This window comes from Peribacillus sp. SIMBA_075 (genome assembly GCF_046534585.1).
In genome coordinates, this window is record NZ_JAWRYN010000009.1 from 1 (window position 1) to 57,671 (window position 57,671).

58 protein-coding genes, 1 rRNA gene and 2 riboswitches (1 of these 61 running past the window's edge) are annotated in these 57,671 nt (G+C 41.4%); of the genes, 41 read left to right on the top strand and 18 right to left on the bottom strand.

Annotated features, from left to right (window positions below; translation table 11 throughout):
* Positions 1-141 precede the first annotated feature (141 nt).
* The 14 genes from rrf (at position 142) to purD (ending at position 14,078) form a co-directional block, all read left to right on the top strand.
* Positions 142-257 (top strand): 5S ribosomal RNA (rrf, locus tag SB775_RS09345).
* Positions 258-767: 510 nt separating this feature from the next.
* Positions 768-968: an NETI motif-containing protein gene (locus SB775_RS09350; RefSeq protein WP_061461264.1), complete on the top strand. Its 201-nt coding sequence runs from the start codon at positions 768-770 to the stop codon at positions 966-968.
* A 74-nt stretch (positions 969-1,042) separates the two neighbouring features.
* Positions 1,043-1,144: riboswitch (purine riboswitch) on the top strand.
* 179 nt (positions 1,145-1,323) lie between these two features.
* On the top strand, positions 1,324-1,812 hold the full coding sequence (gene purE / locus SB775_RS09355) for a 5-(carboxyamino)imidazole ribonucleotide mutase (RefSeq protein WP_061461265.1): 489 nt from the start codon (positions 1,324-1,326) through the stop codon (positions 1,810-1,812).
* A complete protein-coding gene (purK, locus tag SB775_RS09360; RefSeq protein ID WP_089362507.1) occupies positions 1,796-2,956 on the top strand; it encodes a 5-(carboxyamino)imidazole ribonucleotide synthase in 1,161 nt (386 codons plus the stop codon). Before purE ends, purK begins: the two co-directional genes overlap by 17 nt.
* Complete coding sequence (purB, locus tag SB775_RS09365; protein WP_089362508.1) at positions 2,953-4,245, top strand: adenylosuccinate lyase; 1,293 nt, start codon at positions 2,953-2,955, stop codon at positions 4,243-4,245. Before purK ends, purB begins: the two co-directional genes overlap by 4 nt.
* A gap of 103 nt (positions 4,246-4,348) precedes the next feature.
* Positions 4,349-5,068, top strand: a complete 720-nt coding sequence (purC, locus tag SB775_RS09370; protein WP_089362509.1) for a phosphoribosylaminoimidazolesuccinocarboxamide synthase — start codon at positions 4,349-4,351, stop codon at positions 5,066-5,068.
* Complete coding sequence (purS, locus tag SB775_RS09375; RefSeq protein WP_089362510.1) at positions 5,061-5,315, top strand: phosphoribosylformylglycinamidine synthase subunit PurS; 255 nt, start codon at positions 5,061-5,063, stop codon at positions 5,313-5,315. Before purC ends, purS begins: the two co-directional genes overlap by 8 nt.
* On the top strand, positions 5,312-5,998 hold the full coding sequence (gene purQ, locus SB775_RS09380; protein ID WP_089362511.1) for a phosphoribosylformylglycinamidine synthase subunit PurQ: 687 nt from the start codon (positions 5,312-5,314) through the stop codon (positions 5,996-5,998). The genes purS and purQ overlap by 4 nt, the downstream gene beginning before the upstream one ends.
* Entirely contained in the window at positions 5,982-8,204 is a 2,223-nt protein-coding gene (purL, locus tag SB775_RS09385) for a phosphoribosylformylglycinamidine synthase subunit PurL (RefSeq protein WP_410861433.1), read from the top strand. The genes purQ and purL overlap by 17 nt, the downstream gene beginning before the upstream one ends.
* Positions 8,189-9,604: an amidophosphoribosyltransferase gene (gene purF / locus SB775_RS09390; RefSeq protein WP_061461271.1), complete on the top strand. Its 1,416-nt coding sequence runs from the start codon at positions 8,189-8,191 to the stop codon at positions 9,602-9,604. Before purL ends, purF begins: the two co-directional genes overlap by 16 nt.
* A 42-nt stretch (positions 9,605-9,646) precedes the next feature.
* Positions 9,647-10,672, top strand: a complete 1,026-nt coding sequence (gene purM / locus SB775_RS09395) for a phosphoribosylformylglycinamidine cyclo-ligase (protein WP_089362514.1) — start codon at positions 9,647-9,649, stop codon at positions 10,670-10,672.
* The gene (gene purN / locus SB775_RS09400) at positions 10,672-11,247 is read left to right on the top strand and encodes a phosphoribosylglycinamide formyltransferase (RefSeq protein ID WP_089362515.1); all 576 of its coding nucleotides are present in this window, start codon (positions 10,672-10,674) and stop codon (positions 11,245-11,247) included. Before purM ends, purN begins: the two co-directional genes overlap by 1 nt.
* 18 nt (positions 11,248-11,265) lie before the next feature.
* Entirely contained in the window at positions 11,266-12,801 is a 1,536-nt protein-coding gene (purH, locus tag SB775_RS09405; protein WP_125163152.1) for a bifunctional phosphoribosylaminoimidazolecarboxamide formyltransferase/IMP cyclohydrolase, read from the top strand.
* Between the two features lie 20 nt (positions 12,802-12,821).
* Entirely contained in the window at positions 12,822-14,078 is a 1,257-nt protein-coding gene (purD, locus tag SB775_RS09410) for a phosphoribosylamine--glycine ligase (protein ID WP_410861434.1), read from the top strand.
* A gap of 67 nt (positions 14,079-14,145) precedes the next feature.
* On the opposite strand, the gene SB775_RS09415 is transcribed toward purD, so the two are convergent.
* Entirely contained in the window at positions 14,146-14,412 is a 267-nt protein-coding gene (locus tag SB775_RS09415; protein WP_061461276.1) for a YgaP-like transmembrane domain, read from the bottom strand.
* Between the two features lie 145 nt (positions 14,413-14,557).
* Here SB775_RS09415 and SB775_RS09420 point away from each other — a divergent pair, with 145 nt between their 5' ends.
* The 16 genes from SB775_RS09420 to SB775_RS09495 all read left to right on the top strand — a co-directional run bounded on the left by SB775_RS09420 (position 14,558) and on the right by SB775_RS09495 (position 32,934).
* Positions 14,558-16,303: an adenine deaminase C-terminal domain-containing protein gene (locus tag SB775_RS09420; RefSeq protein ID WP_089362518.1), complete on the top strand. Its 1,746-nt coding sequence runs from the start codon at positions 14,558-14,560 to the stop codon at positions 16,301-16,303.
* Between the two features lie 43 nt (positions 16,304-16,346).
* Positions 16,347-17,384: a DUF3048 domain-containing protein gene (locus tag SB775_RS09425; RefSeq protein ID WP_089362519.1), complete on the top strand. Its 1,038-nt coding sequence runs from the start codon at positions 16,347-16,349 to the stop codon at positions 17,382-17,384.
* Positions 17,385-17,409: 25 nt separating this feature from the next.
* Positions 17,410-17,724 carry a YerC/YecD family TrpR-related protein gene (locus SB775_RS09430; protein WP_061461279.1) on the top strand — a complete coding sequence of 105 codons (315 nt, stop codon included), beginning with the start codon at positions 17,410-17,412 and terminating at the stop codon, positions 17,722-17,724.
* A 232-nt stretch (positions 17,725-17,956) separates the two neighbouring features.
* Positions 17,957-18,652, top strand: coding sequence for a heptaprenylglyceryl phosphate synthase (gene pcrB, locus SB775_RS09435; protein ID WP_061461280.1), 696 nt, complete (start codon positions 17,957-17,959; stop codon positions 18,650-18,652).
* 55 nt (positions 18,653-18,707) lie between these two features.
* The gene (gene pcrA, locus SB775_RS09440) at positions 18,708-20,954 is read left to right on the top strand and encodes a DNA helicase PcrA (RefSeq protein ID WP_061461281.1); all 2,247 of its coding nucleotides are present in this window, start codon (positions 18,708-18,710) and stop codon (positions 20,952-20,954) included.
* A gap of 104 nt (positions 20,955-21,058) precedes the next feature.
* Complete coding sequence (gene ligA / locus SB775_RS09445) at positions 21,059-23,065, top strand: NAD-dependent DNA ligase LigA (protein ID WP_410861435.1); 2,007 nt, start codon at positions 21,059-21,061, stop codon at positions 23,063-23,065.
* Positions 23,066-23,076: 11 nt separating this feature from the next.
* Positions 23,077-24,246 carry a CamS family sex pheromone protein gene (locus tag SB775_RS09450; protein ID WP_061461283.1) on the top strand — a complete coding sequence of 390 codons (1,170 nt, stop codon included), beginning with the start codon at positions 23,077-23,079 and terminating at the stop codon, positions 24,244-24,246.
* A 389-nt stretch (positions 24,247-24,635) separates the two neighbouring features.
* Positions 24,636-24,926, top strand: coding sequence for an Asp-tRNA(Asn)/Glu-tRNA(Gln) amidotransferase subunit GatC (gatC, locus tag SB775_RS09455; RefSeq protein WP_061461284.1), 291 nt, complete (start codon positions 24,636-24,638; stop codon positions 24,924-24,926).
* Positions 24,927-24,938: 12 nt separating this feature from the next.
* Positions 24,939-26,399 carry an Asp-tRNA(Asn)/Glu-tRNA(Gln) amidotransferase subunit GatA gene (gene gatA, locus SB775_RS09460; protein ID WP_061461285.1) on the top strand — a complete coding sequence of 487 codons (1,461 nt, stop codon included), beginning with the start codon at positions 24,939-24,941 and terminating at the stop codon, positions 26,397-26,399.
* 12 nt (positions 26,400-26,411) lie between these two features.
* Complete coding sequence (gene gatB / locus SB775_RS09465) at positions 26,412-27,839, top strand: Asp-tRNA(Asn)/Glu-tRNA(Gln) amidotransferase subunit GatB (protein WP_410861436.1); 1,428 nt, start codon at positions 26,412-26,414, stop codon at positions 27,837-27,839.
* Between the two features lie 198 nt (positions 27,840-28,037).
* A complete protein-coding gene (locus SB775_RS09470) occupies positions 28,038-28,331 on the top strand; it encodes a hypothetical protein (RefSeq protein WP_410861437.1) in 294 nt (97 codons plus the stop codon).
* A complete protein-coding gene (locus SB775_RS09475; RefSeq protein ID WP_410861438.1) occupies positions 28,328-28,672 on the top strand; it encodes a hypothetical protein in 345 nt (114 codons plus the stop codon). The genes SB775_RS09470 and SB775_RS09475 overlap by 4 nt, the downstream gene beginning before the upstream one ends.
* Before the next feature lie 178 nt (positions 28,673-28,850).
* Positions 28,851-29,762, top strand: coding sequence for a diacylglycerol kinase (locus SB775_RS09480; RefSeq protein WP_061461288.1), 912 nt, complete (start codon positions 28,851-28,853; stop codon positions 29,760-29,762).
* A 64-nt stretch (positions 29,763-29,826) separates the two neighbouring features.
* Positions 29,827-30,402, top strand: coding sequence for a GNAT family N-acetyltransferase (locus tag SB775_RS09485; RefSeq protein WP_061461289.1), 576 nt, complete (start codon positions 29,827-29,829; stop codon positions 30,400-30,402).
* Between the two features lie 453 nt (positions 30,403-30,855).
* Positions 30,856-32,226 carry a 23S rRNA (uracil(1939)-C(5))-methyltransferase RlmD gene (gene rlmD / locus SB775_RS09490; RefSeq protein WP_410861439.1) on the top strand — a complete coding sequence of 457 codons (1,371 nt, stop codon included), beginning with the start codon at positions 30,856-30,858 and terminating at the stop codon, positions 32,224-32,226.
* 66 nt (positions 32,227-32,292) lie between these two features.
* Positions 32,293-32,934, top strand: a complete 642-nt coding sequence (locus tag SB775_RS09495) for a YitT family protein (RefSeq protein WP_410861440.1) — start codon at positions 32,293-32,295, stop codon at positions 32,932-32,934.
* On the opposite strand, the gene SB775_RS09500 is transcribed toward SB775_RS09495, so the two are convergent.
* From SB775_RS09500 to SB775_RS09530, 7 genes are all read right to left on the bottom strand, one after another.
* Positions 32,935-33,795, bottom strand: a complete 861-nt coding sequence (locus SB775_RS09500; RefSeq protein ID WP_089362527.1) for a DUF421 domain-containing protein — start codon at positions 33,793-33,795, stop codon at positions 32,935-32,937. It lies immediately after the preceding gene.
* Between the two features lie 30 nt (positions 33,796-33,825).
* A complete protein-coding gene (locus tag SB775_RS09505; protein ID WP_061461292.1) occupies positions 33,826-34,032 on the bottom strand; it encodes a DUF1657 domain-containing protein in 207 nt (68 codons plus the stop codon).
* 12 nt (positions 34,033-34,044) lie between these two features.
* A complete protein-coding gene (spoVAE, locus tag SB775_RS09510; protein ID WP_061461293.1) occupies positions 34,045-34,395 on the bottom strand; it encodes a stage V sporulation protein AE in 351 nt (116 codons plus the stop codon).
* The gene (gene spoVAD / locus SB775_RS09515; RefSeq protein WP_061461294.1) at positions 34,392-35,411 is read right to left on the bottom strand and encodes a stage V sporulation protein AD; all 1,020 of its coding nucleotides are present in this window, start codon (positions 35,409-35,411) and stop codon (positions 34,392-34,394) included. The genes spoVAE and spoVAD overlap by 4 nt, the downstream gene beginning before the upstream one ends.
* Positions 35,411-35,890 carry a stage V sporulation protein AC gene (spoVAC, locus tag SB775_RS09520; RefSeq protein ID WP_410861441.1) on the bottom strand — a complete coding sequence of 160 codons (480 nt, stop codon included), beginning with the start codon at positions 35,888-35,890 and terminating at the stop codon, positions 35,411-35,413. Before spoVAC ends, spoVAD begins: the two co-directional genes overlap by 1 nt.
* Positions 35,891-35,913: 23 nt before the next feature.
* Complete coding sequence (locus tag SB775_RS09525; protein ID WP_286140821.1) at positions 35,914-36,387, bottom strand: YhcN/YlaJ family sporulation lipoprotein; 474 nt, start codon at positions 36,385-36,387, stop codon at positions 35,914-35,916.
* Positions 36,388-36,461: 74 nt separating this feature from the next.
* Positions 36,462-36,665, bottom strand: coding sequence for a DUF1657 domain-containing protein (locus tag SB775_RS09530; RefSeq protein ID WP_053344237.1), 204 nt, complete (start codon positions 36,663-36,665; stop codon positions 36,462-36,464).
* A 133-nt stretch (positions 36,666-36,798) separates the two neighbouring features.
* Between SB775_RS09530 and SB775_RS09535 the strand changes: the two genes are divergently transcribed.
* Positions 36,799-37,032 (top strand): hypothetical protein, encoded by a 234-nt coding sequence (locus SB775_RS09535; protein WP_410861491.1) that lies wholly within the window; start codon positions 36,799-36,801, stop codon positions 37,030-37,032.
* Between the two features lie 73 nt (positions 37,033-37,105).
* Positions 37,106-37,333: a group-specific protein gene (locus SB775_RS09540; protein WP_089362529.1), complete on the top strand. Its 228-nt coding sequence runs from the start codon at positions 37,106-37,108 to the stop codon at positions 37,331-37,333.
* Between the two features lie 861 nt (positions 37,334-38,194).
* Here the strand turns inward: SB775_RS09540 and SB775_RS09545 are convergent.
* Positions 38,195-38,632: a hypothetical protein gene (locus tag SB775_RS09545; protein ID WP_089362530.1), complete on the bottom strand. Its 438-nt coding sequence runs from the start codon at positions 38,630-38,632 to the stop codon at positions 38,195-38,197.
* 250 nt (positions 38,633-38,882) lie between these two features.
* Between SB775_RS09545 and SB775_RS09550 the strand changes: the two genes are divergently transcribed.
* From SB775_RS09550 to SB775_RS09570, 5 genes are all read left to right on the top strand, one after another.
* Positions 38,883-39,539, top strand: a complete 657-nt coding sequence (locus tag SB775_RS09550) for a 5-bromo-4-chloroindolyl phosphate hydrolysis family protein (protein ID WP_061461298.1) — start codon at positions 38,883-38,885, stop codon at positions 39,537-39,539.
* Entirely contained in the window at positions 39,536-40,708 is a 1,173-nt protein-coding gene (locus tag SB775_RS09555; RefSeq protein ID WP_089362531.1) for a toxic anion resistance protein, read from the top strand. The genes SB775_RS09550 and SB775_RS09555 overlap by 4 nt, the downstream gene beginning before the upstream one ends.
* An 11-nt stretch (positions 40,709-40,719) precedes the next feature.
* Positions 40,720-41,289 (top strand): nitroreductase family protein, encoded by a 570-nt coding sequence (locus SB775_RS09560; RefSeq protein WP_410861442.1) that lies wholly within the window; start codon positions 40,720-40,722, stop codon positions 41,287-41,289.
* Between the two features lie 199 nt (positions 41,290-41,488).
* A complete protein-coding gene (locus tag SB775_RS09565) occupies positions 41,489-41,995 on the top strand; it encodes an SEC-C metal-binding domain-containing protein (protein ID WP_089362533.1) in 507 nt (168 codons plus the stop codon).
* 340 nt (positions 41,996-42,335) lie between these two features.
* The gene (locus tag SB775_RS09570) at positions 42,336-43,334 is read left to right on the top strand and encodes a S8 family peptidase (protein ID WP_410861443.1); all 999 of its coding nucleotides are present in this window, start codon (positions 42,336-42,338) and stop codon (positions 43,332-43,334) included.
* Positions 43,335-43,381: 47 nt separating this feature from the next.
* Here the strand turns inward: SB775_RS09570 and SB775_RS09575 are convergent, their stop codons facing one another.
* From SB775_RS09575 to SB775_RS09595, 5 genes are all read right to left on the bottom strand, one after another.
* Positions 43,382-44,044: a YcnI family copper-binding membrane protein gene (locus SB775_RS09575; protein ID WP_410861444.1), complete on the bottom strand. Its 663-nt coding sequence runs from the start codon at positions 44,042-44,044 to the stop codon at positions 43,382-43,384.
* 18 nt (positions 44,045-44,062) lie between these two features.
* Positions 44,063-45,691 carry a copper resistance protein CopC gene (locus SB775_RS09580; RefSeq protein WP_410861445.1) on the bottom strand — a complete coding sequence of 543 codons (1,629 nt, stop codon included), beginning with the start codon at positions 45,689-45,691 and terminating at the stop codon, positions 44,063-44,065.
* 616 nt (positions 45,692-46,307) lie between these two features.
* Positions 46,308-47,933, bottom strand: a complete 1,626-nt coding sequence (locus SB775_RS09585) for a PAS domain S-box protein (protein ID WP_410861446.1) — start codon at positions 47,931-47,933, stop codon at positions 46,308-46,310.
* Between the two features lie 115 nt (positions 47,934-48,048).
* Complete coding sequence (locus SB775_RS09590; RefSeq protein WP_089362536.1) at positions 48,049-48,705, bottom strand: TVP38/TMEM64 family protein; 657 nt, start codon at positions 48,703-48,705, stop codon at positions 48,049-48,051.
* A 121-nt stretch (positions 48,706-48,826) separates the two neighbouring features.
* Positions 48,827-49,312, bottom strand: coding sequence for a QueT transporter family protein (locus tag SB775_RS09595; protein ID WP_410861447.1), 486 nt, complete (start codon positions 49,310-49,312; stop codon positions 48,827-48,829).
* A 6-nt stretch (positions 49,313-49,318) separates the two neighbouring features.
* Positions 49,319-49,363: riboswitch (PreQ1 riboswitch) on the bottom strand.
* A gap of 159 nt (positions 49,364-49,522) precedes the next feature.
* On the opposite strand from SB775_RS09595, the gene SB775_RS09600 reads away from it, so the two are divergent.
* Both SB775_RS09600 and SB775_RS09605 read left to right on the top strand, forming a co-directional pair.
* Positions 49,523-50,044: a YbaK/EbsC family protein gene (locus SB775_RS09600; RefSeq protein WP_410861448.1), complete on the top strand. Its 522-nt coding sequence runs from the start codon at positions 49,523-49,525 to the stop codon at positions 50,042-50,044.
* A gap of 215 nt (positions 50,045-50,259) precedes the next feature.
* Positions 50,260-51,072, top strand: coding sequence for a hypothetical protein (locus tag SB775_RS09605; RefSeq protein ID WP_089362539.1), 813 nt, complete (start codon positions 50,260-50,262; stop codon positions 51,070-51,072).
* An 84-nt stretch (positions 51,073-51,156) separates the two neighbouring features.
* Here the strand turns inward: SB775_RS09605 and SB775_RS09610 are convergent, their stop codons facing one another.
* On the bottom strand, positions 51,157-51,453 hold the full coding sequence (locus SB775_RS09610) for a DUF3892 domain-containing protein (RefSeq protein ID WP_061461310.1): 297 nt from the start codon (positions 51,451-51,453) through the stop codon (positions 51,157-51,159).
* 276 nt (positions 51,454-51,729) lie between these two features.
* On the opposite strand from SB775_RS09610, the gene adhP reads away from it, so the two are divergent.
* Positions 51,730-52,743, top strand: a complete 1,014-nt coding sequence (gene adhP / locus SB775_RS09615; protein WP_061465944.1) for an alcohol dehydrogenase AdhP — start codon at positions 51,730-51,732, stop codon at positions 52,741-52,743.
* Between the two features lie 54 nt (positions 52,744-52,797).
* Here adhP and SB775_RS09620 read toward each other — a convergent pair whose 3' ends face one another.
* The 3 genes from SB775_RS09620 to SB775_RS09630 are packed head-to-tail and all read right to left on the bottom strand — an operon-like array spanning position 52,798 to position 57,007.
* The gene (locus SB775_RS09620; protein WP_410861449.1) at positions 52,798-54,228 is read right to left on the bottom strand and encodes a sigma-54-dependent transcriptional regulator; all 1,431 of its coding nucleotides are present in this window, start codon (positions 54,226-54,228) and stop codon (positions 52,798-52,800) included.
* Between the two features lie 4 nt (positions 54,229-54,232).
* Entirely contained in the window at positions 54,233-55,846 is a 1,614-nt protein-coding gene (locus SB775_RS09625; protein WP_410861450.1) for a sensor histidine kinase, read from the bottom strand.
* A 12-nt stretch (positions 55,847-55,858) separates the two neighbouring features.
* A complete protein-coding gene (locus SB775_RS09630) occupies positions 55,859-57,007 on the bottom strand; it encodes an iron-containing alcohol dehydrogenase (RefSeq protein WP_089362542.1) in 1,149 nt (382 codons plus the stop codon).
* A 276-nt stretch (positions 57,008-57,283) separates the two neighbouring features.
* Between SB775_RS09630 and SB775_RS09635 the strand changes: the two genes are divergently transcribed.
* Positions 57,284-57,671 carry the start of a M28 family peptidase gene (locus SB775_RS09635; protein ID WP_410861451.1) on the top strand. It continues 1,019 nt past the right edge of the window, so the window shows 388 of its 1,407 coding nt (coding positions 1-388); its start codon is at positions 57,284-57,286; the stop codon falls past the right edge of the window.

The window sequence follows — 57,671 nt, forward strand, 5'->3', positions numbered from 1 at the left end:
TCAGGTTGATAGGTCAGAGGTGGAAGCGTGGCGACATGTGGAGCTGACTGATACTAATAGATCGAGGACTTAACCAACGCTTTTTAAAAAATGAAATACCTTCTTATTATCTAGTTTTGAAGGAACAACGTTCCTGATATGTTTGGTGGCGATAGCGAAGAGGTCACACCCGTTCCCATTCCGAACACGGCAGTTAAGCTCTTCAGCGCCGATGGTAGTTGGGGGTTTCCCCCTGTGAGAGTAGGACGCCGCCAAGCCATTTAAAAGATCAGCCATCCGGCTGGTCTTTTTTTGCGTCTCAATGATTTAAAAGAAATCGTTTTTATGATATTTCCATCTTTCAAATTGAATTGAATTCGACCTAAAGGGATATGTTGCCTCTCTTCAATGCCCTCAAATTACAAGAGGTGTGAATTGAAATAATTCATGGGTACAAGATACGAATAACTGTACTGATGGAGCAGGGGGATTACTTGAGTCTGGCTATAGTATTGGGAAGGGAAGAAGGTTAGGATATTGAATGGATGTATAAATTATGAAGATAGGGTCTTTTTTTAGAGAGACGGCAAATTATGCAAGGAGATTCGGAGAAGACATTAACTAAGGCATTATGGAATCCCTGTAATACTGTAATGAATACTAAAATGGATTTCTTGTCTTACTTGTTCTTTTTCATTATACTAGGAGGAATTTATTAAGATAATAATGCAAGTTAGATTTAAGGAAGAAGGCAAATAAAATGGAATTATGGAAGGGATTTTGGTATTGTGGGTAAAAAAAGTAAGGAAAAGTTTGAAGTTGTTGAGGGTGAGACAATCGATGCTTGTTTAGATCGAATTAAAGCGGCAGGCTACTTTCCTGTAAGGAGGACGGAAGAACCCATCTTTGCCGAGAAAATCGAGAATGGCAAAGTCCAATATGTGCCAGTTGATCGAAAAATTGTATTCGAAGTAAAATTAATCGAGTAAAACACGAACGATTCATTAATATCATGTAAAAATATTCGATTTTAACTTGACATTAAAATGGCCGGAAGGTAAGATGAAGTTACATTAATACATCTCATATAATCATGGGGATATGGCCCAAAAGTTTCTACCTGATGACCGTAAATCATCGGACTATGAGAAAAGCATCTGACTAATTCGGAAACTAGCCAAGTCCTTTTTGTTTTTTTCAAAAGGGCTTTCTATTCCGGGCAGTTTGCTTTCTCGATGAGGAAGCAAACTGCCCGGTTTTTTTAATTTACATGTTATAGATAATGATAAGCGTCCATCTGCATACTCGGGACGCCAAAATATGAGTGTTGGAGGGAAAGATGATATGAAACCACAAGTTGGAGTTATTATGGGAAGTGTCTCGGATTGGGAAACGATGAAATACGCTTGTGAATCATTGGAACAGCTTGAGATTCCCTATGAAAAAAGAGTCGTTTCCGCCCACAGGACGCCGGATTTACTATTTGAATATGCAGAGAGTGCAAAAGATAGAGATATTAAGGTGATTATTGCCGGAGCTGGCGGGGCGGCGCATCTTCCAGGTATGACGGCAGCCAAAACGATTGTCCCTGTGATTGGCGTACCGATACAATCTAAGGCATTAAATGGGATGGATTCGTTATTATCGATTGTTCAAATGCCTGGTGGCGTACCGGTTGCAACGGTTGCAATCGGAAAAGCTGGCGCAGTCAATGCCGGATTATTAGCGGCTCAAATATTAGCAGCTTTCGATTCCAACATTGCTGATAGGTTAGAATCTTTACGAGACGAAACCAGAGAAAAGGTGTTACAAAGCAGTGAACAACTTAAATAATACAATCATTTTACCGGGACAGACCATTGGAATTATTGGCGGCGGGCAATTGGGCAGGATGATGGCCTTGTCGGCTAAGGCATCGGGCTTTAAGATAGCGGTCCTTGAGCCGACTGCAGAAGGTCCATGTGCGCAAGTGGCGGATATTGAAATCATTGGTGCTTATGATGATATCGAAGCATTGAAAAGGTTAGCTGAGGTTAGTGACGTCATAACATATGAGTTTGAAAATATCAGTTCAGAAGCACTAGATTGGTTAAAGCAACATGCATTTCTTCCACAGGGCTCAGAATTATTAAAGATGACCCAGGATAGACTTACTGAAAAAAAGGCTATATCTGATGCAGGAGCTTCGGTTGCTCCCTATCAGGAAATACAGGCTATTTCAGAAATTTACCTTCATATCGAAAAATTAGGGTACCCTAGTGTGTTAAAAACGACGCGGGGCGGTTATGATGGAAAAGGGCAGTTGGTCATTAAGGAAGAAGCCGATATTAAAAAGGCAGAATCCCTGCTCAAAACAGGTGTATGTGTGCTGGAAGCCTGGATACCTTTCGTAAAAGAAATCTCGATTATCGTGACGCGTAAGGCAAATGGCGAGGCAAGTCATTTTCCAATCGCGGAAAATATTCATATTGAAAATATTCTTCATAAAAGCATTGTTCCCGCACGTATTAGTCAACAAGCTGAACGGAAGGCTATTAATGAAGCCTTGCAGCTTGCAGAAAAACTTGATTTGGTAGGGACATTGGCGGTCGAGATGTTTTTAACCGCTCAGGATGAGATCATCATTAATGAATTAGCGCCAAGACCTCATAACTCAGGCCATTATACAATGGAAGCGTGTGAGACTTCACAGTTCGAACAGCATATAAGGGCTGTTTGCAATTGGCCGCTCGGTAATACGGCGTTATTGAAGCCGGTCGTAATGTTAAACATCCTTGGTGAGCATATCGGACCCTTAATGGATGAAATTCCGACGATTTCTGATTGGAAGGTTCATCTTTACGGCAAGAAAGAGGCCAAGTTTAAGCGGAAAATGGGGCATGTGAATATTTTACGTCCAACGATTGAGGAAGCTCTTTTGGAAAGTGATCGAAGCAAAATATGGAATCAACAGGTTGAAACGGAGGAAGTAAAATGATTGAACGTTATACCCGCCCAGAGATGGGAAACATTTGGACAGAAAAGAACCGCTTTAATGCGTGGTTGGAAGTAGAAATTCTAGCTTGTGAAGCATGGTCTGAACTTGGAGTCATTCCAAAGGAAGATGTGAAGCTTCTTCGTGAAAATGCTACGTTCGATGTGGAACGTATCAATGAAATCGAAAAAGATACACGCCACGATGTAGTTGCTTTTACACGTGCGGTTTCTGAAACATTGGGTGAAGAACGGAAATGGGTTCATTACGGATTGACCTCTACTGATGTGGTCGATACAGCTCTTTCATATGTGATTAAGCAAGCGAATGATATCCTTTCAAAGGATTTAAACAACTTCGTAGAAATCTTGAAAAATAAAGCGAAAGAACATAAATATACGGTTCAAATGGGACGTACACATGGAGTACATGCGGAACCGACTACTTTCGGTTTGAAACTGGCACTTTGGTATCAAGAAATGAAACGTAATGTCGAACGTTTTGAAGAAGCCAGAAAGAACATAGAGGTTGGTAAAATTTCAGGAGCTGTCGGAACATACGCAAACATCGACCCGTTCGTTGAAAAATTCGTTTGTGAAAAGCTTGGCCTTGAAGCAGCACCAATTTCAACTCAAACATTACAGCGCGATCGCCACGCACATTATATGAGCACATTGGCTTTAATTGCGACATCAATTGAAAAGTTCGCAGTGGAAATTCGCGGATTGCAAAAAAGTGAAACGCGTGAAGTAGAAGAATTCTTTGCAAAAGGACAAAAGGGATCTTCGGCAATGCCTCATAAACGGAATCCAATCGGTTCTGAAAATATGACGGGAATGGCTCGGGTAATCCGCGGTTACATGATGACAGCATATGAGAATGTGCCATTATGGCATGAACGTGACATTTCGCATTCTTCTGCTGAGCGCATCATCTTTCCAGATGCAACGATCGCTTTAAACTATATGCTGAACCGTTTCAGCAACATAGTGAAGAACTTGACCGTTTACCCGGAAAATATGAAACGTAATATGGACCGTACCCTGGGATTGATTTTCTCACAACGTGTGCTGCTTTCCCTTATCGATAAAGGACTTGTCCGTGAAGAAGCTTATGATACGGTTCAGCCGAAAGCGATGGAAGCATGGGAGCTTCAGGTTCCATTCAGAAGCCTGATCGAAAAGGATGATAAAATCACAAGCTTGCTTACGAAAGAAGAACTTGATGATTGTTTCGATCCTACACATCACTTGAAAAATGTTGATGTAATCTTTGATCGTTTAGGTTTATAAAAATGAAGGCGGCAAACATAGCATCTCTAAACGATGATATGTTTGCCAAGCCTGATTAATGATAGGAAGATTCATAATATTCACAATGCGGGGGTCTGGACAGATGGAAAAACGAGAATTGTTGTATGAAGGAAAAGCGAAACAGATTTTTGCAACAGACAACAGTGAAATAGTATGGGTGGAATACAAGGATTCGGCAACAGCGTTTAATGGTGAGAAGAAGTCAGAAATCGCCGGAAAAGGTAGATTGAATAATCAAATTACAAGCCTATTATTTTCAAAGCTTGCCCAAGAAAATATACCGTCCCATTTTATTGAACAGCTTTCCGACCGGGAGCAGTTAGTTAAGAGAGTATCCATCATTCCGCTTGAAGTAGTCGTTAGAAATACGGCTGCTGGCAGTTTTTCTAAAAGAACTGGTATTGAGGAAGGCCAGCCACTTAAGAAAACGCTGATTGAGTTTTACTATAAAGATGATGAGCTCGGAGATCCTCTGTTAACGGAAGACCATATTGAAGAATTGGAACTTGCAAGCAAGGAAGATGTAGCCATTTTAAAAGTAAAGGCACAAGAAATCAGTAACGTCTTAACTTCCTTCTTTAAAGAGTTGGACATTAAATTGATTGATTTTAAATTAGAGTTTGGTAAAACCCCGAATGGAGACATTCTGCTGGCAGATGAAATTTCACCTGATACATGCCGGTTATGGGATATTACAACGAATGAAAAGTTAGACAAAGATGTATTTCGCCGTAATTTAGGCAGTTTAACAGATGCTTACGAAAAAATTCTAGCAAAGTTGGAGGGTACTCAACATGTATAAGGTTAAGGTATATATCACACTACGCGAAAGTGTACTAGATCCACAGGGAGCAGCAGTTCAACAATCACTTCATAGTTTAACTTATAACGAGGTAAGTGATGTTCGAGTGGGGAAATACATTGAACTAACAATTGAGGATACGGATCGTGATTTAGATCAACTTGTGAAGGAAATGTGTGAAAAACTATTGGCCAACACGGTAATTGAAGCTTACCGTTATGATGTTGAGGAGGTTATCAACCAATGAAATTTGCTGTCATAGTTTTCCCTGGTTCCAATTGTGATGTCGATATGTACCATGCGATAAAGGATGCACTAGGGGAAGAAGTGGAGTATGTTTGGCATTCCACAGACAATCTAGATCAGTATGATGGAATTCTCCTTCCTGGAGGTTTCTCTTATGGAGACTATTTACGCTCTGGAGCAATTGCTAGATTTTCGAATGTAATGGGCGAAGTCGTAAAAGCGGCTCAAGCAGGAAAGCCTGTTTTGGGTGTCTGCAATGGTTTTCAGATTTTACTTGAAGCAGGGCTTTTACCTGGAGCGATGCGTCGTAATGAAGGCTTGAAATTCATTTGCCGCAATGTAGGATTAAAGGTTGAAAATAACCAATCGATGTTCACGACAGGCTATGAATTAAATGAAACGATTACGATCCCGGTTGCCCATGGTGAAGGGAATTACTACTGTGATAATGAAACATTGGCTGAATTAAAACAAAATAACCGCATTTTATTCACTTATGACGGTGAAAATCCAAACGGAAGCTTGGAACAAATAGCGGGAATTACAAATGAACAAGGAAATGTCCTCGGAATGATGCCTCATCCCGAACGTGCTGTTGATTCACTGCTTGGCAGTAAAGACGGCTTAAAGATTTTTCAATCCATCGTAAAAAACTGGAGGGAATCACATGTTATTACAGCTTGAACCAAGTCCGGAAAAAATTAAATCGGAGCGATTGTACGCAAGTATGGGACTATCCGATAAAGAATTTGCCATGGTGGAGAAAATCTTAGGCAGACTGCCGAATTATACGGAAACAGGATTGTTTTCCGTTATGTGGTCAGAGCATTGTTCCTACAAAAATTCAAAACCCATCTTAAGAAAATTCCCGATTACTGGGGAGAAAGTCCTTCAAGGACCTGGTGAAGGAGCTGGTATCGTTGATATCGGTGACAATCAGGCTGTCGTTTTTAAAATAGAAAGTCATAACCACCCATCTGCTATCGAACCTTACCAAGGTGCCGCTACTGGTGTCGGCGGTATTATCCGTGATGTCTTCTCCATGGGTGCACGTCCGATTGCGATGCTGAATTCACTTCGCTTCGGTGAGCTAGACAATGATCGCGTGAAATATTTATTTAAAGAAGTGGTTGCCGGGATTGCTGGGTACGGCAATTGTATCGGAATACCGACTGTGGGAGGCGAAATTCAATTCGATCCTTCTTATGAAGGGAACCCTCTAGTCAATGCCATGTGTGTCGGCTTGATCGACCATAAGGACATAAAAAAAGGCCAGGCGCATGGAGTGGGTAACACAGTCATGTATGTCGGTGCCAAAACAGGACGCGATGGTATTCATGGAGCAACATTTGCATCCGAGGAGCTGTCAGAGTCATCAGAAGAAAAACGACCTGCCGTCCAAGTGGGAGATCCATTCATGGAGAAACTGCTTTTAGAAGCATGTCTAGAATTAATTCAAAATGATGCACTTGTTGGGATTCAGGATATGGGCGCGGCAGGACTTACTAGTTCATCTGCAGAGATGGCAAGTAAAGCGGGCTCAGGCATTAAAATGAACCTTGATTTGATACCGCAGCGTGAAACGGGAATGACTGCTTATGAAATGATGCTTTCTGAATCACAAGAGCGGATGCTGATCGTAGTCACTAAAGGACGTGAACAAGAAATCGTTGACTTGTTTACGAAATATGATCTAGAGGCTGTTTCCGTCGGTGTAGTGACGGATGACAAAAACCTAACGTTATCGCATCAAGGTGAAATTGTTGCAGAGGTTCCAGTTGATGCATTGGCTGAAGAAGCTCCGATTTATCATAAGCCATCTGCAGAACCGCAATATTTCCGTGATTTCCAAAGTATGAAGGCTGAAATGCCAGTCATAGGAGATTATAAAGAAACACTGATATCACTATTGAAGCAACCGACGATTTCGAGTAAGGAATGGGTTTATGATCAATATGATTACATGGTCCGCACGAATACAGTCGTCTCACCTGGATCGGATGCGGCGGTAGTACGAGTTCGGGGCACAAATAAGGCCCTTGCTATGACGACGGATTGTAACTCCCGCTATATATATTTAGATCCAGAAACGGGAGGTAAAATCGCAGTCGCTGAAGCAGCACGTAACATTATTTGCTCGGGTGCGGAACCTTTAGCAATTACGGATTGCCTGAACTTTGGGAATCCAGAAAAACCTGAAATATTTTGGCAATTGGAAAAAGCGGCAGACGGTATGAGTGAAGCTTGCAGAAGCTTAAGTACCCCTGTAATTGGTGGAAATGTCTCGCTTTACAATGAAACGAATGGTGAAGCGATTTATCCGACACCTGTAGTTGGGATGGTTGGTCTTGTCAGTGATCTTCAACATATCACTACACAATCGTTTAAAAATGAATCCGATTTGATTTATGTGATCGGCGAAGCAAAAGTGGAATTTGGAGGCAGTGAATTACAAAAAATGCTTGAGGGTAAAATCTTTGGACGCGCACCAGAACTTGATTTGAGCGTTGAACAAAAGCGTCAGCAGCAAATCCTCACTGCAATCCAAAACGGACTTGTCGCATCAGCCCATGATCTTTCGGAAGGCGGTTTGGCAGTGGCTTTAGCTGAATCTTTATTTGGGACTAGCAAACTTGGTGCAAAAGTGAATATATCCGGCGAACCGGTATCAGAATTATTCAGTGAAACACAATCACGATTCTTACTATCCATCAATCCTGAAAACCAAACGGCATTTGAAGCACTTGTAGAAGATGCGATATGCATTGGCTCAGTAACAGAGGATAATAAATTAGTCGTGACGGCAGACAGTGATAGCAAAGTATTGGAAGCGGACGTTGATGTTTTACAAACAGCTTGGAAGGGAGCTATACCATGCTTGCTGAAATAAGAAGCCTAAACGAAGAGTGTGGCGTTGTTGGAGTCTGGGGACATCCCGATGCAGCACAGCTTGCTTACTACGGTTTGCATAGCTTACAACATCGTGGTCAAGAGGGAGCTGGCATCGTCGTAACGGACGGTGACCAGATGTCCATCACTAAGGGTGAAGGTCTTGTCACAGAAATATTCACGGCTGATAAAATGCAGGCACTTTCCGGTTCAGGAAAAGCTGCGATCGGCCATGTCCGTTATACAACGGCAGGTGGCGGCGGGTATCAAAATGTTCAGCCTTTCCTGTTCAATTCACATACAGGAGGGCTGGCACTTGCTCATAATGGGAACATCGTCAATGCCCATCAATTAAAAGCACAGCTTGAAGGACAGGGAAGCATTTTTCAAACGACATCGGATACGGAAGTTCTGGCCCATTTGATTAAACGGTCCGGCTACTCAGATGTCAGGGATTCCGTGAAAAACAGTTTAAGCATGCTGAAGGGAGCTTATGCCTTTGTCATCATGACAGAAAACCAAATGATCATGGCAAGAGATCCGCATGGCTTCCGTCCACTTTCCTTAGGGAAAATAGGCGATGCATATTTCGCTGCATCCGAAACATGTGCCCTTGATATTGTAGGTGCAGAATTCATCCGCGATATTGAACCGGGTGAACTAGTTGTCATTAATGATGAGGGAATCACTTCCGAGTACTTTTCGCTTTCCAGTCAACAGGCAATGTGTACGATGGAATATGTGTATTTTTCCCGTCCGGATAGTAACATTGATGGGATCAATGTTCATACGGCACGAAAAAACCTTGGCAAGCAAATGGCACTGGAAGCTAAAATAGAGGCGGATGTAGTTACAGGTGTACCCGATTCCAGTATTTCGGCAGCGATAGGCTATGCTGAAGCGGCCGGCATTCCCTATGAAATGGGCTTAATAAAAAATCGTTATGTTGGACGGACGTTCATTCAGCCATCACAGAGTCTGCGCGAACAAGGCGTGAAGATGAAACTTTCACCTGTAAGAGGGGTCGTAGAAGGTAAGCGGGTCATAATGGTTGATGATTCAATCGTCCGTGGGACCACGAGCAGAAGGATTGTCCGCATGTTAAAAGATGCAGGAGCCAAAGAAGTGCATGTTGTAATCAGCTCGCCGCCGATCAAGAATCCATGTTTTTATGGAATAGACACGTCTAAAAAGGAAGAACTGATTGCGAGCTCTAAATCGGTGGAGGAAATAAGGGAAATCATTGGTGCTGATTCATTAACTTTTTTAAGTGTCGAAGGTATGGTCGAAGCAATTGGCCGACCATTTCCTGGAGAAACGCGCGGTTCATGCCTAGCTTGTTTCACCGGAAATTATCCGACTGAAATTTTTGAGTACGAACGAGAAAAAACAAAATGTTAAACAAGTCGGCAATGAAGATTGATTTTCGGAGGAGGATTTCAAATGGCTAATGCATATAAACAGGCTGGTGTGGATATTGAGGCTGGTTATGAAGCGGTAAATCGAATGAAAAAACATGTAAAGCGCACATTTCGTCCAGAAGTAATGAATGGTCTTGGCGGTTTTGGAGGCATGTTTGACTTATCTTCCTTGAACCTTAAAGAACCTGTGCTCATTTCAGGTACGGATGGAGTGGGTACGAAACTTTTGTTGGCGTTCATGATGGATAAACACGATACAATTGGTGTGGATTGTGTAGCTATGTGCGTCAATGATGTTGTCGTTCAAGGTGCTGCACCTTTATACTTTTTAGATTATATTGCCTGCGGTAAAGCAGATCCAGAACGAATTGAAATGATCGTCAAAGGAATTGCAGATGGCTGTGAGCAGGCAGGCTGTGCTTTAATCGGCGGAGAAACAGCGGAAATGCCGGGCATGTACGAAACGGAAGAATACGATGTTGCAGGCTTTACTGTAGGTGCAGTTGAAAAATCACGTCTAATTACGGGTGAGGCAATCTCGGCGGGTGATGTCGTTATTGGACTTGCTTCAAGCGGCATCCACAGTAATGGATATTCACTTGTTCGTAAAATCCTTCTTGAAGACTCAGGTATGGGGCTTCATGACTTCGTACCGGAATTGGGTTGCAAGTTGGGTGAGGAATTACTAAAACCGACAAAAATCTATGTAAAATCCATTTTATCGACATTAGAAAAATTTGATGTTAATGGTCTTGCCCATATTACGGGTGGCGGGTTCATCGAAAATATTCCTCGTATTCTACCTGAAGGATGCGGTGTGGAAATCGAGCTAGGAAGTTGGGGAATTCCATCTGTATTCGCGTTCCTTGAAGAAAAAGGGAACCTTGTAAAAGAGGAAATGTTCAATATTTTCAATATGGGTATTGGAATGACGGCTGTCGTGAAAAAAGAAGTGGCATCTGATGTGGTAGCCCATCTACGGTCTTGCGGCGAAGAAGCATCGGTTATTGGAACGATTGTGGACGGAAATGGAGTGTCGTTTAAATAATGAAGCGCCTTGCTGTCTTTGCATCAGGTAATGGTAGTAATTTCCAATCTATTGCTGAAGCAATAAAAAGTGGAAAATTGGCGGCGGAAATCTGTCTTGTCGTTTGTGATCGGGAAGATGCTTATGTACTTGAGAGAGCAAAGCTTGAGAATATTGATTCTTTCTCCTTTTCAGCGAAGAATTACTCTAACAAGACTGAGTATGAATCGGTAATCCTGGAGAAACTTCGCCAATATGAGATAGAGTTTATCATTCTGGCTGGTTATATGCGTTTGATTGGTCCGACATTATTACAAAAGTATACACAGAGAATTGTGAACATCCACCCTTCACTCTTGCCTAGTTTTCCAGGCAAGGATGCAATTGGCCAGGCTTTTGACGCTGGAGTGAAGGAAACGGGGGTAACCGTTCATTATGTTGATGATGGAATGGATACAGGACCGATCATTGCCCAAAATGCAGTGCCAATTCTTGAGGGGGATACGAAAGACATTCTTCAAAAAAGGATTCAGGAAATGGAGCATGACATGTATCCGTCAGTTTTGCAGGAGCTATGCCACAAGAAACTTACTTAATGGAGGGACCAACATAACATGAAGAAACGTGCTTTAATTAGTGTATCGGATAAAACAGGTATCGTAGAATTTGCTCAAGGTTTAATTGAGGCAGGTTTTGAAATTATTTCTACAGGCGGTACCAAAAAAACACTGCAGGATAATGGCGTTGATGTAATTGGAATCAGTGATGTCACCGGTTTTCCGGAAATCTTGGATGGACGTGTAAAAACACTTCACCCGAATGTCCATGGAGCAGTGTTGGCAAAACATGATGACAAGGATCACGCAGCACAGCTTGCAGAGCATAATATTGAACCCATTCAACTTGTCTGTGTAAACCTATATCCGTTCCAAGCGACTATTTCCAAACCAGAAGTCACTGTGGAAGATGCTATTGAAAACATCGATATCGGTGGACCGACAATGCTTCGTTCTTCTGCTAAAAACCACGAATATGTGACTGTTATCGTTGATTCAAATGATTATCCTACCGTATTGGCTGAGCTGAAACAAAACGACGGAGTATCAAAAACCACGAATCGCCGTTTGGCTGCAAAAGTCTTCCGCCATACAGCTGCATATGATGCTGTCATTTCGGAGTATATGACTGAGCTTACCGATGAAGAGAATCCTGAATCATTGACTGTTACCTATGAATTGAAACAGTCCCTTCGTTATGGGGAAAATCCACATCAAAAAGCAGCATTCTATAAAAAACCGCTTGGTTCCGTTTTCTCAATTGCTGAAGCGCAGCAATTACATGGAAAAGAGCTTTCATACAACAACATTAATGACGCTGATGCAGCACTTCAAATCGTTAAGGAATTCAATGAGCCGGCTGCTGTTGCTGTTAAACATATGAATCCTTGCGGCGTCGGTGTAGGAGCGACCATTTTAGAAGCGTATGAAAAAGCTTATGAGGCAGATGCTACTTCCATTTTCGGTGGAATCATTGCTTTGAACCGTGAAGTTGATAAAGCGACTGCGGAAAGGCTTCATGAAATTTTCCTTGAAATCATCATTGCTCCTGGGTTTACAGATGAAGCAGTGGAAGTATTAACAAGCAAGAAAAACCTTCGTTTATTAACGATCGATTTCGATGCGGCTAAAAAACCTGAGCGTAAATTGACTTCCATTGAAGGCGGATTACTTATTCAAGATCGAGATGCACATAGCTTAAAGGATGCAGAGGTAAAAGTTGCAACGAAACGTGAGCCTACTCCTGAAGAATGGAAAGCCATGGAACTTGGCTGGAAAATCGTAAAGCATGTAAAGTCGAATGCAATAGTGGTTAGTAACGGTCAAATGACCTTAGGTGTTGGCGCAGGTCAAATGAACCGTGTCGGTGCTGCAAAAATTGCTCTGGAACAAGCTGGGGAAAGAGCGACAGGAAGTGCATTGGCATCAGATGCTTTCTTCCCAATGGATGATACTGTAGAAGCGGCAGCAAAAGCGGGCGTCACGGCAATTATTCAGCCTGGTGGATCTGTAAAAGATCAAGATTCAATCAAGAAAGCTGATGAATATGGGATTGCAATGGTATTTACAGGAATTCGTCACTTTAAACATTAATCAAAAATAGAGGTGCGATAATGAATGTACTAGTAATTGGCCGGGGCGGCAGGGAGCATGCCATAGCCCGCAAATTATTTGAAAGTAAACGGGTTGGGACAGTTTTTGCAGCACCTGGAAATCCAGGTATGACAGATGTAGCGACTCTTGTTCCAATTGAAGAAAACAATCATGAGGAATTGGTTGCCTTCGCAAAGAAGAATGCAATTTCATTAACGGTGATTGGGCCCGAAACGCCATTGTTGAATGGACTTGCAGACGACTTTACAGATGCAGGCTTAAAGGTATTTGGCCCTAATGGCCGTGCTGCAGTCATTGAGGGAAGTAAATCCTTTGCTAAAGATTTAATGAAGAACTACAGCATTCCGACAGCGGAATATGAAACATTTTCTGATTATGATTCAGCAAAGGCATATATCGAAAAAATGGGGGCACCCATTGTCATAAAAGCGGATGGCTTGGCTGCAGGAAAAGGTGTCGTTGTTGCAATGACGATGGAAGAGGCGTTAGACGCCATCCATGATATGCTAGTTGGGGCAAAGTTCGGCGAAGCTTCTGCCAAAGTCGTTATTGAGGAATTTCTCGATGGCGAGGAATTCTCATTGATGGCATTCGTGAATGGGGAAAAAGTGTATCCGATGGTCATTGCTCAAGATCACAAGCGAGTTTTTGATGGAGATCAGGGTCCGAACACAGGTGGAATGGGTGCATACTCACCAGTGCCGCAAATTTCCGATGAAATGATTCAGACTGCAGTCGAAACAATTCTTCAGCCTACAGTAAATGCGATGATTTCGGAAAAACGCCGTTTTACAGGTATATTATATGCCGGGTTGATTGCTACTGAAAAGGGCACAAAAGTCATTGAGTTCAATGCACGTTTTGGCGATCCGGAAACGCAAGTTGTTTTACCACGCCTAAAAACCGATTTCGTAGATACGCTTGAAGCGGTTCTTTCTGGGGAGGATTTACAACTTGAATGGCATGAAGAAGCTGTTCTTGGAGTGGTCGTGGCAGCTGATGGATATCCAGGGGATTATAAGAAGGGTTCAATCATTAAAGGCTTGGAAAAGATTGATCCGAATGCCCATGTTTATCATGCTGGAACGGCTAAAAATGATGAGGGGAATTTCATCTCAAACGGCGGACGTGTACTTCTGGTTGCTGCAAAAGGGAATGATTTGGCCTCAGCCCAAGCTGAAGTATATAAAGAGTTGGGGCATATTGAGAAAGACGGTTTATTCTGGCGAACGGATATTGGATACCGTGCAATTTAATGCGATTTTTCATTATAATACAAAGAAGCTGACTCTACACGGAGTCAGCTTCTTCTTTAGAAAAAACTTAATATGAATCTGATGAATTAGACTCTCTATCCTGTTTTGGTTCATTTTTCATTAAGGTTTGTCCATTTTCCATTGCATCCGTGAGGGGGCAATAGCGGAGAATGCCTTCGCCTATTTTCATTGCAGAAAGCATGACCACAATAATATAAGATTGGTTTTTCCAAGGTTTCTTTACCATTCTAGCCATTGCCCATGTTAGAAAGGTAAAACCACACGTAATTCGCATTAAGGCATTTATTATACTGATATTTTGTTTAAACTTCATATTTTGTCCATCCCTTCACAAAAATTTAACAATATTCTGGATAACGATACTGTTCTAATGAGGTAAGTATGTTACTATGAAATAAAATTGGATTGAAAATGGTTTTTTCATACATCTGTTTCTAAAAAATTATGGGGGAATGTTTATGCTTGAACAGCGCTATAGATGGAAAAATAAACATCTAAGAGAACATATAGATGTGCTGGATGGCAATAGGGCACCACACATTCTGCTTAAAAATACGACTTATTTAAATCAGGCTTTACGAAAATGGGTGAAAGCGAATATATGGATATATGATGATCGCATCATATATGTCGGCGATAAGCTTCCGGATAATATAGACCGCTGTGAAATGGTTGACTGCACAAACCAGTATTTAGTCCCGGGTTATATTGAGCCGCATTCACATCCTTCTCAATTATATAATCCCCTTTCTTTTTCACGTTATGCATCTCATTTTGGGACAACGACATTGATCAATGATAACTTGCCGTTTCTATTGCAGTTGGATAAAAAGAAAGCGTTTTCTCTTTTGAAAGAATTACGCAATATTCCTGTAACGATGTATTGGTGGAGCCGTTTTGACGGACAGACTGAATTGATCGATGAGGATACGGTATTTTCCCATGGGGCAGTTAAATCCTGGCTGGAGCATGATGCCGTATTACAGGGCGGGGAGCTAACAGGATGGCCGAAGCTTCTCGATGGGGATGACATGATGCTGCACTGGATTCAGGAAGCCAAGCGGATGAGGAAGAAAATAGAAGGACACTTTCCAGGTGCTTCAGAGAAGACATTAGCAAAAATGACCCTGTTCGGCGCCGATTGTGATCATGAGGCAATGACAGGCGATGAAGTCATGGCGCGCTTGCTGCAAGGATATTATGTATCACTAAGACATTCTTCGATCCGGCCTGATCTTCCAAAGATGATAAAGGAAATTCATGAACTGGGCATCGATCATTATGACAAATTCTTTTATACGACAGATGGTTCGCCGCCGTCTTTTTATGAGGGTGGTCTCATAGACTGCTTGATCAAAATAGCGATAGAGCATGGCGTTCCGGTCATCGATGCTTACAATATGGCAACTATCAACATTGCACGATATTATAATATTGAATACCTTCATGGCAATATTGCCACTGGAAGGGTAGCGAACATTAACTTCCTGACCGATGTAAAGGAACCCGCACCGGTTTCAGTAATGGCAAAAGGGAAATGGGTGAAAAGGGATGGTGAAATCATTCCTGATTTACAGGAAATCGAATGGAGTGATTTTGATTTTAAACCACTTGATCTTGATTGGGATCTTAGTTTAAAGGAAGATTTTGAATTTTCCATGCCATTTGGGATTGAATTGGTCAATAATGTAATTACGAAACCGTACTCCCTTTCCAATGATGTAGGGTATGAAGAGCTGAACTTCGAGGATGATGAATGCTTTTTCATGCTTATTGATCGGGAAGGGAAATGGCGCATCAATACAATATTAAAAGGGTTTGCGGATAAATTGTGTGGCTTTGCTGGCTCTTATACCAATACCGGTGATATCATACTAATCGGTAAAAGGAAAAAGGATATGCATTTGGCATTTAACCGGCTGAAGGAAATTGGCGGTGGAATCATTTTAACGGAACATGGAAAGGTGATCCATGAACTTCCTCTTAAACTAATGGGAGTCATGTCCACCAAAGAGGTTCCTGAATTGATAAAAGAAGAAAATGAATTGAAACATTTGCTGCGTGAGAGGGGATATCGCTTCGATGATCCTGTTTACACCCTTTCATTCTTTTCGACAACCCATCTGCCATATATAAGGCTAACCCAGCGAGGAGTATATGATGTTATGAATAAAACTATACTCTTTCCCACTATAATGCGTTAAAATATAAGAGAAGAAATGGCTAATAATTCAGAGGAGTGGAAAGATGAATTTAAAGAGAGTTCTTTTCATCGTTATTGCTATTTTACTGCTGGCAGGCTGTTCGGCGAAAGAGGATCCTGCATCGGATGACAGTAAGCCAAAAGATCCGGCTGTCATCAAAAATAGAGATGTGAAAAATGAATCTTCCAATGAGTTTCCACTAACAGGTATATCCACCGATGAAGGCAGTGAGCAAAGGGCTGTAGCAGTGATGATTAATAATCATCCGAAGGCACGCCCGCAATCGGGCCTCTCAGAAGCCGATATGGTCTACGAAATGCTCGCAGAAGGTGACATAACCAGATTTTTAGCTATCTTCCAAAGTGAAACGCCAAGCCGAATCGGTCCGATTCGGAGTGCAAGGGACTATTATATCGAATTGGCAAAAGGCCTGGATTGCATCTATGTGTGTCATGGGAATAGCCCCGAGGCAAAAACCATGCTGGACAAAGGGTATATTGATAACTTGAACGGATTATATTATGATGGTACTTTGTTTCATCGTTCGGCAGATAGAAAAGCACCGCATAATTCCTACATTTCTTTTGAGGATATCCAAAAGGGCGTGAAGGAAAAGGGATATGAGATGAATGGTGCACCGGAACCTTATACTTTCCTTTCAAAAGAAGAGGCGGCTGGCCTTCAAGGGGAACAGGCATTGAAAACCGAGATATCCTACGGATCAGACGAGTATGATGTAAAGTATGAATACGACGCCACGGAAGAGAAATATAAACGTTATTCGAATGGTGAGCAAACAGTCGAATATAAATCGAATAAACCTATTTTACTGGATAATATATTGATCATTGAGGCCACTCATCAAGTGATCGACGATAAAGGTCGCCGTAAAATCGACTTGAAAAGTGGTGGAAAAGGTTATTTACTTCAAAAAGGAACAGCGAATGAAGTAGAATGGGTTAATAAGGATGGTCGGATTATACCAGTGAAAAACGATAACGAAGTAGGATTGATTCCAGGGAAAACTTGGATCAATATTATTCCGAATGAACCTGGTTTAGTAGGAGACGTCTCATTTTGATACCCATGAATTGAGGGGGAGTAACATGCAAATTGATAAGTTAAGAGGAAAAGAAACGGATCAGCTGTTTAAGTCGATCCTTTCCTTGCGTGATTTGGACGAATGTTATCGATTTTTTGATGATTTATGTACAGTTAATGAAATTTCATCATTAGCACAGCGTCTTGAAGTAGCCCGGATGCTTGAAGAAGGTAAAACCTATCATAAAATCGAAACGGAAACAGGTGCAAGCACGGCTACGATTTCCAGGGTCAAACGCTGCTTGAATTACGGAAATGACGCTTATTCAATGGCTCTTAACCGTATTAAAGAAAACGTTGAGGAAACAACTGAATCTTAATGCATTCGATTTTTTATATGGTGAATCAGAAAAAGCCGAGGAATTCATTTCCCGGCTTTTTATTTTGAGTTTTGCCTTTCTTTTGTCAGCTGTCTTTCTGCCGTATCCGTGTTATATTGGTTTTTAGATTCAGAGGTTTCCATTTGGTAAACATTTTATCGATACTTCTCTTTTTTAATGAAAAATCTTAATGCTATAATGGTGTAATGGGAAGTGTGAATGGAGGATTATTATGTACGATTTTCGCGAGTGGAAACATGTTTTCAAACTCGATCCAAATAAAGAAATAAGTGATGAGGCTCTTGAAAAAGTCTGTGAATCCGGTACGGATGCAATCATGGTCGGGGGAACGGATGGAATCACGCTTGAGAATGTGCTTCATTTAATGGCACGGGTCAGACGATATACCGTCCCATGTGTAATGGAGATTTCTTCTGTTGAAACGGTGACGCCAGGGTTTGATTTATATTTCATTCCAAGTGTCCTGAATAGCACCAACCCGGATTGGATGATGAAACTGCATCAGCAAGCAGTCAAAGAATACGGATACCTTTTGAATTGGGATGAAATTTTCGTTGAAGGGTACTGTATTCTGAATGCCGAGTGTAAGGCTGCTCAATTGACGAAAGCCAATACCCAACTGGATATGGATGATGTGGGAGCATACGCGATGATGGCAGAAAAGATGTTCAACCTGCCGATTTTTTATCTGGAATACAGCGGTGATTATGGCGATATCCAGATGGTGGAAGCAGCCAAAGAGAGCTTGGAGAATACCGTACTTTTCTATGGCGGTGGGATAAAATCAGTTGAACAGGCCAAAGAAATGTCTAAGTTTGCGGATGTCATCGTTGTTGGCAATGTGATTTATGAAGATTTGAAAGCGGCACTTGCAACAGTTACGGCAGTTAATGAAAACATGAAATAAATATAGTATACTAAAACATAAAACAGAAACGAACGTTCGTATAGGTGGTGTGATAATGCAATATTTAGCGGAAAAATTACTAATAGGTTTGAATGAACAGCAACAAAAAGCAGTAAAGTCAACTGATGGCCCACTTTTAATCATGGCTGGGGCAGGAAGTGGAAAGACGCGTGTGCTGACTCACCGAATAGCTTACTTGATGGTCGAGAAGGAAATAGCACCTTGGAATATCCTTGCAATCACGTTCACTAACAAAGCTGCACGTGAAATGAAGGAGAGGATCCGTGCCATACTTGGCGGTGCGTCAGAGGATATCTGGATTTCGACCTTCCACTCGATGTGTGTCCGCATTTTACGAAGAGATATCGATCGTATCGGTTTTAATAGGAACTTTTCGATATTGGATACGACGGATCAGCAATCGGTCATTAAGCAAATCATGAAAGATCGTAATATGGATACAAAGAAATATGATTACCGGGCGATTTTGGGTAGCATCAGTTCAGCGAAAAATGAATTGGTCGGGCCGGAAGAGTACCTGAAGACAGCGTCGGATTACTTTACTAAGGTAACTGCCGATGTATATACGGAATACCAAAAACGGTTGAGGAAAAATTCAGCGCTCGATTTCGATGATTTGATCATGATGACGATTCAATTGTTTCAACTGGTACCGGAAGTACTTGAATACTATCAGCGCAAGTTTCAATACATTCATGTTGATGAGTACCAAGATACGAACAGGGCTCAATATATGCTTGTTAAACTACTTGCTTCACGTTTCCGTAATCTCTGCGTTGTCGGGGATTCTGATCAATCGATTTATCGCTGGCGCGGTGCGGATATTGCGAACATCCTTTCATTTGAAAAAGATTATCCGAATGCCAACATGATTTTCCTTGAACAGAATTACCGCTCGACGAAAAAGATTCTTGCAGCGGCGAATAAGGTCATCGATAACAATCAAAACCGGAAGCCGAAAAATCTTTGGACTGAGAATGCAGATGGTAATAAGCTATTCTATTACCGTGCAGACAATGAACAAGGGGAAGCGCAATTTGTAGCCGGAAAGATAAATGAGTTAGTTCGGGACGGCAGTAGGAAGTATTCCGATATAGCAATCCTTTACAGAACAAATGCACAATCACGTGTCATGGAGGAAGTTCTGCTTAAATCCAATATAAACTATGCTATAGTCGGGGGCACTAAGTTCTATGACCGTAAAGAGATTAAGGACTTGCTTGCCTATCTTCGCCTTATTGCGAATCCTGACGATGACATCAGTCTCCGCCGTGTAATCAATGTACCAAAACGCGGAATTGGTGCAACTTCAATGGACAAAGTGGCAGATTATGCAGATCAGTATGATGTTTCCATTTATAAAGCACTTGAATCTGTGGAAATGGTAGGGATTAGCGGGAAGGCTACCAAAGCGGCTAGGGAATTCCATACGCTGATCACTAACTATACAAATCAGCAGGAGTACTTATCCGTAACGGAACTGGTGGAGGAAGTCATTAAGAAAACCGGTTATCGTGAGATGCTGCAGGCAGAAAAAACGATTGAATCGCAAAGCCGGCTTGAAAATATAGATGAGTTTTTATCTGTTACGAAAGCATTCGAAAGTAACAGCGAGGACAAATCATTGGTTGGCTTTTTAACTGACCTGGCGTTGGTTGCCGATATAGACCAACTTGATGAGAACTCCGAAGAAGTTACTAATACTGTAACGTTGATGACCCTGCATTCAGCGAAGGGACTTGAATATCCGGTGGTCTTTTTATTGGGCCTTGAAGAAGGGGTTTTCCCTCACAGCCGCTCGCTCATGGATGAAGAGGAGATGGAAGAAGAACGCCGTCTGGCCTATGTGGGAATTACAAGGGCTGAAAATGAGCTATTCATAAGCAATGCCCAAATGCGGACATTGTATGGACGGACCAGTATGAATCCAGTTTCACGTTTCATCAGTGAAATACCAGAGGAACTCCTTGAAGATCTTAAACCGAAACCGGCTCCTAGAGCTAGGCAAACACCTTTCAGTTCTTCGAGAACTGGATCTCCTTCAACAGCTTCCACAAGAAAAGTTCCTGCCTTTGGTAGAGCCGTTTCTGCGCCATCCGCAACCGGTGGTGAAGAGATCGGCTGGGCTGTCGGTGACCGTGCATCCCACAAAAAGTGGGGTATAGGAACCGTGGTGAGCGTAAAAGGGGAAGGCGAAGGGAAGGAACTGGATATCGCATTCCCAAGTCCAATCGGTATCAAACGCCTACTGGCTAAATTTGCACCAGTTGAAAAAGCTTAAGCTATTAATATGAATCTTACTGGTAAAGAATAGGGATATCTGACTTTAGACACCGCTCTTCTATAAGAAGTGCGGTGGAGTCTTCTTTAGAAAGGATTGAACGTATGGACTTACAAGCTGCAGAGAAAAAAGTTCTAGAACTGCAAACGTTATTGAACCAATACAGCTACGAATATTATGTGATGGACCAGCCATCAGTACCTGATGCTGAATATGATCGGATACTCCGTGAGCTTATCGAGTATGAGGAGAAATTCCCGGAACTGCAAACGCCTGATTCTCCGACACAACGGGTCGGTGGCGCCATTTTGGATATGTTTGAAAAAGTGGAGCATACCACACCGATGCTTAGTTTAAGCAATGCATTCAATGAAAGTGACTTACGGGATTTCGACAGAAAGGTCAGACAATCTGTAGGTGACGATTTTACTTATGTATGTGAATTGAAAATTGATGGACTTGCCGTCACTCTTCAATATGAGAATGGATATTTCGTAAGAGGGGCAACACGTGGAGATGGAACGATCGGTGAAGATATTACAGCAAACCTGAAAACGATCAAGTCGATTCCATTGAAGATGCGTGAGCCGATTGCCATAGAAGTACGCGGTGAGGCATTCATGCCAAAAAAATCATTTGAATCTTTAAATAAGGCTAAGGAAGAACGTGGTGAGGAACCATTTGCAAACCCACGGAATGCAGCTGCTGGCTCGTTAAGGCAGCTTGACCCAAAACTTGCTGCGAAACGGAACCTGGATATTTTCCTTTATGCGATTGCCGATTTAGGAGAAACAGGGGTCCAATCCCACAGTGAAGGTCTGGATTTGTTGGATCGATTGGGGTTTAAGACGAATCGGGAAAGAAAAACATGCTTGAATATAGAGGAAGTACTAGCCTATATAGTAGAATGGACAGAACAACGTCCAAACTTAGCCTATGATATTGATGGAATTGTCGTAAAGGTGGATTCCCTTGAACAGCAGGATGAATTAGGTTTTACTGCAAAAAGTCCGCGTTGGGCCATCGCTTATAAATTCCCAGCTGAAGAAGTCATTACAACCCTGCGGGATATCGAGCTGAATGTTGGACGTACGGGTGTATTAACCCCAACAGCTGTGTTGGATCCCGTTCGGGTAGCGGGTACGACTGTGCAGCGGGCATCCCTTCATAACGAAGACTTAATCCGTGAAAAGGACATTAGAATCGGAGATCAAGTGGTCGTGAAAAAAGCGGGCGATATCATTCCAGAGGTGGTCAATGTACTGGCAGAACGCCGTACAGGGGAAGAGGCCGAGTTTCAGATGCCGACTGAGTGCCCGGAATGCGGCAGTGAACTTGTTCGGCTGGATGGTGAGGTTGCTTTACGTTGCATCAACCCGAAGTGTCCTGCACAAATACGGGAAGGCTTGATTCACTTTGTATCCCGGACAGCTATGAACATAGACAGTCTTGGTGAAAAAGTGATTAGCTTGTTGTTTAAAGAGGAACTCATACAAGATGTGGCTGATATTTATAAGCTTACATATGATCAACTCATTGCATTGGAACGGATGGGGGATAAATCCGTCAATAAACTCCTTCAAGCAATCGAAGCTTCGAAAAGCAATTCGTTGGAAAAATTACTATTCGGGTTAGGCATTCGCCATGTTGGTTCGAAAGCGGCCAAGACACTTGCACGGGAGTTCGTGACGATGGAAGCCTTAAGCAAGGCGAGTCGTGAAGAATTAACATCCATTAATGAAATAGGGGATAAGATGGCCGATTCCATCGTAGCTTATTTTGAATTGGAAGAGGTCCATGCGCTATTGAACGAGTTGGAAGCAGCCTGTGTGAATCTTACTTTTAAAGGGCCAAGAGCTGTTCCTATTGAAGATATCGATTCCGCTTTTGCAGGTAAAACAGTCGTTTTAACGGGTAAATTGCATCAGCTAACACGTAATGAAGCAAAAGAAAAATTAGAGGCGCTAGGAGCTAACGTTGCTGGAAGTGTCAGCAAGAAAACCGATTTGGTCGTAGCTGGCGAAGATGCCGGTTCCAAACTGGAAAAAGCGGAAAGCCTAGGCATCATGGTATGGGATGAAGAGAGACTGATTGAGGAACTAAAAAAATAAGAGGTGTAGATATGAAGAAACACTCTATTTTGGGGATGATTCTTATACTGCTTCTTGCTGGATGTGCGCCTAGTTTTGAGGATAAGCAAGAGGTAGTTCAAGACTCCAAAGACAAAAAAGAGACGGCAATTATTCCGAAGTATAAAATTTCGGATGAATATTATCAAACGATCCTACCTTTTGAACCATCAAAAGCACGCGGTTTGGTCGTATCTAATTTAAATACCCGATATGATATTGAAGAATTCGAAAATGGATTGATGCGGTTGGCCCAAACCCAATTCGACCCGGAAGATTACCTGTTTCAAGAGGGGCAAATGCTTGATAGTGCAAAGATATCTTCCTGGCTGAACAGAAAATATACCAAAAGTCAGTTGAAAGAAAAGGGTATGGATGCCTCAAAGAACGTTGGCTTGAATCCGGTTGACCCAGGTAAAGGTGACATTGATAAGCGAAATGAAGAAAATCCAATCTATCTTGCTCATATTCTAGAACATAATTACTTAGTCAAAACAAAAGATAATTCAGTGAGTCTAGGCGGGGTTGTAATAGGTCTTGCGCTGAATTCAGTGCATTACTATCAAAAAGAGGCATACGGTGCCACCTATGAACAGAAAATCGATAGTAAAAAGCTAAAGCAAGAAGGGGAGAAAATTGCTGCAGAAGTCTTAAAAAGGCTTCGTAAAATGGACAAGCTGAAAAATGTCCCGATTACGATTGCCTTATTCGAGCAAAAGGAAAAGTCTTCAGTAGTCCCTGGGAATTTCATTGCCTATACCAATATTGATAAGAACTCTGACAATATTGGAAAATGGACAAACTTGGACGAAAAGTATTTCCTATTTCCTTCTGCTAGTGCAGAAAAAAAATATCGTGATGACGTCAAGACTTTCACGAACTTTAAAGAAGATGTCGAAGAATATTTCCCTAACTTTAACGGAGTCATCGGAAGGGCGTTCTATATGGATGATCAATTACAAAGTCTGAACATCGATATCCCTATTCAATTTTATGGGAACTCGGAAGCGATTGGTTTTACCCAATATGTTGCTGGGCTTGTAATGGAACGTTTCCCTAAATATATTGCCGTACAAGTATCCATTACCTCCGTAAATGGACCTGAAGCGCTCATTGTCCGTGAAGCAAATCAGGACGAACCAACCGTGCATATATATGAATGAAAAAAGATGAAGCTTAACGGCTTCATCTTTTTTTGCGGCAATCTCTGAAATCCACTCTTTCATTTAATTCCGGGAGGCGAATTTCAAAATAACCTTTAGCAAGGAACATAATAATAGTAAGTAAACCCTTCCATTTTAGGAAGCGAATACTTGGAAAAAGGAGAGCATTTGTCGAATTTTAAAGGTCTTCTTGTCATTTCCCCGGAAATTCCGGCAACTTTCCCATATTTCCCGGAAAATATCGCTTTTTCCTTGTGAAATAATTGAATTTCGACATTGTATCTCTTGTTGCTTTACTGTGTAATAGTTTGATATGATTTAAACGATGATTTTATGGAGAAAAGCGACGAATTTCAGTCGATTTGGATATTTTTTCGGAGGTGAAGAGAATGTCACGTATTTCTATGGAACAAGTTAAACACGTTGCCCATTTGGCTCGTTTGGCAATTACGGAAGAGGAAGCACAACAGTTTCAACATCAGCTTGACCAAATGATTTCATTTGCGGAGCAGTTGAATGAGCTTGATACGGATCAAGTAGACCCGACTTCTCACGTTTTGGATATGAAAAATGTAATGCGCGAAGATATTGCAAAACCAGGATTGCCAGTAGAAGAAGTAGTTAAAAATGCACCGGATAGCAAAGAAGGATATATCCGTGTACCATCTATAATTGAATAAGGAGGGACAATGATGTCGTTGTTCGAACAAAAGGTTTCTGAGCTTCATGAACGCTTACATAAGAAAGAGATCAGTGTCACTGATCTTGTTAACGAATCGTATGAGCGAATTGGACAGGTAGAGGACAAGGTAAAGGCATTTTTGACACTTGATGAAGAAAACGCCCGCAAGCAAGCAAGACGATTGGATGAACAATTGGTAAAAGGTGAGAATAAAGGCGCTTTGTTTGGTCTGCCAATCGGAGTGAAAGATAATATTGTCACTAAAAATTTACGGACGACTTGCGCGAGTAAAATCTTGGAGAACTTTGATCCGATTTATGATGCAACCGCCGTTCAAAAGTTGCAGCAGGCAGAAACGGTTACGATCGGGAAATTGAATATGGATGAATTTGCAATGGGTTCTTCTAATGAGAACTCCGCATTTCAGGCGACACGCAATCCCTGGAATACAGATTATGTACCAGGCGGTTCTTCGGGTGGTTCAGCTGCCTCTGTCGCTTCCGGTGAAGTCCTATTCTCTTTAGGTTCCGATACGGGTGGATCAATCCGCCAACCAGCGGCATATTGTGGAGTTGTCGGCTTAAAACCTACATATGGACGGGTTTCCCGATTCGGACTTGTAGCTTTTGCGTCTTCTCTTGACCAAATTGGACCGGTTACAAGAACGGTCGAAGATAACGCCTATTTGCTTGAAGCGATTTCAGGTGTAGATCCAATGGATTCGACCTCTGCTAATATTGACGTACCGAATTTTGTTAATTCATTAACAGGCGATGTAAGAGGATTAAAAATAGCGGTACCTAAAGAATATCTTGGTGAAGGCGTTGGCGAAGAAGCACGTAATTCCGTACTTGAAGCATTAAAGGTATTAGAAGGACTTGGGGCTGAATGGGAAGAGGTTTCCTTGCCACATTCCAAATATGCTTTAGCTGCATATTATCTGCTTTCTTCATCGGAAGCTTCAGCTAACCTTTCACGTTTTGATGGAGTGCGTTTCGGCCATCGTACAGATAATGCAGAAACTCTTATAGAAATGTATAAGCAAACTCGTGCAGAAGGATTCGGTGACGAAGTGAAACGCCGTATCATGCTTGGAACTTTCTCCTTAAGTTCCGGATATTATGATGCATATTATAAAAAGGCTCAAAAAGTACGTACTTTAATCAAAAAAGACTTTGAAGATGTCTTTGAAAAATATGATGTCATCGTTGGGCCGACGACACCTACGCCTGCATTTAAAATTGGTGAAAAAGTCGACGATCCATTAACGATGTATGCGAATGATATCCTAACGATTCCAGTCAATCTTGCTGGCGTACCGGGTATATCCGTGCCATGTGGATTCGCAGCGAATGGGCTTCCGCTTGGACTGCAAATGATTGGAAAGCATTTTGATGAAAGTACGATTTACCGCGCGGCTCACGCATTTGAGCAAGCAACAGATTTTCATAAACAATTTCCTAAGCTGTAAGGGGTGAAAAAAATGGACTTTGAAACGGTAATTGGTCTAGAAGTACACGTAGAATTAAAAACGGATTCTAAAATTTTCTCAGCGAGCCCGAATCATTTTGGTGCCGCTCCAAATAGTAACACGACTGTAATTGACCTAGGCTACCCAGGCGTATTGCCTGTCGTCAATAAAAAGGCTGTTGATTTTGCAATGAAGGCTGCAATTGCTCTGAATTGCAAAGTGGCGGAAATTACGAAATTCGACCGAAAAAACTATTTTTACCCGGACAATCCTAAAGCATACCAAATTTCACAGTTCGATCAACCGATCGGTGAGCATGGTTGGATTGAAATTGAAGTCAATGGCAAGAAAAAGAAAATCGGTATTACCCGCATTCATATGGAAGAGGATGCTGGAAAGCTGACACATAAAGGGAACTATTCACTTTGTGATTATAACCGCCAAGGTACCCCTCTTGTTGAAATCGTATCCGAACCGGATATCACTTCCCCTGAAGAAGCATATGCTTATTTGGAAAAGTTGAAATCCATCATTCAATACACAGGCGTTTCCGATTGTAAAATGGAAGAAGGCTCACTTCGCTGTGATGCTAATATTTCCTTGAAACCTGTCGGGCAAAAAGAATTCGGAACGAAAACTGAATTGAAAAACTTGAACTCATTCAACTTCGTTCGCAAAGGATTGGAGCATGAAGAGATCCGACAAGCGGAAATCTTGAATGAAGGCGGGATAATCGAACAGGAAACCCGCCGGTTTGACGATGCTACAGGCAGAACGGTACTAATGCGAATTAAGGAAGGTTCCGATGATTACCGTTACTTCCCGGAGCCAGACTTATTGACAATCCATATCGATGAAGAATGGAAAGCACGCATTGCTGCTGAGATTCCAGAACTTCCGGATGCCCGGAAAAAACGTTATGTCGAGGAATTTGGCTTACCGGAATATGATGCCGCCGTTTTAACGGTAACGAAAGAAAGTGCTGATTTCTTTGAAGCGACAGTCGCTTCAGGAGCGGATGCAAAACTAGCATCAAATTGGATCATGGGTGAGGTTTCTGCTTTCTTGAATGCAGAAGGAAAAGAGCTGCATGATGTCAAATTGACTGCTGAATCGTTGGCAGGAATGATTAAGCTGATTGAAGATGGGACAATTTCTTCTAAAATCGCTAAAAAAGTTTTCAAAGAATTGATTGAAAACGGTGGGGACGCTGAAACGATCGTCAAGGAGAAGGGACTAGTCCAAATTTCCGATGAAGGCGCGTTGCGTACGGCTGTTGAAGAAGCGTTGAATAATAACCCGCAATCAATTGAAGATTTTAAAGCCGGGAAACAAAAAGCAATCGGCTTCCTTGTCGGGCAAATTATGAAAGCGACAAAAGGACAGGCTAATCCACAGCTTGTTAATAAAATTTTGGTTGAAGAAATCAATAAACGTTAATATTGGCCGTATCACTTTTAAGGTGGTACGGTTTTCTTATGATTAAGGAAAGCAAAAATGAGAAAAATAATCGGAATTTCAAGCGGGAAAAAAAATTTTGATTTTTTCGGAGTTATCTGTAGGGGTAACTCCTTTTTGTGTCGTCTATTACATGGATGCTTAGCAGGAAAGGAGGAAGAGAAGTGACGGATGAGTTAGTTGAGAAGGTCAGGGCTGGGAAAAACGGTCAATTTGCCTGGTTTCAATGAAAAGGCCGGGAAAGACATAGAGAGAGTTGTCCTGGATACTGGCTCATACCCATTAATGACTGAAAGTGGTGCGGATGAGGAAGTTTCCATTTTTGGAACTTATGATGAGCGGGTAATGGAAGATGGTGATTCTTTGTTGAAGAAGGCGGAAGACTATTTAATGATTGAGAGAAATGGTGATACGCTTTATATAAGCTTCAAGGATTTGCCGAAAAAAATGGATTTTTGGACAATGGTACAATGAATCTTAAGGCCACTCTTATAATTCCTGCTGACTTAGCAGCAGAGATAGACGGACAAAGTACCGATCTTGTGGTGAAGCCTAGAAGGCTTTTGAATGATTGGAATGTGAAGGATAGCGGGAATCTTAGCGTATGCCTACAGGGCAATAGTGATATCAAGATAGATGCTAGAGGGGTTGCGGAACTAGAAGGACCTGAGGATATCTGGAAGGTGACGGAAGTGAATGAAGAAGAAACAGGTGAAGAAGGCATTGTAAAAAAGAATGGGATATTCAATACTGGAAAAGGGAAGCATACTTTGACGGTCACCGATACATTTAACGTAAATGTTCAATATCAATGAAATCATTTACTAGAATAAAATTGTAAAAAGCATTATAATTTCCCTGATAAGATTTCTAGTAAGTGGATATAAAGATATGGACCGAAAAGCGGTCCTCTTTTTTTTCGAATATTGCTTTTCATGTAATGAAGGATTAAGATGTAAATTATGGAATCAATATGTATAAGGATGATGGGAAATGAAGAGAGCAAGGTTGATTTACAACCCGACTTCGGGCCGGGAAGCCATTAAGAAGAGCCTGCCAGGTGTGCTAGCAAAACTTGAAGAAGCTGGTTATGAAGCTTCTGCCCATGCGACTACCGGTGCTGGGGATGCGACGAAAGCGGCTAAAATTGCGATTGAACGAGGCTATGATATTGTCATTGCAGCAGGAGGCGACGGAACGATTTATGAGGTTGTTAATGGACTGGCCACTGCAGAGAAACGTCCGAAACTAGGAATCATTCCGACGGGAACGACAAATGATTTCGCGCGGGCACTGCATTTACCGAAGTCAATCGAAGGGGCAGCCGAAATTATTGCCGGAGGGCATACGATGCCGATCGATATTGGTAAAATGAACGATAGGTACTTCATCAATATTGCTGGTGGGGGCCGATTGACTGAATTGACTTACGACGTGCCGATCAAGCTGAAAACCATGCTTGGGCAGCTAGCGTACTATATTAAAGGAATTGAAATGCTTCCTTCAATTAAACCGACGGAAGTCTCTATTGAATATGATGGAAAGCTTTTTGAAGGAGAGATCATGCTTTTCTTGGTGGCTAACACGAATTCGGTCGGCGGCTTCGAGAAACTGGCTCCTGACGCCTCTCTGAATGATGGTATGTTCACGTTGCTCATTTTAAAAAAGGCCAACCTCGCTGATATTGTGCGTGTCGCAACATTGGCAATGCGCGGTGAACATATCCATGATAAAAACGTCATTTATGAAAAAGCCAATCGAATTAAAGTACAGGCCAAAAAGGACATGATGCTTAATTTGGATGGGGAGTTTGGCGGGATGGCCCCAGCTGAATTCGTAAATCAGTACCGCCATTTTGATGTATTCATTCCACAAGGAATACTGCCGGACGATCCGGCAAAATAGGGTGAAAAGGCCACTGAATCTGGTGGCCTTTTCAACTTTAATTAAGCAAGGAGAATGTGAGAACATGTATATCAGGAAAGCGACACCGGAAGATGCGGACAAGGCAGCAATATTGACCCGGTTAGCGATTAAAGAAATTGCAGAGGTATTGACAGGTGAAACGGAAGAAGAAAGAATACTTTACGTTCTTGCCGATTTGTTCAGGAAAAGCGGAAATCGGATCAGCTATGAAAATACGTTCGTAAGTGAACATGATGGACAAGTATCGGGATTGATCATTGCCTACCATGGCAAGGATGCCGAAAGCTTGGATGAACCGATAGTGAAACGATTAAGGACGAAAATGAAAGATCCAAGCGTTACGCTTGATAAGGAAGCAGAAATGAAAGACTTTTATTTGGATACATTATGCGTTGACCCGAATTTTCAAGGAAAAGGGATTGGTAGTGCACTGATTCAATATGTTGAGGGGTACGCTAAACAGAAGGGGTATCCAAGGGTTTCTTTGGTTGTTGAAAATGAAAATGAAGGGGCGAATCGTCTCTATAGCAGATTAGGATATAAAGAAATGAAAACCATTACGATTAGCGACCATGAATTTGGCTATATGGTAAAAGAAATAGAAGAACCTCCTGTTTAACAGGGGGTCCTTTTTCGGTGTTTTTTGAACTTGGCGCTTGTTGGAACTACATTTGCTGGCCATTCATGGCGGCCCAATCGGCGTAAACTCCGGTACCATTACAGCCGGGACAGTCGTGTATATCGGAAAAATGATATTCCGTCGGTACGAAGGAGCTGTATCCTCGTCCGTAACAATCCGGACAGAAGCCTTTTTCCTCCATGCTTGCTCGATGTTTTTCTAGCCTTGTAGCGTTCCAGGCTGATATAGAGTTAAATAAACTCATTTCCTCACCTCGTTTATTTTTCCTTATTTTTCTTTTTTAGTTGAACTTTTATACATGGAACTATGAAAAATCGTAATTCCTTCCCCTATATTTTTATGAAAACTAAGGTAAATTGGTGAGTGGTTTTGTGGCAAGGGCTCGATTGTGGTAAAATACAGGCTAGCATAAAAAAGAAAAGAGAAGATGATATGAAAAAAACAGCACCTGTTGCTAAAAACGATATTATAGAGGTTTTATTTGAAGATTTAACACACGAAGGAGCTGGAGTGGCTAAAGTCGATGGCTATCCTATCTTTGTTCAGAACGCCCTTCCTGGTGAAAAGGCAAAAATTAAAGTGATGAAGGCTAATAAAGGTTATGGCTTCGGACGCTTGATGGAGATTATAGAAAATAGTCCATACCGGGTTGAGGTCACTACTGAAGACTTCCATAAATACGGTGGATGTCAGCTGCAACATATGAGCTATGAAGGACAGTTGGAATTCAAGGAAAAGCAAGTACGTGATGTGATGACACGCATCGGGAAACTTGAGGATGTGAAGGTTCACCCAATCATCGGGATGGAGAATCCAACTCATTATCGAAATAAAGCTCAAGTGCCTGTTGGTGAAAAGGATGGCAGGCTAATAGCTGGATTCTTCAAACCGCGGACACATGAAATTGTTGAAACGAAAGAAAGCATTATCCAAAATCAAGCGATCAGTGAAGCCGTTCAAGTTGTTAAAGAGATTTTCAGTAAACTTGGTATCCCTGCTTATAATGAGGAGGCACATAAAGGTGTGTTGCGGCACATAATGGCCCGTTATGGCAAGCAAACAGGGGAATTGATGATTGTTCTTGTTACAAGAACAAATAGTATCCCTTTCATCGAAACTATCGTAAAGGAAATCGTTGAACGTCTTCCACAAGTGAAATCCATCGTTCAAAACGTGAATTCCAAGAAAACGAATGTTATCTTAGGCGATAAAATGACTTTATTGTGGGGCGACGAAGTGATCCATGATATGATCGGTGATGTTAAATTTGCGATTTCAGCAAAATCATTTTACCAAATCAATCCAGATCAAACGAAAGTCCTTTATGATAAAGCCCTTGACTATGCAGGGCTAACGGGTGAAGAGACGGTGATAGATGCCTATTGCGGCATAGGAACCATTTCTTTATTCTTAGCTAAAAAAGCGAAAAAAGTAATCGGTGTCGAAGTAGTGGAAGAAGCGATAGAAGACGCACGCCGCAACGCTGAATTGAATGAAATCTCAAATGCTGAATTCATTGTTGGCGATGCAGGCAACGTTATTGCTGAATGGTATCAAAAGGGCAACACTGCTGATGTCATCGTAGTGGATCCTCCTCGCAAAGGTTGCGAAGAATCCCTTCTAAATACGATCATCGAGATGAAACCGAATAAAGTCGTATACGTGTCATGCAACCCAGGCACTCTGGCTCGTGATCTTCATATCTTGGAAGAAGGCGGATATAAAGCAATCGATATCCAACCTGTTGATATGTTCCCAATGACGACACATGTTGAAAATGTAGTGTTATTAGAGTTGAAATAATGAGAAAGAGTCCGGTCACTCATGACCGGGCTCTTTTTTTAAGTGAAGGATATGGATTTTTTTTACATGTATATTCTTGATTCACTAACTTGGACATATATTAGGATTATCAAAAGGGCGGCAGGTGATTTTATTAATTTTCAAAAAGCGGTGGCTGTAAGTGTTGGAAGCTTTATGATGGGTATTGGAATCAATGGTTTTTTAGTTCCTCATCATTTAATAGATGGCGGAGTTATTGGAATTGCACTCATCCTTCATTATTTCTTTGGTTTTCAAACGGGGCTATCGATGCTGATCCTTAGCATTCCCCTATTTTTATATGCCTGGCATTATGAACGGCCCTTTTTCTACAGCAGCATTCACGGATTATTATTGACATCCCTTTTTATGGATTGGCTCAATCCATTGAAAAAGGTCTTTTCCATTTCGATACTAGCTAGCTCTTTGATTGGCGGTGCCATCATCGGGGTGGCCATAGGGCTCATGCTTCGATATGAGACTAGCAGCGGAGGAACGGATATGTTAGCCAAAATCATTTCCAAATCTACCTCTATAGACATTGCTTTGGCCATTATCCTCATAGATACATTAATCATTTCCGCCGCCGCCTTCACCTTAGGTATAGAAATTTTCCTTTTTTCATGTGTGACGATCTTCACCATTGGGCTAATCACTTCTCTTATGGAAGTGAGGAAATCAATACAGTAATCAGTTTCTTAAAATATGGGCTACGTCATCTATTGCCTTTTGCAGTTTTTCGCTATTTTTGTTATACATCTCTTTAGCTTCGTTTGATTCAGTTCCAAGGGCAAATAATTCTAAGTCTGCTTGGCATTTTTTCAAGGTTGCGAGCATTAAAGGTTTTTCCTGAGGAGATGGCACTTTAATTTTATCATCAAAAAGGTCCACGTTTAATTCTCCATTAGAGTTTGCTTGTCCAAGAAAGACATTCTCGATGGTTACGCCTAACTTATCCAGTTCAGTTTTCAGCCAATTTCGGTTTAGACCAATCGTGGATAAGGGTTCGTCTAGAATTTGACCATCCATTATAACAGTCTGAGCCTCCTTGACTGCAGCAACTGTCATTTTTAAATCTTTTGCTGTTAGAGGTTGGTCTTCTTTCTTTAACAGTACGGAAAAATCACCGTTAGCCTCTAATAAGGCAAACTCGACTGTTGATATATCAAAGACATCCTTACTTCGGAGTAACCACAATAATTCATCGGTTGTATACTTTTCCTTTTTTAAATTGTCCTCCATGACTTTTCCATCTTTAATAAAAATTGTTGCTTTCCCTTCGACTAAATCACGAACAATTTTGCTTTTCATGGAAAGTAATCCTGCAATGAAAGGAGCAAATGCAAAAACGAGAATGGAAAGAACACCGTGAACAATATTTCCTTCAACCTTTGTGGCTAACTCTGCGCCAACGTTCCCGATGGTTATGCCAGTGACGTACTCAAAAAAGGAAAGCTGAGATATTTGTTTTTTACCTAACCATTTTGTGATTAAAAAAAGAACAATTAAGAAAAATAGTGACCGTAAAACGATTTCTAACCATTCAGGCATTACTTAGCACCCCCTGCAATTCATAGGTATTTAAAACCCCTTATATTGTGGTTCTTCCCGTTCTAACTCACCCACTCGCTTTTGTACATCCTTCAGTATTTCATTCACCACCAGCATCGTTTCATGCAAGGTGCGTTTAGATTCATCATCTTGAGTCCGGAGTGCTAGGCTGGATAAGCCTGCCTCAACTCCTTTTAGGCTAGAGACACATTGTTTTACATCAGAAGCTATCGTCATGGAGCATCCTCCTTATCCTTTAGGTCTAAAAATAATGGCCCCGATCATACCAAAAATGATGGCAGCTGATATCCCGGCACTGGTTACTTCGAACATGCCAGATACAACACCGATCAAGCCATGCTTTTCCGCTTCGGCTAACGCTCCGTGTACAAGGGAATTTCCAAAACTGGTAATGGGCACCGTCGCTCCTGCACCCGCAAAATCAATGAAAGGTTCATATAATCCAAAACCATCCAAAAGCGCTCCCGTAACAACAAAAGTACATAAAGTATGGGCAGGCGTTAGTTTAAATACATCAAACATTATCTGCCCGATTACACAAATGGAGCCCCCGACTACAAAAGCCCAAAAGTAAATCATAATTGTGGTTCACCGCCATATTCAATTGATACGGCATGGGCAATGCATGGAATCGTCTCACTTTGTTGAAAGGAAAGGGGAGATAACAAGGCACCGGTAGCCACGACGAGCATTCGTTTTATTTCACCCTTTTTCATGCGATTTAATAAATGACCATACACAACGGTTGCGGAACATCCAGGTCCGCTCGCTCCAGATAGGACCGGTTGATCATTCTTGTATATCATTAAACCGCAATCTTTATATTGATTTTCCTCAATGGGAGTTCCATGTTTTTTAAATAATTCCAATGAAACTTCATGTCCAATTTTTCCTAAATCCCCGGTCACTATTAAATCATAATAAGATGGGGAGAGGTTCCGTTCTCTTAAATGGGCTTCAATCGTATCCACAGCGGCCGGGGCCATGGCACCTCCCATATTGAAAGGATCAGTCAATCCCATGTCGATGACACGGCCTATCGTAGCTGAAGTGACTCTTGGGCCTTCCCCGGCACTGCTTAATAAAGCCACACCTGCCCCTGTAACGGTCCATTGGGCTGTTGGAGGTTTTTGCCCACCGTATTCAGTTGGGTAGCGAAATTGCTTTTCAACTGCTGTGTTATGACTTGATGCGCCTGTCAATAAGTAATCTGCCCCTTTGGTATTGACAAGGTATGCTCCGAGAGCCAGTCCTTCCATAGAGGTTGAGCAAGCTCCAAATAAGCCGAGATAAGGTGTTCCCAATGTTCGACAGGCAAAACTCGTAGGGGTTATTTGATTGATAAGGTCGCCTCCGAGGAAAAATTGGATTTGTTCCTTTTGAAGACCCGCCTTTTCGATTGCTTTTGTACTCGCTTCTTCTATGAGGACTTTGTGAGCCTTTTCATAGGAATCTTGATTTAGCCATAAATCGGAATGAAGTAGATCGAAATCATCAGCAAGCAAACCGTTTGCTTCAAATGGACCACCAACGGTTCCGGTTGAGATGATGACAGGCTTTTGATCAAACACCCATGTGCGATGTCCCGTAAGCATTATAAACCACCCCATTGTATGAGTATTGTTTTTATCATTGCTACGATAAAAGCGGAAAATACACCGAATAAGATAACGGATCCAGCTAATTTGAACATATTGCCGCCGACTCCTAAAACGAAACCTTCCGTTCGGTGTTCAATCGCTGCCGATATAACGGCATTCCCGAATCCCGTAAGCGGCACAGCAGCACCAGCACCGCCAAATTGGGCGATTCTGTCATACACCCCAAATCCGGTGAGAAGCATGGCGACGAAAATTAATGTGCCTGCAGTTGGGTTTCCAGCTGTCTGGTCCGTGAAGTCAAAGTAATGGATATAAAAGTTCGAAATGACCTGTCCGATCAGGCAAATTATACCGCCAGTCATAAATGCTTTTACGCAATTCAGCAGGATTGGCCTTTTGGTTTCCAGTTGGTTTTGAAGTTGCTGATATTCCTGTTGGACAGGTGTCAGTTTTTTCTTTTTATTATTTGACATCTTCGTATCACTTCTTTCAATTGTTACGTTTTTTCATTCAATAAGGCTTTTATCCTTTTGAAATCCCTATTTAAGGAGTCCATTTTAGTATGGTCTTTCTCAAGTTCCTGCTCCAGCTGCTCCAGTTCTATAAACATTTTTTGATCTGTCGAGACCAGGACTTTATAATCAGGAAACATGTCTTCCAGTTCTGTTTGCGATTTTTTTTCAATCTTTTTTAAGCGTAGTCGATCGAAGTTTTCCACTTTAATGGCCACTAGCAGTTCCTTATTGGAATTCACGGCTTTTACATCCGCGACTTCGTCCTGATTCATTAGCTTATTTTTAGCTTGATTGGCCGCCGTTTGGTCAATTGGCTTGTTGGTATGTACTTTGGATATATTCAAGCCCCGCTCCTTATTACTATCTGTTTGACTGGAATTTGCCGAACATCCTGTCATAAGCAAAACGATTAATATGAAAAAAAAAGGAATGAAACAGTTTAGCTTGTATGGCAAGGTATCGTCTCCTTATAGATGGATTAAAGATATAAAAAGGTTGGTTGCCTCAACCAACCTTTTTATATGATTTCTTATTGCTTATATTGTGGTTCTTCTTGCTCAATCTGATCAATACGGGGAGAAACGCTGTCAACAATCGATTGTGTTTGTTGAGCAGCTTGTTGATAAAGTTGTTTTGCTTGCTCGTTGTCTGTTGAAAGGGCAAAGGTCTCGAAGCTTGCTTGAGCACTTTTTAGCCCGGCTAAAGTCGTCTTAACATCACTAATTACTGTCATGGTGTTACCTCCTTGGTTTTTCACTGCCTTTTTAGAGTAAGGAAAAAATGATTAAATATACCTTCCAAATTTCTCAAGGTTTTTTTAATACCTTCTTTTCATTAATCAAACGTTTGATTAATGAAAAGAAGGCATATGGGGTACGATAGCGATAGGGTTTTTCTCCACTGAAAATGGATTGTTTACAGGAGGGAGATGGCATTTGCTCGGAGTTCAATCATTTGGATTAGTGGTGCTGTGCATATGGGGCTTTTCATTGACATGGTTTCATTTTAAAGTTGTAAATGTTTGGGTGCCTATAAGATCAACTGTTGAAGAAGAAGAAACATGCCTTACCGGAGTTCATCAAGGTTGGATGACTACTTAAGCAGGACGAAGAATTGACAAGGTAAGGTCTATAATTATATTAATGGTAGAATCAAGTAAGAGGTGAATTTTAAATGGGAGCATGTAATCTTAACCATTCGCAGCAAGATGTCAGGCAGAAATTTGAGAGTCAAAAGGCATTTTTACCAACCGCATTGAGTCAAGCAATAGATTGTTATCTGGAAAAAGGGAATTCACAGGAAACATTGAATGAACTTTTTCATCTATTGAAGAAGTATGACTTGTCTACCCAGGAGGAACAGGAATCAAGAAACGAAAAATTGAAACAGGTCATGTTGTAATCGAGAAAGAACGGGAGCGTAAGGGATGGCTCACGTTCTTTTTTTGTTTTTTCATTATGGAATAAATTTTTTAACTTTTGGAGGACTCACATTATTTAAGGGATTTTTGTGATACTATCGCATGAACTATTGTTGGGGGGCCCTGCTTAGATAACATTGAAGGATTTGAGGGTAGGAAAGCAGCCGCAGGGATGTGGCTGACTCCTATTTTTTTTATTGGGAGCATCAATTTAAATATGGCGATCATCAATTGAAGATTCTTGGAAACAAGGCTCGTCGTTGACAGCTTACAGATAGTCCACATTTGAATGGGATCTTGACAACGCTGGAGGTCGACCAAAAAGAGGCTGAAAAGGGCTTATCAGGCGGTATGAAACGGAAACCTAATATCGCGTTAGGTACGTGCCCCTGATATCCTTTTGATGGACGGACCAACCGAGGGCATCGATCTTCAATCCAAACTCGAAATTAATCAATATGTAAAAATACTGGCAAGGCAAGGAAAAACAATTGTGTATATTTCACATGATATGAGTGAAATCGTAAAGCTCTGTGAACGATGGTGTTCTTCAAAATGGTGTGTTTAAATTCAGGGTACATTTAAGGGAGCAGCTGAAATTTTTTTGGTAAAATGGATATTATAACATCCATAGGCAGAATTTGTTATAAGGTCTGTTAGGGAGACCAAGAATGGTTTTAAGGAGTGATTAATCAGTTAAAGTACGCCAGACAAGGGTTTGGTGGTCCTTTAAAATTTAATCAATCGTTTGATTAAATTCATTTATTGGAATTACTGATTATCAAACCCTTCCGATAAAAGATACAAAAAGCAGGGCCCATAATGAGCTCCTGCTTTTTGTATTAAAAGCCATCCTCTGTTGCGGTGAAGGGGATGTTTAGGTTTCTTTCGACGGCACGAAGTCTTTGATTTAGTCGGTTCAGCCTATTCGAATGGCGTTGATCAGTTTGACTTAGCCTGGTTATTTCCTGGTTAACACGGTTCAATTCTCGATTTATCCGTGTGATTTCTTGGTTCTGCCGAGTGAGTTCCCTCGTTTGACGCTCATTTTGACGCTCAAGTTCCCGGACTCTTCGTTCAAGTTGTTGAGGCTCCCTTTCAAAATCGAACTGTTCGGGCACGTGGCTATATGAATTTTCTTGAATCTGCTGAAGGTTCCAATCTTGCTGTGGTGCATATTCAAATCTTTCTGGCTGTTGGAAATAGGGGTTAAAATTAGACTGATAGTACTGTTGATTTCCATTTTGTTGTGGATAAGGATAAAATCCGTATGAATTCATAGTCAACTCTCCTTTTTAAAATCAGGATGGATACGTAATAACTTATGTAAGTTCCGGTGAAGTGTCTAGGCGTTTGCCCATAATAGTGGGAAGAAGAGATAATTTTATCGAAAAAATTTCAATAAATTTGCAGAAACCATGCTGTTCCTATATCGTTTAGTATAGGAGAAAATCTTTCATCCATCTTGAAACCAATCTTAAAGATAATCCGTATATATAGAAAAGAGTGTAAGTCAGGAGTGTAAAGATAATGAATCGATTTCTTGCTGGTTTTGTTCCGATATTGATTGCATTTCCAATGGTTTTGCCGTTTTGGATGATTAGCTATTTTGGATTGAATCAACCGTTTGTCCTATCTGTTGTCATATCCTTAGCAGGAGGGGCGCTTTCTTATTGGTTAAGTTCCGTTTATTTTTCATCAAGATTCCTGAAAAAGCATGAATTGACGAGAAAAGAATACCAATATATAAAGAAAAATTTAATTGAAGCAAAACCGAAAATATGGCGGGTGCAAAAGGCACTAATCTCGGTCAGGCATATCTCTTCTTTTAAACAGAGGAAGGATATGATTAAAATGATCAGGAAAATATATAGTCTCACGAAAAAAGAACCGAAGCGTTTTTACCAGGCGGAGCAATTTTATTACTCGCATCTGGATTCAGCTACGGAGCTCGCCGAGAAATATGTTTTTTTATCACAGCAGCCAAAAAAGAATAAGGAACTTGAACTTTCCTTAACAGAAACTCGTAAAACCTTAAAAGAACTCACTAAAACGATAGAAAAGGATTTATATAAAGTGATTGCCGATGATATCGATAACCTTAACTTCGAATTGGACGTTGCTAAACAATCCATTAAAACTAGAAAAGAGTCACAAGTAATTGATGAAAGCAGGAGGTTAAAATGAATAACAATGATCCAAACCTGTTGAATAAAACGAATAACGCCAGTTTGATCGATGATCTTTTAGCCAATCCATTCGATGGGGTGCAGGAACTTGAGAAAGTATCTTCCCAGGAAGCGAAACCGGTTAAACTGATTGATGTCATTCCTGAAGAGAACAGGGCAAAGGCTTATCAGCTCGCCGAACAAATCGATCCAACGAATCATCAAGCGATGATATCCTATGGTACACCCGCCCAATCAAAGCTCCTGACCTTTTCAAACTCGATGCTTGAGCATGTCCAGAAAAAAGATGTAGGTGAAGTGGGCAACATTATCAGTGATTTAATGAAGAAGTTAAACGAGCTGAGCCCGGATGAGCTTAAACCGGATAAGCCCTCATTTTTTGCACGCATGTTCGGGAAGCTCTCGGGATCTGTACAGGAGGTGCTCTCCAAGTATCAAAAAACAGGGGCCCAAATTGATCGAATCAGTGTAAAACTCGACCGGAGCAAGAATATCCTGTTATCGGATATTGTAATCCTTGAAAAGCTATATGAAACGAATAAAGAATATTTCCAGGCTTTGAATGTTTATATTGCAGCAGGGGAAATTAAACTCGAAGAAATCCATGAGAAAACGATTCCGGAACTAAGGAAGTCCGCTGAATTAAGCAATGATCAAATGAAATTTCAAGAAGTCAATGATATGCGGCAATTTGCTGAACGGTTGGATAAAAGGCTTCATGATTTGAAATTGAGTCGTGAAATCACTATTCAAAGCGCACCGCAAATCAGGCTGATCCAAAACACGAATCAGGCACTAGTCGAGAAAATACAGTCTTCGATCATGACGGCCATTCCACTTTGGAAAAATCAGGTTGCGATTGCATTGACCTTAATCAGGCAGAGGCATGCTGTAGAAGCGCAAAAGCAGGTTTCCAAGACTACAAATGACTTGTTATTGAAGAATTCTGAAATGCTGAAAACGAATACCATTGAAACGGCTAAGGAAAATGAGCGGGGACTTGTCGATATCGAAACATTAAAGAATACGCAAGCTAACTTGATTTCCACGCTTGAGGAGACCATGCGGATTCAAGAAGAAGGCAGGCATAAACGCCGACAAGCCGAACAGGAATTGGCGTCAATGGAAAATGAACTGAAACAGAAACTATTAGAAATAAAGGGATAAGGGGAGATAAAATGGAAACTATTGAAGCTATAAAAACGAGAAGAAGCATTGGAATCGTCAAGCAAGATCCGGTACCTAAAGAAATGATCGAGCAAATCATAGAAGCTGGAACATATGCACCTAATCATCATCGAACGGAGCCCTGGCGTTTTTTTGTATTGACAGGAGAAGGAAGAAATGAACTTGGGCAGGTATTCGAAGAAATAACAAGAATTGAAAATGCTGATGATACCCCGGAAGATTTAATCAGTAAGCTTGAAAGGCAAAAAAAGAATCCCTTAAGGGCTCCTGTCATCATCGCAGTGGGCATAGAGCCTAGTGATAAGAAAAATGTCCTCGTTTCCGAGGAATATGCGGCAGTGAACAGTGCCATCCAAAACATGCTTCTTGCTGCACATTCCCTAGGTCTGGGAGCAGTATGGAGAACGGGGAAAATAACTTATCATGAAAAGGTCCGGGAATATTTCAAGCTATCCTCAAAGGGGGAAATACTGGCTTTCATATACTTGGGTTATCCTGACATGGAGCCGAAACCTGCTAAGAAAACACCGATTAATGAATTGACCACTTGGATCGAATGAAAGATTAAGGATTAGGGGCAGCTGCAGCAGTGCAAAATCACTGCTGCAGCTGTTTTTTTGCCTTCAATAAGGCTTCCATATATCTGCTTTAACGAAATGGATTTGGCCTCATCAGGCTTCGTTTCAAGTGACGATTGATGAATTAGGTTGTACAATACATAGGAAGAATAAACTTTGATGAATTAGGATGTGTCTATAGATGAGAACGATTGATCCATTTGAGATCCTCGATGGAAAAGCGATTAAATATTTGGATGTTTTTGGCGTTGAGGATGGCATTGCTTTAAAGAGTAAGTATGAAGATAAAACGTATTGGATATATGATTATTATTGCATGCATCAGACTTGTGATTGCCAGGAAGTATACCTTGAATTCGTTGAGGAGCGCAAGACCAATAAACAGGCTGGACAGCATTTTGGAGTTAGGGTTTCTTTCAGGGATAATCAATTTGCCCTGGAGGATTATAATATATCCAAGCAAAAGGCGATGGATATCGCGGAAGATACGTTAAAGTACAGTAAAGATGTAATGGAGTTATTTAAACAGCGGTATCAGCAAATGAAGGAAAAAGGCACGCAAATTATCATGGAAAGTGCCAAGGCAGCTAAAATGCCGCACGTCCATGAAAATCCAGTAATTGGAAGGAATGAACCTTGTCCATGCGGAAGCGGGAAAAAATACAAAAAATGCTGTGGTGCAGCTTAACATCCATGGAAGCTGACTCGATTCTGGGGTCGCTTCTTTTTTAGTTGCGAAAAGTGCTTAGCTTTAAAATGAAATTTGATAATTGATAAAAAACATGTAGAACAAACAGAACATTTGTTCTATAATATGAATTACCAGATAATAAAAGAAAAAGAAATAAAAAGTAGTTATTTAGACGGAATTTTCCGAAAACTTCTTTTTTATTTTTAAAAATCTGGTATATATAAGGGAGAAGAGTTTTTTGATCTCATCTCTTTCAACGGTAGACGGCAACCAGACGGGATGAAAATCCCCACACTGTTGGCAGTTTAACTTATTGAACGAAGGAAGGGGTAATCAAATGACAAGAGAAAAAAGATTAATACCTTACAAAGTACTTGAAGTAATGGACACGGTGAAAGAGAAGATTCCCGAGGGTGTAGAACTTGTGAAGGCCCCGGCAGTTTGGGAAAAAGGCAATTATGGTGAGGGTGTGGTAGTTGCCGTCATCGATACAGGCATTGATAAAGGACATCCAGATCTTAAAGAAAGAATCATCGGAGGGAAGGATTTTACCAATACCGGGGATTATCAAGATGATAACGGACATGGGACACATGTGAGCGGTACAATTTTGGCTGCCGTTAATAATGCTGGTGTAGTTGGAGTGGCTCCTAAAGCAAGCGTATTAGCGTTAAAGGCCTTAAATGGTCAAGGGCAAGGCGAAATAGATTGGATTAATGGAGCTTTAGAGTATGCAATCAATTGGCGGGGACCTAATGAAGAAAAGGTTTCTGTTATTTCACTTTCACTAGGCGGTCCAGCGGATGAAGCTGAACACAAACTCATTCAAAAGGCTCTTCAGAACGATATCCTTGTCGTTTGCGCCGCTGGAAATAGTGGCGATGGGCGTCATGAAACGGATGAAATGGATTATCCTGGAGCATATCCCGAGGTAGTGGAAGTAGGAGCTGTGGATTTAAACAGAAATTTAGCTGATTTTTCAAATACAAATGATGAAATTGACTTGGTGGCGCCAGGGGTTGGTATTCTTTCTACGTATCCAGGAAATAAATTTGCAAGGCTGAGCGGAACGTCGATGGCTACGCCTCATGTAAGCGGTGCAGCAGCCCTCTTGAAAGTGATTGCGGAAAAGGAATTTGACCGCGAATTAACTGAATCGGAATTATATGCACAGTTAGTGAAAAGTACGGAAGACCTGGGAATAAGCAAAAAGGCACAGGGCAATGGAATGCTTAACCTAACGATAGCGGGACAAAGAGTGGAAAATTCCATTAATACTACCATAAAATCAGAAAACCTTCAGTTTCCGAGTAAATCGGTAGTCATGGAAAATTAGAAGTGAAAAAAGGTGCCCCATGATTCTTGGGGCACCTTCCATAATGATTATTTTTTATTTTTCCTAAGAGCTGCAAAAAGCGCTACAATGGAAAGAATTAGTGATATGACAGCCAGAGTGATGATCAGCGTTTGATTGCTATCACCTTCTGTTGTTACGGAATCCTTGGCATTGTCAGCAGTCTTGGAATTATTAGTGTCTGCTTCATTTTTGTGACCATGGTCCGTAGATCCGGCAGCATCCTTGGGAGCTACCGAAATTTCCGTTACAGAATGCGGTAGGTCTGAGCCTTCATCACCGCTCCATTCAACAATTTCACCATCTTCGTAATATTGAAATGCATCCCAGGCCACTTTCGTTTCTTCTTTAGGATTTTGGGCAACGAATGAGAATTGCTGGAATTGTCCAGCGGTTATTCCTTCTTCAGTTGCTGCCCAAGTTACCGTTTTTACATGCCCATCTTTGTCAGCCTTGGTTGTCACTTTCCATCCTGGTACAGGCTGATAGCTTTCAAAAGTAACCCCTTCAGGTACTTTTAAAGTCACCTTTGTGGTGGCAGTCTCTTTTTCAACGGGCACTTTGAGTGTATAAGTTTCCCACGCCTCAGGTGCAGATGAGGTTGGCTTGACCGTAACGTGTGCATACGCAGAACTAGAGAAAATGAATAATGCAGCAAATGTGGAAATAAGAAGCTTTGAAATGTTTTTCATTTGTATTTATCCCTCCTGTTATGAATTCCCTATGAAAATTGTAAAATCAGCATTGATTGAATCCAGGCTATCAGTTAATCCGTGAATATGGATATTCCACTTTCCTGGCATGGTTATTATAGACTTTGATGCAAATGTACCTGTGCTTTTTTCCTTCATTTGCAGCTTTATCTCACCGCCTGGCGTATCTACTGGCTGCATAGTGATTGTAAGCTGTTCTATTTCAGCTATCGGCTTGCCTCCATTGGATAGATCTACTTGAATCAGGTTATCCCCGACTTTATTCGGAGTCACCATTAATGTGACCTCATTATTTTCATTAGTCAGTAACGTTTTCTCTATTGGACCGGGAGAAGACATGGCAGTTTGGACATTTGTCAATAGAGCCGCAACAATGAGTACGACGATTCCTAAACCAAACTCCATTCCCACACTATAACCAAGTTTTTTAACCCGCTTTTTCCCCCTGAAATAATGAAAGGCCCCTAAAACGATCATGACTAACATGAGACCAATTTTCGCAAGTAACAATTGTCCATATGTTGTATTTATCAATGAATGGATAGTCGGTACATGCTGTAAACTGCTATAGATCCCGCTAATGATCAGTATGATTACAAACAGAAACGACCATCTGGAAAACCTTTGAATGATTGACCAGTAAAAGATTTTCTTATCGTCTGCCTGCCGATTAGCAAGTCCAGGCAAAATAACCAATAAGGCCAAAAGGCCGCCAAGCCATAAAGCCATGGACAATAAGTGGAGGAAATCCATCAAAACGGCCAGAACCTGATTAGGAACAGCTGCCGTATGTCCAGTTAAAGCCTTACAAACCATCAAGATTGCTATTATGATGAAAGAAAGGAAGGGTAGTGATTTAATCAGTGTGTTCTCGAGCATGAAATAAATAACTAAAAACAGAAGGAGCAACAATAGAATTTCTATGATCCAGATGGTACCGAAGCTTGTAGCATTCAATACTTCTTTTATAAAAGTCCCATTAAACGCATCCGCCCAACCTACACCAGCGTCAATCGTCACTTTTAAAGGCAGACTGCAGAAGATGGAAAATGCTAGACCTGCATATGAAAGCCAAAGGTATAGACGAGCCCTGCTGCTGGCTTCAAAAAGACGAGAACCCTTCATTAAAGATAATTGGAAAAAAAGGATTCCGGTAAGGGCCGCGAAGCATATGTATTGAAGACTTTGCAGGAAAACGGTGATGGAATCCGGAAAACCTGCGTTCACTTTGGAAATTTCTTGATTTGGTAGGACCGTTGAATCTCCAAATTGAAAGGGGATTGTCCCTTCAATGGGATGGCCATCGCTGGAAACCACTCTCCATTTTATGTAGTAAATCCCTTCATCAATAGTGCCTTTCCACTTAGCTTCCAGTACTTTTTCACTTTGTTCCGAGATTGCACTATCTTGAATTTGAATTTTGTCCCCATCTTGGCTGAATACCTCAAGCGAATGGAAAGCTGGTTGTATATTCTCACTGAATTGAATGCTGATCTTTTCAGGAAGTGTATCCATCACTTCATTCGGGCTAGGATTAGAGCTTATTACTGTAGCATGACCAGAAGCCATTGCCGGGTATAAAAGCAAACTGAATAGGCTGACTACCAGCCATAAATAATTCTTCATCTTGGTGTGCCATCATCCTTTCATCAGATTATGTAAGCTTATTATAAAAGGAAAATGTGAAAAAACAGTGAAAATAAATTAGTTATCTAAAGGCAGTTTGAGAGGTTCACTAAAAAAGTGATAACAATAAGGTTAGATTTGCCTAGCTTCCACCATTATAGCCAATAAAACATCGGATGGGAAATATTGGTGGTGATTCCCTTACGTAAAAATCAATAGGCCTGTGGCGCAAACCCGATTAAGAAGTAATTTTTCAAGGATAAAGCAAAGACGGCTATTTCAGTTACAGTTTTAAAGGATCGGGAGCGACGTAGTCCTTGTTTTTCTAAAGGATATGGATGTGGAAAAGGATAAGGATAAGGAAGAGACCGTGGATGATGTCAAAAAAAAGAGGCGGTAATTGAGGCAACGCAAATGGGTACAGCTGGCAAAACAGAGACCGTTACATCCAATAACGCAGGAGGGCAAAGGATACTTAAAGGGGAACCAACCTGATGAGGCTGTGTCATTCTTGAGGGAAATCAAGGATTTCTTTACCTCCCTATTTTAATTTTATCAAGTATAGTTCCGAAACCTGCAAAAAGGACAAGATAAAGGCTTGTCCTCCGATTTATACTTATATGGGCAAAATGATTTGGACCTCGGTTCCATGGTTTAGTTCGCTGTTAAAACGGACCTTCCCCCGGTGCGCTTCAATGATTCGGCAGCTGACTGTCAATCCTAACCCTGTTCCTTTTTCTTTAGAAGAATAGAAAGGTTCACCAAGATGCTTTAACCGTTTTTTTTCTATTCCGCTTCCATTATCTTTGATGGTAATGGAAAGGTTATTGTCCATGCGCTCGAAATCAATCAAAATGTGATCGGCGGATGCCTCCATTGAATTCTTGAGCATGTTAATGAATACTTGTTTTAATTGGTTTGCCTCACATAACAGAAGCGGTATTTCGTTTTTAACAGATATTGATATTTGGGTGGGGTACGAGTCCGCCTCTGGTTTCAACAATGTTTTGACATCATTCATCAGTTCGATGATTTGATGTTTGCTGAATGGAAGTTCCTGTGGTTTTGCCAGAACGAGTAACTCACTTACAATTAGATTGATCCGGTCCAATTCACTTAACATAATCGTGTAGTATTGTTCATAGGGATGGTCGCTCTTTTTAAGCAGCTGGACGAAGCCCTTTAAAGAAGTCAACGGGTTTCGTACTTCGTGGGCTACACTTGCGGCTAGCTCGCCAACTATCGACAATTTTTCGGTTCTTCTCAAGCGTGCTTCAGTTTCTCGAATTTGAGTGACCTCTTTAGCATAAGTGATGATCCCGACCAAATCTTCGCCAACCATCATCGGGACAAACGTACATGAAAGTAAGATGGACTTCCCGTACTTCGTTATGAATTCTATATCTTTCCCTTTTTTGATCCCCTTATGGTTTTCCATGACATATTGGCAAGATGTACGGATTAAATCCGCATCTTCTGCTGAAAATTTCAAATTAATGAATGAGGCACCATGTATTTCTTCTTTTTGAAAGCCTGTTACCGTTTCAAACCTTGGATTTACGGTCGTGATCAATCCGTTTAAATCAAGCATCAGCATCGGATAAGGATTGTGTTCAAACAATGATTTATAGCGTTGTTCACTATCGAATAATTGTTTCTCCGCGACAACCCTTTCAGAAATATCCCTGCCAATGACGACTAAGCCTTTTCGTGAACCATCCTCATGGAACAGAGGAACTTTGATTGTATCAAAGGTCTTGTGATTGCCGTTGGGAAGAGGGATGATTTCCTCACATCTTGTGATTTCCCCTTTTACCCACGTTTCTTCATCGGAACCTTCACAGTATATCAACGCCTCTTTATAAAATTCGGAGTATTCTGCGAGTTCGCTGTCTTTTTTTCCTTTATAGTCTACATGCTCCAATTGAAATAATTGCAGCCCGAAGGCATTGGATTCAAGCCATCGGCCATCACCATCCTTGAAGTTAACGAAATCCACCATTGAATTGATGAGGGTACGCCGACGTTGTTCCGCTTCTTTTAATTGTTTGAATTCTTCCCTTTTAGCTAAGTAAAGGTATAAGATCAAGCCTATAGATAAAAGGAAAAAAATGCCTTCCGCTCTTTGAAGTTGAATGAAGAACTCTTTGTTATGGATATTTGTAGTTAAAAAATAGTCGAACACGACTAGTGTAAGAATCCCGGATAGGATATAAATTGCTAAAATGGAGCGTTTGGACATGGAGATTCTCCCTGATTTTAAGACATTTCAAAGGTAAAATTACATACACATTTTAACAAACTATCGGAAAAAAATATATGCAGAATCCTAAATAAAAAAACAGGGGCCAATGCGGTCACCTGTTTTTTCTGAATAAGGATAGTTTCTTTTTCTTTTTTGCACGCTTATAGATAATGAAAAATAGTAAGAAAAGGAGTGCAAGTGCAGCTAGCGTATATTGGTTCATTTCAACGGATAGGAATCCATATGGGATTAGAGATAGGAAGAAAAAGTATATAAGGTTGCCTAGTGCCGTCGCAAATAAAAAATCCTTGAAAGTGACGGTGCTGACTCCAGCTGCCAAGTTAATTAAACTTGTTGGGATAAGCGGGAAAATCCTGCCGGTAAAAACGTACATGAAACCATGCTCTACAACAGTTTCTTGCCACTTTTTTCCCATCTTCTTTAAAAGAGGTTCCTGAAACCAGTTTCTTGCTGCATAAAAAATAAACCCTGACGCAACAACACTTGTAAACCAACTCCATAGGTAGCCATATATGAATCCGAATATCGTGACATTGATAGTCAGGAGCAATATTAAGGGGATGATTGTAAATGAATTTTGGACAAACATCAATACGAATGTCACAATAAATGTAAGCAATAAGTTTTCCATCAATATGCCAATAACTGAATCCAAGTCACTTTTCCAAATCAAAGTAAATAATTCTGCATTTGAAAAAATAAATAATGCCATTACCAATAGACCGGTTAAAGTCAGGACTTTTTTCAAAGGGTCACCACCATTCTGACTAATAGTTTATCATTTTCAAGTTCATTGGTGAAAACAGAGCTGTCGCATGATGCAGACAGCTCTGTTTACATTATAGTGGGTTAACGACGCGAGGATTCCTTTATAGCCACTTTTCAAACTGAATTCTTTTGTTCATTCCATAAATAATTGGCGCACCAATCAAGAGGACAACGAACTCACCAACAGCCGTGGTCATCCAGCTTAACCAGAATGGTAAGCCAAAGGCAAGGTTCAGTTCAATTGCAATTAAGAACATTGTGAATGTGAAAAAGATAATCGTGGCGAACATTCGTCCTTTAATGCTTTTTATGAACCGAGATACAAAAATGACAAGCAATAAGGCGAGTACGGATTGCCCTACCCCGAAAATCAAATCAAATGGCACCATCGGCGAAAAAAGCAGATTAGATATGAAGACGCCGCCCACGATACCGTAGATATACTTTTTATTGAATACAATCAGATGATTCAACATTTCCGGTACACGAAATTGGAACATCTCAAAAGCAATTGGTTTAAACACCAATGAGACCGCCACATACAAGGCAGCCAATAACCCGTTTATCACGAGTGTACGAACATTCATTTTACTCTCTCCCTAGTTTTTTATCGTGGGATGGTTACGAACCACGTTAAGGCTTTTGCCCGAAGATTAATAGTATCTCATGTAAGCTTGTTTGGTCAATTTGTAAAGAATGGTTGTATTTATAAGGCAGGGGAAGTCCAAAAGGATTTTGATTTATTGTAATGAAGGATGATATTATTTTTGTATGAACTTCAAAGGAGTGAAAATTATATGTGTATCAAGAGTGTCAAAAGCCATTTTAAACAATGGGACCGGGAAGGCGATGTAATGGAGTTCGAAACATCGAGTGCTACGGTGATTGAGGCAGCAGTTACCATCGGCGTTATCCCAGCACGGATCGCTAAGACTCTTTCCTTTAGGGGGGAAGGTGAACATGCTATTTTGGTTGTAGCGGCAGGGGACGCAAAAGTGGATAATAAGAAATTTCGTCAGGTGTTCGGATTCAAGGCACGAATGTTATCACCTGAGGAAGTGCTCGAACAAACAGGCCATGCCATCGGAGGAGTTTGCCCATTCGGACTTGCAAACAATCTAGATGTTTTTCTTGATGTATCAATGAAGCGCTTTGAGTCATTGTTCCCGGCATGCGGCAGTACGAACTCTGCAATAGAACTTACACTCGCTGAATTATTTGAATATTCAGGAGCAAAGGGTTGGGTGGATGTTTGTAAGGCTTGGGAAGGAGAGGGGAATGAGGAAACGGCGGTAGGCAATGCTGTTGATGGCATTTGATTTATGGTGCCAAAAAGATCCAGATGAATGGGATTGAGTCCACATGGGTGGACTTTATTTATTGATGACATGGACATTTTATTATTCAGTTAGCGGTTAAAGCCTTATAAACTTGTTCGAATGCGATTGCTCCAAAACTTTTGAAGAGGCAAACGCTCTTAAAGCGGTTCGTGATTGGTAAAACGTGCAGAAAGTTCATAAGCGGAGGATGAAAGATGTTAATTGGAAGCCATGGGAAAAGCAATAGCAGCTATCTTAGTCTTAAAACTCTTTATGAGGAAAATATCACGGTAAAGAGCATAGCCCAGGAGCTTGAGTTTTGCCATAAAAACGATCTGGCGCTGGATATCCAGAAAGCTCTGGAAAAAAAGAATTTTGATATATTGGCAGTGCAAGATCAAGGAGAAATCATCGGATATATAGATAGGGAAGAACTAGGTGAAGGGAGCGTTTCGGAATATTTAAGAAATTTTTCACCAAGGGAAATGGTTTCGGATTCAACCCCTTTGATCCAGCTTCTCCATATTTTTAAGAATAAAACAAGGGTGTTCGTATTGGAGAATAATTCAATTAAAAAGTTGATCACCCATGCCGACCTTCAAAAGCCTCCAATCAGGATGCTCATATTCGGATATATTACCTTATTGGAAATGAGGATGAGCGATATCATCATGGATAGATTTGGCGATGGCACCTGGCATCCAATGATCAGCGAAGACCGTTTAGAAAAAGCAACCGAATTATATAGGAGGAGAATCGATAAAAATGAAGATATCAATTTAATAGAGTGCCTGCAAATCAGTGATAAATTCGACATCATACATAAGGATAAACAACTGAGGTGTTTCTTCCAAATCCCTTCAAAAAGTAAAGGGAAAAAGGATGCCAATGCCATCCGGAAATTACGTGATAAGATTTCCCATGCTAATGAACTGGGTCTGGACATGTCGTGGATGGAAATCATTGAGGTTGTCGAGTCCTGTGGCCAACTGCTCGAAATCTCTGAATCCTATCAGTATGAAAAATAAGGATCCGGCTATCATGCTGGTTCTTTTTTATCGTTTAGATCCAGACAGAAAAAACTGCCCATATCAGGCAGTTTCCCCGTAAACTTAAAACTCCGGTAGTTGATCCAGGTTATTTTCTTTTATCCCATCGGGCTCACTCCGCAATATGTCACGGCCATATTTATGAAAGACGTCAACATTGGCCAGGTTGCCTGCTTTGGCTTCCGAAAGGGCAGTGGGGTAGTCGAGCTCGCGGCCGGAGTCCGTCTTGATGGCGATAATATTGTCCTCTTCATTTTTCCTTACGGCGATGATTTCTTCTTTTCCAGCTGAATCAAGTTGGTTTGCTTGCGGTGTTCCTTGCTGTTTATAGGATTCATAGGCTTTTTCAAATTGGTCCATGTTTTAGACACCTCCTATTTATAGGGTGAGCTATTTGGTCTGCAATATACAAACCGGATTTCGTCCGATTTGAGCCGTTAATTCGTCCAGAAGTGCCGACTTTTCGGCACTTTTTTTTAGTGAATGCTGTTGTCTTGGCCTTTTGAAGTGGCATGGCACTTGCATCTTGTATGTGTGGTAGTAAAAAAAATATCCACTTAAATTAAGGGAGGAATATGAATCATGAATGTAAAACAAGGGGAAAGCACTTTCAATGCAAAACAACAGATTAGGACAATGAAGGCAGCAGTCGTCAATGAATTCAACCAAGAACTTGAGATTAAAGAAGTACCCATCCCAGACTTGGTTTATGGTGAGATATTAGTGAAAATTAAAGCATGTGGCGTGTGTCATACCGATTTACATGCGGTACATGGCGATTGGCCAGTTAAACCTAAACTTCCGCTTATCCCTGGACATGAGGGTGTAGGCATTATAGAAAAGGTGGCAGAAGGCGTAACTTCCTTGAAAGTAGGTGACCGTGTTGGGATCCCATGGCTTTACTCGGCCTGTGGCGATTGTGAGTATTGTCTGACTGGAAGGGAGACGCTTTGCTTGGATCAACTGAATGCAGGCTATTCCGTGGACGGGGGATATGCGGAATACTGTAAAGCACCTGCCAAATATGTGGTGAAGGTTCCTGAAGGGCTAGACTTTGCGGAAGTTTCACCGATTTTCTGTGCGGGTGTAACGACTTATAAAGCACTTAAAGTATCAGAAGCGAAACCTGGTGATTGGGTAGCGATCTATGGAATTGGCGGATTGGGACATGTTGCCCTTCAATATGCGAAAGCGATGGGCTTTAATGTCATTGCTGTCGATATTCAAGATGATAAGCTTGATCTGGCAACGGAGCTGGGGGCGGATTTCACTGTTAATGGGCTTAAGACTGATCCTGTACAAGCCATAAAGGATAAAGTTGGTGGTGTGCAGGCAGCCATTTCTGTAGCGGTTACGAAAAAGGCATTCGAACAGGCATACAGTTCAGTCAAGAGGGGCGGGACACTGGTCGTAGTTGGACTGCCGAATGATGAACTTCCAATCCCGATTTTTGATACAGTACTAAATGGGGTAACTGTAAAAGGGTCAATCGTAGGCACGAGAAAAGACTTACAGGAAGCTGTTCAATTTGCGGCAGAGGGAAAAGTAAGAACAAATATTGAAACAAGAACACTTGATGAAATCAACGACGTGTTTTCGATGATGGAAAAAGGAGAAATCAACGGGCGCATCGTATTGACTTTAGAATAAGAACAAAAGGAGGATGCCATAGAAAAGGGCATCCTCCTTTTTGGTATTTTTGTCTTATGTCTGGTTCTTCTCATTTAATATATAGCGCAGTTTCCTTATGGATATCTGCAAGCGTTTGGCAGCTTCATTCCGGTTGCCGTATGTTTTTTGCAGCGCCTGCAAGACGAGTTCCTTTCCAATTGTGGATTGAAGCTGTTTGATTTCTGTAAGGATTTCTTCAAGCATCAGTTCATCTTTCTCATTAAAGTCAGCCACCAGCTTTTTTCGCCACTCTTCAAGAAGGTTTTCAGTTGCCTCAGTCTCATTCGGAGGCTCTTTCTTGTTCGGAGTAATCTGGCTGTTAGTTAGTGAGATATCATTGGCGGTTATTTCTGACTTATGGTCTGCGAGAGTCAGCGTCCGCATGACCACATTAGATAGTTCGCGTATGTTGCCTGGCCAGTTGTGTTGCTGTAACTTTTCAATGGCTACATTGGAAAAAGAGATATCTCCCTGACCATTTCTCTCAATCAAATGCCGGACAAGCAGGGGAATATCCTCTTTACGTTTCCTTAAAGGCGGGATTTCTAGAGTCACAACGTTCAGTCGATAAAATAGATCTTCCCGGAATGTTTTTTTGTCAACTGCCTGCTGCAGGTTTTCATTGGAGGCCGCCACTAAACGGGCGTTCGTCCGTAATGTCCCGCTACTACCAACCCGCATGAATTCCCGCGTTTCCAAAACTCGAAGTAATTTGACTTGAATGGCCGGACTTGCATCAGCAATTTCATCAAGGAAAAGCGTCCCGTTCCCCGCAATTTCGAAAAAACCCTTTCTCAGTTGGGTCGCTCCGGTGAAAGCGCCCTTTTCATGACCGAATAATTCGCTTTCAAGCAGGGATTCAGTGATCGCTCCGCAATTGATGCCGATAAAAGGTTCATGGTTTCGGGGGCTGGCTATGTGGATGAAGCGTGAAAGCACTTCTTTCCCGCTTCCGGTTTCTCCTTCGATTAATACATTGACGGATTTTTGGGCAACCTTGAAGGCCGTTTCAATCAAATTCTTCATTAAAGGACTTTCACCGACAATGAGTCCTGAATCCTCGGCAAGCTTATGGATGAAATGCTGGTTCAAAGCTTCATTTTCATTCAATAGGTTGTCAATCTGCCTTTCCAGTACTTCAATATCCACGAAGGGTTTTTCCATGTAATCACTCGCGCCAAGTTTCATGGCATCAACAGCGGTCTTGACGGTGCTGTATCCGGTCATGATCAGTACCTTGCAACGCGGCTGCAGTTGTTTTAGATGCTGCAGGAGGGAAAGTCCATCGCAATCCGGAAGCTTCAAATCTATCATTGCGACATCAAAACGCTGCTGATTCCAGTCGATTTCATGAAACTCCTTCCCGCTATTCACAACTTGTACGAGGTAACCTTTCATCGTAAAAAGGCGGGATAGAAAAGTCCCAACCTCTTTCTCATCGTCTACCACAAGTAAATGAATCACCTTATCATCCCCTTTCCTCTCCTTGTATAGGAAGCCTCAGGAAAAAAGTGCTTCCATGTCCTGGTGTGCTCAAAACGTCGATCTTTCCGCCATGGTCCTTGGCGATGCCAAGGCTTACAGACAGCCCCAAACCTGTACCCTTTTCACGGTCTTTAGTCGTATGAAAGGGATGGAATATGAAGGGCAGGCGTTCTTGTTCAATCCCTGTTCCGTTATCAGTCACCTGAACCACCATGAACTTGTTTTCTGAATAGGTAGCGATCGAAATCGATTTTTCCGATTGCGCAGACTCATCCAATGCGTCCTTGGCATTCAATAGCAAGTTGATGATGATCTGTTCGATCTGCGGCTGGCTGCCCTTTATGAAAGGAAGGTCTTCCTGAAGGCTAAGATGGAGGGAGATTTGCTTCTTCCCAAGTTGGAACTTCAATAGGTTCAGAACCTGGTGAATGGCCTCGTTAATAGAGTAATAGTGGAACCTATACTCATCCTGCCTAGAAAAGGTAAGCAGGCTTTTCACGATTTGCCTGCATCGGTCCCCGCAAATCTTAATGTCGTCCAATAGCATATAATCCGGATTGTCCTGTGGGGTTTTCCGTAATAAAATTTGCGAGTTACCAAGAATGGCCGTTAATGGGCTGTTCAACTCATGGGCAATCCCAGCTGCCATTTCACCAATCGCCCCAAGTTTACCGGCATGTAATAGCTGGACTTCCATCTGTCTTCTTTCTGTGACATTTTTATAATAAGCAATGACCCCATATACTTGGTGCTCCTTATTCTGAATCGGGTAAGCATGCATTTCCAAGATGGTATCATGCTGAAGGAGAATTTCCTGAAATCCTGGCATATTAAATGAAAAGGTATCTTGAATAAGAGATTGGGATGCTTCAATTAAAGGAACCAAGTCGGAAAAGTCCCGGGCAGAATCATTGGATTGATAGACAGATCCTTTGTGATCAAAGACGATAATCATATCTTCAACTGCCTTGAACGTATCCTCCCACTCCTGTTTGGAATGAAGAACTTCCTTATAAAGCTGGGCATTCTCCAAAGTAAGTGCAAGCTGATTGGATAGTTGCTCAAGAAAATCCAGTTCATCTTTATGCCATGTTTTCTTTTTCTTCCTTCCGAAAGTCCAGATTCCGATTTTTTTACTTTTTCCGTACAAAGGGACTAATAGAAGTGTTTCAATTTCAAGGGATATTAGACGTTCTTTTTCTGGGAAGTCCGGTAACCGTGTAACTTCCACCTGAATGGGCTGCTTGTCTTTCAAGACGGACGAGAAATCCTGAAAAGGGTGTAACAGGTTATTGGAATCCATTTCAAGTTCGCAGTGACCATTGGGGCAGATATGAAGCAGGGCAGGTTCTTCCTCATACAATATGATAAAATGACTGTCATCGAATGTAATGAGCTGCTTGAGTTTCGCAATGACATTTCGGAGAATTTCCTGGATGTCGATTTCAATATTCATATTTTTAGTGATGTCATTCATGATTTCAAGCTGCATATTTTTCTTCTTCAACTGATCCACGGTTTTCTTAAGTTCCGTGTAATACGTTTTTTTTGAAGATTTCACACCTGTCATTAAATCTATCAATTCAAGTTTATTCATGCCTTTCACCTCTTAAAGGGCTGTAAGAAGCAGCTGATTAATCTGTTCTAATGACATATCACGAGGATTTGTGATCATGCAGGCATCCTCAAGTGCGGTCATCCCTATGGGTTCTATCATTTCTTTCGTAATGCCGACATCACTTAAACTCTTGGGAGCTCCTATATCCTGGGATAATTCCCTTACGAAGTGAACGGCTGCCATTCCAGCTTGCTGCTCGGTCAATGCCCGCGTATCGATGCCCATGATGTCTGCCATCTCACTGAATCGCCTTGGTGAGGCAATTCGATTAAAATCCATGACATGGGGAAGCAGTATCGCATTGATTTCACCATGCGGAAGAAGGTATTTTCCGCCAATTGCATGTGAAATGGCATGGGCCGCTCCCAAAATGGCATTGGAAAACGCTAGTCCAGCTTGCAGGCTCGCCATCGCCATCGCGTTTTTAGCTTCCTCATTATGCCTGGATGCTACAGAGGGGCGTAAGTGACGGGAAACGATGGACAACGCGTTTTTAGCTTGTACATCGGTCAACGGTGTCGCAGCGATAGAAACGTAGGATTCAATGGCGTGGGTTAAAACATCCATTCCAGTAGCCGCGGTCAAATCCGGTCCCAAGGTGGTTAAGGTACCAGGATCGATTATTGCAATATCGGGGACGAGTGATTTTGAAATGATCGTCATTTTTTTCTCGCGGAATGAATCGACGATCACCGAAAACTGAGAGACCTCTGATCCTGATCCGGCCGTAGTCATAATCATCACCATGGGTGGGAGGGGAGAGTGGACTTTATCAACACCTTCATAATCACTGATGATGCCACCATTCGTAGCTAAAAGGGCTACCCCTTTGGCGACATCCAAAGCACTGCCTCCTCCCAAACCAATGATGGCATCGCATTCTTGGTCATTAAATGCCAAACAGCCGGCTTCAATCTCCGTGTCTTTCGGGTTGGTCGTCATTTCAATGAAGGTAGCAAAGGCAAGACCCACATCTTGGCAGGATTCAATGACTTTATCTAACCAGCCAGCATTGGCAACACCGGAGTCGCTGACTATCAACGCCTTTTTGGCACCCAACCGTAAGCAGGCCTCGCCAGCTTGTTCTATCGAACCTTTTCCAAAAATCACTTCCGGCATCACAAATTTAGTTATCGACATCTTTGCGCCTTCTCCCTATAAAAATTCAATTTCTATTGTATTATTTTCCCGAAAAAGAACGAAAATCCTGTTTGGATACCAGGTATTTTTATATAATATGACAAAGTATCAAACGATTGAGGACTTTTGTTATGAGTCAAATCACCTAACTATTTCTTTTATTTGTAAATTCATTACTTTAGACATGGATTAATAGGGATAAACCTACCTAGTTAGAATTTTCTGTATATTGTAAAATGATGGAGGGAATCTATTGAACTAGGAGGCAGGCAATCTATGAAAAAACAATTTCTATCCGTATCATTAGTCGCGGCATTAACATTCGGAGCAGCCGGGACCACTACTACCGCTTTAGCAACACCGAGTTCTTCTCCAGTACATCATGTGCCATCCACAGACAAGCAAATCGTTAAAAGGATCGATGTCGACAAAATCTACAAGAATATTGAATACCTCTCACAAACACCTCGAGTTGCCGGTACTGATTCGGAGTATAAGGCCGTCCAATTCATCAAAAAGCAGTTCGAATCTTATGGCTATAAAGCCGATATTGACGAGTTCAGTTTTTTATCCTATACAGACCCAAATCTGGTCGAGCTGTCCGTTGACGGGTTTGATGAGGAAATCCAAGCGAACCATTTAACTTATTCAGTTAATGGTGATC

Coding starts and splice junctions, on each gene's coding strand:
- rlmD (WP_410861439.1), top strand. CDS start 30,856: ATGAAAAAAACAGCACCTGTTGCTAAAAACGATATTATAGAGGTTTTA.
- SB775_RS09630 (WP_089362542.1), bottom strand. CDS start 57,007: ATGTCGATAACTAAATTTGTGATGCCGGAAGTGATTTTTGGAAAAGGT.
- SB775_RS09570 (WP_410861443.1), top strand. CDS start 42,336: ATGACAAGAGAAAAAAGATTAATACCTTACAAAGTACTTGAAGTAATG.
- SB775_RS09545 (WP_089362530.1), bottom strand. CDS start 38,632: ATGAATTCATACGGATTTTATCCTTATCCACAACAAAATGGAAATCAA.
- purE (WP_061461265.1), top strand. CDS start 1,324: ATGAAACCACAAGTTGGAGTTATTATGGGAAGTGTCTCGGATTGGGAA.
- purH (WP_125163152.1), top strand. CDS start 11,266: ATGAAGAAACGTGCTTTAATTAGTGTATCGGATAAAACAGGTATCGTA.
- adhP (WP_061465944.1), top strand. CDS start 51,730: ATGAAGGCAGCAGTCGTCAATGAATTCAACCAAGAACTTGAGATTAAA.
- SB775_RS09560 (WP_410861442.1), top strand. CDS start 40,720: ATGGAAACTATTGAAGCTATAAAAACGAGAAGAAGCATTGGAATCGTC.
- SB775_RS09550 (WP_061461298.1), top strand. CDS start 38,883: ATGAATCGATTTCTTGCTGGTTTTGTTCCGATATTGATTGCATTTCCA.
- purB (WP_089362508.1), top strand. CDS start 2,953: ATGATTGAACGTTATACCCGCCCAGAGATGGGAAACATTTGGACAGAA.
- SB775_RS09540 (WP_089362529.1), top strand. CDS start 37,106: ATGGGAGCATGTAATCTTAACCATTCGCAGCAAGATGTCAGGCAGAAA.
- pcrB (WP_061461280.1), top strand. CDS start 17,957: ATGTACGATTTTCGCGAGTGGAAACATGTTTTCAAACTCGATCCAAAT.
- spoVAE (WP_061461293.1), bottom strand. CDS start 34,395: ATGATTTACTTTTGGGCTTTTGTAGTCGGGGGCTCCATTTGTGTAATC.
- spoVAD (WP_061461294.1), bottom strand. CDS start 35,411: ATGCTTACGGGACATCGCACATGGGTGTTTGATCAAAAGCCTGTCATC.
- SB775_RS09595 (WP_410861447.1), bottom strand. CDS start 49,312: ATGAATGTTCGTACACTCGTGATAAACGGGTTATTGGCTGCCTTGTAT.
- SB775_RS09565 (WP_089362533.1), top strand. CDS start 41,489: ATGAGAACGATTGATCCATTTGAGATCCTCGATGGAAAAGCGATTAAA.
- SB775_RS09605 (WP_089362539.1), top strand. CDS start 50,260: ATGTTAATTGGAAGCCATGGGAAAAGCAATAGCAGCTATCTTAGTCTT.
- SB775_RS09610 (WP_061461310.1), bottom strand. CDS start 51,453: ATGGACCAATTTGAAAAAGCCTATGAATCCTATAAACAGCAAGGAACA.
- SB775_RS09500 (WP_089362527.1), bottom strand. CDS start 33,795: ATGCCTGAATGGTTAGAAATCGTTTTACGGTCACTATTTTTCTTAATT.
- spoVAC (WP_410861441.1), bottom strand. CDS start 35,890: ATGTCAAATAATAAAAAGAAAAAACTGACACCTGTCCAACAGGAATAT.
- purL (WP_410861433.1), top strand. CDS start 5,982: ATGTTATTACAGCTTGAACCAAGTCCGGAAAAAATTAAATCGGAGCGA.
- gatC (WP_061461284.1), top strand. CDS start 24,636: ATGTCACGTATTTCTATGGAACAAGTTAAACACGTTGCCCATTTGGCT.
- SB775_RS09625 (WP_410861450.1), bottom strand. CDS start 55,846: ATGAATAAACTTGAATTGATAGATTTAATGACAGGTGTGAAATCTTCA.
- gatB (WP_410861436.1), top strand. CDS start 26,412: ATGGACTTTGAAACGGTAATTGGTCTAGAAGTACACGTAGAATTAAAA.
- purF (WP_061461271.1), top strand. CDS start 8,189: ATGCTTGCTGAAATAAGAAGCCTAAACGAAGAGTGTGGCGTTGTTGGA.
- SB775_RS09480 (WP_061461288.1), top strand. CDS start 28,851: ATGAAGAGAGCAAGGTTGATTTACAACCCGACTTCGGGCCGGGAAGCC.
- SB775_RS09485 (WP_061461289.1), top strand. CDS start 29,827: ATGTATATCAGGAAAGCGACACCGGAAGATGCGGACAAGGCAGCAATA.
- SB775_RS09530 (WP_053344237.1), bottom strand. CDS start 36,665: ATGACAGTAATTAGTGATGTTAAGACGACTTTAGCCGGGCTAAAAAGT.
- SB775_RS09505 (WP_061461292.1), bottom strand. CDS start 34,032: ATGACGATAGCTTCTGATGTAAAACAATGTGTCTCTAGCCTAAAAGGA.
- SB775_RS09585 (WP_410861446.1), bottom strand. CDS start 47,933: ATGTCCAAACGCTCCATTTTAGCAATTTATATCCTATCCGGGATTCTT.
- SB775_RS09450 (WP_061461283.1), top strand. CDS start 23,077: ATGAAGAAACACTCTATTTTGGGGATGATTCTTATACTGCTTCTTGCT.
- SB775_RS09430 (WP_061461279.1), top strand. CDS start 17,410: ATGCAAATTGATAAGTTAAGAGGAAAAGAAACGGATCAGCTGTTTAAG.
- SB775_RS09555 (WP_089362531.1), top strand. CDS start 39,536: ATGAATAACAATGATCCAAACCTGTTGAATAAAACGAATAACGCCAGT.
- SB775_RS09495 (WP_410861440.1), top strand. CDS start 32,293: ATGTATATTCTTGATTCACTAACTTGGACATATATTAGGATTATCAAA.
- gatA (WP_061461285.1), top strand. CDS start 24,939: ATGTCGTTGTTCGAACAAAAGGTTTCTGAGCTTCATGAACGCTTACAT.
- SB775_RS09575 (WP_410861444.1), bottom strand. CDS start 44,044: ATGAAAAACATTTCAAAGCTTCTTATTTCCACATTTGCTGCATTATTC.
- purN (WP_089362515.1), top strand. CDS start 10,672: ATGAAGCGCCTTGCTGTCTTTGCATCAGGTAATGGTAGTAATTTCCAA.
- SB775_RS09600 (WP_410861448.1), top strand. CDS start 49,523: ATGTGTATCAAGAGTGTCAAAAGCCATTTTAAACAATGGGACCGGGAA.
- purD (WP_410861434.1), top strand. CDS start 12,822: ATGAATGTACTAGTAATTGGCCGGGGCGGCAGGGAGCATGCCATAGCC.
- ligA (WP_410861435.1), top strand. CDS start 21,059: ATGGACTTACAAGCTGCAGAGAAAAAAGTTCTAGAACTGCAAACGTTA.
- SB775_RS09425 (WP_089362519.1), top strand. CDS start 16,347: ATGAATTTAAAGAGAGTTCTTTTCATCGTTATTGCTATTTTACTGCTG.
- SB775_RS09420 (WP_089362518.1), top strand. CDS start 14,558: ATGCTTGAACAGCGCTATAGATGGAAAAATAAACATCTAAGAGAACAT.
- SB775_RS09580 (WP_410861445.1), bottom strand. CDS start 45,691: ATGAAGAATTATTTATGGCTGGTAGTCAGCCTATTCAGTTTGCTTTTA.
- purC (WP_089362509.1), top strand. CDS start 4,349: ATGGAAAAACGAGAATTGTTGTATGAAGGAAAAGCGAAACAGATTTTT.
- purQ (WP_089362511.1), top strand. CDS start 5,312: ATGAAATTTGCTGTCATAGTTTTCCCTGGTTCCAATTGTGATGTCGAT.
- pcrA (WP_061461281.1), top strand. CDS start 18,708: ATGCAATATTTAGCGGAAAAATTACTAATAGGTTTGAATGAACAGCAA.
- SB775_RS09415 (WP_061461276.1), bottom strand. CDS start 14,412: ATGAAGTTTAAACAAAATATCAGTATAATAAATGCCTTAATGCGAATT.
- purM (WP_089362514.1), top strand. CDS start 9,647: ATGGCTAATGCATATAAACAGGCTGGTGTGGATATTGAGGCTGGTTAT.
- purS (WP_089362510.1), top strand. CDS start 5,061: ATGTATAAGGTTAAGGTATATATCACACTACGCGAAAGTGTACTAGAT.
- SB775_RS09475 (WP_410861438.1), top strand. CDS start 28,328: ATGAATCTTAAGGCCACTCTTATAATTCCTGCTGACTTAGCAGCAGAG.